The organism is Mesorhizobium sp. M1406 (assembly GCF_040317555.1).
Lineage (GTDB): Bacteria > Pseudomonadota > Alphaproteobacteria > Rhizobiales > Rhizobiaceae > Mesorhizobium.
Genome location: NZ_JAMYKW010000046.1, coordinates 1 through 41,491, shown reverse-complemented (window position 1 = coordinate 41,491; position 41,491 = coordinate 1). Strand labels below are relative to the sequence as shown.

Below are 41,491 nucleotides of genomic sequence, written 5' to 3'. Positions count from 1 at the left end.
CCATCAGATCGGAAGTCGAGATCGTTGCCATCAGCCAGCTGATGGCGACAGTCTGCATCAACCAGCCGAGGCTTGAAACCTGCGTCGCGAGCCAGATCGAACGAAAGGTCGGCTGCAGAAGTGGCCCAAAGGTCCTTGGTGCAGCCAAATCTTCGTTTGATCCAGCCACCCTACTCATTTTGCGAACCTTTGCTTTCCGTTATTGTCGTTTCGCATGTAATCTAGGCTGAACCGTGGCGGCGGGAAGAATAGAGAGGAACTGGTTGCCTCCGACGAGTGCAGCACAGTTTCCTCGGCATTGAGGGTCGCGGCACGCGGGCGTGGGCCGGCTCACTCGCCTTCGAAGATGTCTTGTCAAGGTCGGATTCACTTGTCGCTAACGCACCAGGCTTCATCAACGCGCACTTTGCGGAGCGATGCCTTTTCGCGAAACGTTACCCTGTTCTTTTGTTGGAAACTCACTCATCAGCGGCGTTCGATGCTGAGTGTGGCTTCCGAAAAGTGAGGACGCTTGCAGATCTTTGACAGGATCAGTTCCCTGATAGATGCACCCGATTGCCAGGCCGCGATCGAAGACGCGCGCGCCCTGCTCCTTCAGTTCGGACAAAAGTCTGATGCGCTCACACATGCGATCGACGAGTTTCTGCTCGACCTGATGACATTGGCTTTCATCGTCGAATGTTACGGACGCGGCTTTGAACTTTTGGCGCGAACGCTTGCCCGTAGAAGACTGGCAAAGGTCAGGCTTTTGTCGGAAGGGTCGATTCCGCCAGAGAGAAATGACGCCCAAAGCTTGTTGCTAACCGGCTATCGCGCCGCGTTCCGCTACAGTGACGAAGGCAATTGACGACATTCGACGCCAAAAAAATAGACGGAAACCGGGGCCCTTTATGAGGCAGATTGGGTGTGGATTGTTCCGCGAATATGAAAACTGTGGGTCCATTCCGTGGCGTCCGGCCGACCGCTGGCCTTCATCGCGGCAGTCGCCGCCCGCTGCCTCAGATGCCGCCCATGCAGAGGTACTTCATTTCAAGATAGTCTTCGAGGCCGTGGCGGGAACCTTCCCGCCCGATGCCGGACTGTTTTATGCCACCGAAGGGCGCGGCTTCTGAGGACATTCGTCCCGTGTTGATCCCAACCATGCCGTATTCCAGGGCCTCCGCTACACGCCAGACACGCTTCAGGTTTGAAGCATAGAAATAGGCGGCAAGGCCGTAGATCGTGTCGTTGGCCTCACGCACGACTTGATCAGAATCGTCAAAGCAAATGATCGGCGCCAAGGGTCCAAAGGTCTCCTCTTGCGCCACGGTCATTTCCCTTGTGACGCCGCTGAGGACCGTCGGCTGGAAAAACGTGCCGTCGCTGCCGATGCGGCCGCCGCCACATCGGATCGCGCCACCTTTGGCCAAGGCATCGGCAATGTGAAGTTCGATCTTGGCCAGTGCGTGCCTGTCGATCAGCGGACTGATGGCGACACCTGGATCGAAGCCGTCGCCGACCGGAAGCTGGCGGACACGATCCACGAATTTGTCGACGAATTCGTCATGGACGCCCGACTGGACGTAAAGCCGGTTGGCGGAAACGCAGGTCTGGCCGGCATTGCGAAACTTGGCCTGGATCGCGCCGTCGACGGCAGCATCGACGTCCGCATCATCAAAGACGATGAAAGGCGCATTGCCACCCAACTCGAGACTGACTTTCTTGATCTGGTCCGAGCACTGGCGCATGAGCAACCGGCCGACCTCGGTCGAACCGGTGAAACTGATCTTGCGGACCTTGGGGTTAAAGCAGAGTTCGCGACCGACCGCATCACCCTCGCACGCATAGATCAGGTTGACGACGCCTTCCGGAAACCCGGCAAGGTGGGCCAGAGCAAACATTGCACCCGCCACCAGCGGCGTCTGTTCAGCCGGTTTGAGCACGATCGTGCAGCCGGCAGCGAGAGCCGGCGAGATCTTGCGCGCAACCATTGAGGCGGGGAAGTTCCAGGGCGTGATCGTTCCAACGACGCCGATCGGCTGTTTGATCACCAGCATGCGACGGTCTGTAGAGGGCGGCGAGATCGTCTCACCATAGATGCGGTTGGCCTCTTCGGCGTACCATTGCAGATATGCGGCCGCATGCGCCACCTCAGACTTCGCTTCGGCTAGCGGCTTGCCCATCTCCGCAGTGAGGATCGCTGCAAGATCGTCAGTGTGGTCGACGATCAGTTGGTGCCAACGCCAGAGGATGTCGCTGCGCTCGCGCGCGGTCAGTGCGGCCCATTCAGGTTGCGCCACATGAGCTTTGTCGATTGCGGCGCGCGTCTCCTCGACACCCATGTCGGGCAGCTCCGCCAGCACTTCGCCGGTCGAAGGGTTTAATACCTCGAAGGTCTGCTCACTTACCAGCATGCCAAGAGCCGGCACCCGGTCAATGGCTCCGAACAGCTCGCGCGATTTCAGATGGCGAAGCATTGGCTCGTACAAGGGCAACGCGAATCCTCCTCGATGCAATTGGCGTGTCACACGACTTTTTGGTTTATCCGCTGGCCTAGGATTTCGCATAGGGCCTCAGTGAGGGGCCACTAGACCCACTCGAATCCACTCAACCGAAACTGATGTCAGTTGTGCGAAACAGTCCGACCATTTCTCGAAACAAGGAGATCGAATCCATGTCGTTGCTCGCGCACTGGAGAGCAAATCGTGATCCTGCCGCGCTGTCAAATATTCCAACTGGTTTTTGCAGTCCAACCGCCCGTGAACGCGCTAGAGCACTGCGCGTCTTTTTTGCGGAAATAGAAGTGCCGAGGTCAGATTTGAAGCTGCCGCAGCGCTCAGTTCAGCAGGGCTATCCCTGATCTATGGCCTTGCTTTGATGGTGGGAGCGCTCTTTGCGGACCATGTCGTACGACTCGATATACGCCATCTCCAGAAGGTATCCTAGGAACTGCAGCCTGTGAGACCCCGCGATCTGATTCAGCTCGCTGAGCATTGCGCTGATGAAGGCAAGCGCCTTGGCCCGGTCGGATCTCAATCCCTTGTCGATCATCGTACGTCCCCACTTCCGCAGATTGCTCCTATATGGAGCGCGCTCTATTCAGTTCAGATGCTTCTGGATGCATGCTTCGATAGGCACGTCCATGCCGATGTCGAGGATTGGCGCGCTGTGCGTAAGCCACCCAATAGAAATGAGGTCGACCCCGGTTGCCGCTACGGCTGGTGCCGTTGCCGGCGTTATGCGACCCGAGGCCTCGGTGGTCGCGCGGCCGTCGACCATTGCCACCGCTCGGGTCAGTTGCTTGACGGACATATTGTCCAGCAGGATGGCGTCGACCCCGGCGCCTAGCGCGATCTCGAGCTGGTCGAGCGTGTCGACCTCGACCTCGACCTTGACCACATGGCCGACCGCGGCGCGCGCCCGCTCAATGGCCGTGCGGATGTCGCCGGCAATGGCAATGTGATTGTCCTTAATGAGCACGGCATCATCCAGCCCGAAGCGGTGGTTGGCGCCGCCGCCGGCGCGCACGGCGTATTTTTCCAGCGCGCGTAGGCCGGGCGTCGTCTTTCGCGTGCAGACGATCCGTGCTTTCTGACCGCGCACCGCCTCGACGATCTCGGCCGTTGCCGTCGCAATGCCGCTGAGATGGCAGAGAAAATTGAGCGCTGTACGCTCGGCCGCAAGCATTCCACGCGCCGGTCCACTCACCCTTGCAATGGTCTCACCCGCCGCGATCCTGCTGCCGTCCAGACGTCCAAAATTTATGTCGATCGACGGATCAACAAGCATGAAAGCGTAGGCTACCAGATCAAGACCGGCAACAACGCCAGACTGCCGTGCTCTGAACGCAAAGGTGGCCTTGCAGTCAAAGGGTATAATCGCATCGCTGGTAAGGTCACCGGCTTTGCCCAGATCCTCAAGTAGAGCGCTACGCACGATCGGCTCGATCACGATCCCGGGAAGGGGTGGAGGTGACGTCATCAGGCACTCCGTTCCGCGGGCCGCAGACTAAGTTCGGCCGCAACCGTCATTGCTGAGGCGAGGGTCAAGCGCGAAGACCGGGCCTGCGCCCTGCGTGTGGGGAAGTCCGACCTGCAATGCGAGCCGCGGCTTTCCTGGCGTCGAAGCGCTGCAATGGCGATCATCAGCGCGATCAAGGCGGGATCGGAAGCGCCAGTGTTGCGAACCGCGATCGGCAGCAGCGTTTCCACGGTGTCGGATAGTGCTTGCCCGTCCCGTATAACACCGAGCCCATTAGAGACCGCATGGCGAACGGAGGAGGGCTCGGGCCGCGGGGGTGCCGTTGCGACAAGCCTTGGCCACTGCCAGCCTGCAGGAGCGGCAGCTACGCTTTGCGCGACCCACAACGAGGTCGTCACGGCCTCGGTCAGCGAGTTGCTGGCAAGCCGGTTCGCCCCGTGCAGACCGGTGCAGGCAACCTCACCGCAAGCCCACAAGCCCGACACCGTGCTGCGGCCCGCGGCATCCACGGCCACGCCGCCCATGTGATAATGTGCCGCTGGGCGAACCGGGATGGGCTCGACTGCCGGATGGATTCCGGCGTCCCGGCAATGCCGGGTCACAGCTGGGAAGCGCTTGGCGAACTTCTGGCCGAGGGACTGCCGGGCATCAAGGTAAACACGATGTCCGGTGCCAAGCTGCTGCCATACGGCCCGTGCCACGACGTCGCGCGATGCCAGCTCGCCGCCAGGCGTATCGCATAGAAAGCGGTGCCCGCACTCGTCGATCAGGACTGCGCCTTCGCCGCGGACCGCTTCGCTCACCAACGGCATAGGCCGATGCGAAACGTCGAGCGCCGTCGGGTGGAACTGGATGAATTCCAGATCGGCGAGTTCCGCACCGGCGCATGCGGCGAGCGCCAGGCCGTGCCCGAATGAGCCGGCCGGATTGGTCGTGTCTCTGAACAGGGCGCCGATACCGCCGCTCGCAAGAACCACGCGGCGCGTCGGAAATATAATCGCCTGTCCACCTTTTGCCGCCACAACGCCGCTGACCGCACCATTTTCCACAATGAGCCGGCGGGCTTCCATGCCTTCCAGAATTGTGATCGAAGGCGTTCGCCTCGCAGCGATGATGAGCGCGCGTACAAGCTCGCGGCCCGTAGAGTCACCCCCGGCATGGACGATCCGGCGACGGGAATGCGCTGCCTCGAGCCCGAGCCGCAGTGTCCCGTCCCACGAGCAGTCGAAGGCGACGCCCAAGTCCATCAAATTCTCGATGGCTCGGTCCGCCGCATTCGCAACGCGTCTGACCACACTCTCGTCGCAGAGGCCATCACCTGCAGCAAGCGTGTCTGCAAGATGGAGGTCTGGACTGTCGTCAGCGCCGAGGCTTGCCGCCAGCCCGCCTTGCGCGAGTGTGCTGGAGGTTTCGGTCCCGAGCCGCGTCGGGGACAGAAGGTAAACGGGATGCGGCGCCAGATGAAGCGCGGTCATCAGCCCGGCAACGCCAGCGCCGATGATCACGGGCGCTCCCCTGATGTCGCCGACGTCTGGCGTCATACGGCAAGCATCCGCTCGACCGCACGCCGAGCACCATCAACCACTCGAGCATCGATGGTCACGATGTGGCGGGTTTCTTGCAGCGCCGTGCGAATGTTGGCGAGCGTGATACGCTTCATATGCGGACAGAGATTGCAGGGGCGCACGAACTCGACGTCGGGATGCTCGATGGCCACGTTGTCGCTCATTGAGCATTCGGTCATCAACACGACGCGCGCAGGCTTGTGCCGTCCGACGAAATCCCACATCGCCGCAGTCGAGCCGGCGAAATCGGCAACCGCGACAACTTCCGGCGGGCATTCAGGATGGGCAAGCACGGTAACGCCAGGGTAGGCATCCCGCAGCTCGCGAATGTCGGCTGGCGTGAAGCGCTCATGCACTTCGCAATGACCGTTCCAGGCGATGATCTCGACCGAAGTCTGTGCCGCGATGTTCCTGGCCAGGTATTCATCGGGCAGCATGATCACCCGCTCAACGCCAAGCGACTCCACCACAGCCAACGCGTTGCCGGAGGTGCAGCAGATGTCCGACTCGGCCTTCACGGCAGCGGACGTGTTGACGTAGGTCACGACCGGCACGCCAGGGTAGCGTTGCCGCATCAGCCGCACGTCGTCCGCCGTGATCGAGTCCGCCAACGAGCAGCCGGCGCCAAGATCCGGAATGAGCACCGCCTTGTCCGGATTGAGGAGCTTCGCCGTCTCAGCCATGAAATGCACGCCGGCGAGCGCGATGATGTCCGCATCGACGGTCATTGCCTTGCGGGCCAGCGCCAGGCTGTCGCCGACGATGTCTGCGACGCAGTGGAAAATCTCGGGTGTTTGATAGTTGTGGGCCAGGATGACGGCGTGGCGCTCGTGCTTGAGCTCGAGAATAGCCTCGACGTCATCGCTGAAAGCCGCCCATTCCACTGGGGGGATGATGCGCTGGACGCGCTGATACAGGGACGCGGCCGAAGGTATCGTCCCGCTCACCGGCGCCTCCCGTTTATAATCCATTCGACTATAAGGGGTATATATCTAGGTTGACTATAAGAGTGTCAACCCCGGGCTGGCCAGAGGCAATTTTGTCCCCGCCACGGCAGTTTCGTCCAGCACGGCATGGCGGAACTGATAGAGCTTGGCCGGGCGGCCGCCCGTATCCAGGGACGTCTCGCCAGTCTCCTCGACCAGTTCTTGCTGCTCGATGAGCCGGCGAAAGTTGGGCTTGTTGATCAGCCGGCCTGCCAGGGCTTCCACGGTCCGTTGCAGCTGCAGCAGCGTAAACACCGGCGGCATCAGCTCGAAGACGACTGGCCGGTATTTGATCTTCGAGCGCAGGCGCGCAAGGCCCGTGGCCAGGATGCGGCGATGGTCGGCAACCATCGTTGCCCCGGCTGTTGAGTCGGATGCGATCGACCGTTCGTCGCGGGTGGCCTCTGCCACCAGACCCGCCTCGTAAAGCAGCTCATAGCGCTGGAGCGCCAACTCTTCATTCCAGGGTCGGTCCTCGAACGCGAAAGCAATGGCAGCCCGCCGCCGTCGTTCACGGGCAATCGCAGCCTCCTCAACTGCAGCCGCCCAGGCAAGCAGACGCGGCTTCAGAACATCCGCAATCAGTTTCGGTGTTCCGAGGCGGTGGTCCTCCCACGGAAAATAATCGTACCAGCTCCGCCAGGCGCAGGCCGATGCGCCGGTGGCATCTTCCTTCCGGGTCAAAGCGAGATAGCTGATGGAAATGACGCGCTGCTGGCGCCCGTCGGCGCGGTCGCGATCAGCGAACGTATAGAGCTGCTCAATATAGCCGAGGGGATGACCAGTCTGCTGCTCGACCCACGCCCTAAGACCTGACTGCAGCGATCGATGCTCCAGCGCGAACGGCCCCGAGGGCAGGCAATCCCCCTGCCCGATGGTGAGGACCGCTGGTTCACCGTCATTGACGGACACGACAACGGCAATCAGCTCCGCTTCGACTTCTTTGGCCTTGGCGGCGGCCCTACCGTTGCGTGTTGCTTTTGGGCGATCGTCCATGGTTGCCTGGGTTGGGCGGAGTTTTCCCTGCGAAACATCCTAATCGATTTAACCAGCGTGTAACAGGCCATTTCGCCTGTCAACTCGGCTGCTCTATGAAAGGCTTAGACCTTCGGTCTACACCCGGCATGTTTCAGAAGCGACGTTCGCGGCACCTGACCCTGGGGCAGCGCAAGTAAGCCGCGCTCGGCGGTCCGAGAGGCTCTGCCATTGTGGAGTGACCGGGGCCTCAAGTAACCCTGCACGGGGGCGGGAATCCTCGAAGATAGCGGGCGCCGGCTACGTGGCTCGACCCCACGTATTATTGGCAGAGATAGAGCTTAAAATTGGACGCCGATCGAGGGTCAGTTTTGGAAGCCGTTTGACACCCGAGGTTCGCAGGCGTCTGGCGCGCTATCGATGATTTTGGTGAAGGCGCCTTTAGTTGACGCCTTTCGATACTCAGGTCGCGGCCATCGACATAAGATGGATTGATTGGGGCACGGGCGAAGCTAACTCAAGATTTTCACTCTTGGTCGAATTTCAACATCCGCTGAAACCGTCACATTTTGTGAATTGCGATTGACATATTTCAGTAGGTCAGCCATTTTCAGCGGATGCTGAAATCGGGCGACTCATTGAAAAGCATTGAGCATCAAGCTGCGGACGCTCTGCGGGCCGTCTTAAACGATATTCCGCCCGTTTCCATCGAGAATGTAGAGGTTGAAGCCGACGCTTTCGATCGCGAAATCGATATTCTTGCGTATATCAGCGCCTTCGGGCGCACACATATTCTCGTCTGTGAGGTCAAGTCGAGCGGACAGCCGCGCCACGTTCACTCGGGCCTACTCCAGGTGCGAAGGGCGGTAAACCACATAGGAAAAGGCGCAATTCCTGTGTTCATTGCGCCCTTTCTTTCTCCAGAAGCACAGGCTCTTTGCCAGGAAGAAAATGTGGGCTTCCTCGATTTCGAGGGAAATTGCCGGCTCGCTTTCGACGGCATATTTATTGAGCGTAAGGTTCCGACCCGACCCGCAATCGAACGCCGCGAGTTGAAGTCGATCTTCAAACCGAAGTCCGCGCAGGTTCTGAGAGTGATGTTGCGCGATCCACACCATCCCTGGCGCGTCACCGAGCTTGCGGAAGCAGCCGGTGTCAGTCTCGGCCACGTCAGCAATGTCCGCGCTGCGCTTGTGGATCGGGAGTGGGCGAAAATCGGCGACGATGGCATGTCGCTTTTTCGGCCGGCAGCGGTTCTGGACGCTTGGCGGAACTCTTATGAGCCGCCAGCGGGTGATCGCCAAACCTTCTACACTACCTTGCACGGCAAAGCGTTCGACCAGGTCGTTCGCGATGTGCTTGGTGCGTCGAATCGAATTGACCGAGCGATCCTCGCATCGTTCTCGGCAGCGCAATGGATTGCGCCATATGCTCGGGTAGGCAGCCAGTTCTTCTACGCAGATACCGGAGGTCTCGACCGTCTGCGGCATGCCCTCAAGCTGTCGTCGGCGGCGAAGGGTGAAAACGTTGTGATCACGATCCTGAAGGATGAAGGGCCACTGCTTGATACAATCGAGCCGGCGCCCGGCGTCGTTTGCACAAGTCCTGTTCAAACTTACCTTGATTTGGTGATATCCGGGGAGAGGGGACAGGAGGCCGCTGACCATTTGCGGCAGGAGAAATTGCAATGGCTCCAGTAGTACCGCCCGATCCGCAATCGGCCGCCGACTACGACGACCGCACCACCGCGGCCGTGAAATCGGTTCTACTGGAAATTGGTCAGATACTCCGCAGTTTCAAAGGCAAGTTCGCCGTGATTGGCGGCGCGGTGCCTTGGCTCCTCCTAGAAAACGAAGAAATGCCGCATGTCGGAACTCTCGACGTCGATCTGGGCCTCGATACCGAGGCACTTGGAGATGGCGAATACGCCCGACTTGTCGAGGCACTTATGGGGAATGGGTATGAGCAGCGTGACGATCACCGTCTGTTCCAGCTTGTTCGCACAGTGCCTGTCGATGATGGTGGAGGTCCGATCGATGTGGTTGTCGACTTCTTGCGTCCTTTCGACGCCGTCTTCACAAAGAACAAACCGCCGCTGATCGAGCATTTTGCCGTGCAGCGGGCATCGGGTGCCGAATTGGCCTTACGCTTTTACAACCTCGTTGCGATTTCGGGCGAGATGCCGGATGGAGGCGCGAACCACGTCAACATCGCCGTCGCATCGATCCCCGCCCTCCTCGCAATGAAGGGCTACGCAATCGAGAACCGCCTGAAGAGGAAGGATGCATACGACATCTATTACTGCGTTCGAAACTATCCAGGTGGCCCCGATGCACTTGCCGCGGATTGCGAGCCGGTTCTCGCTCACAAGGAAGGCAAAGAGGGCTTCGGGTTTATTGCCGGCAAGTTCGAGGCGGTTGATAGTTTTGGCCCCACTAGCGTCGGCCAGTTCGTGCAGGACACCCAAATTCTCGGGGAACGCACCGCCGAACAATGGCAGCAGGATGCATTTGGTCAGGTCGATGCGTGGCTCCGTGCACTTGGCTGGAGAGAGTAGGTGACTGCGCTGCTGCCGTTCCTCGCTAGCAATTTTTCTTTTGGGAGTGCAGCGGGGTTGAAGCGCGTAGCTGAATATCCTGAATGCTACAATGACCGTCTATTTTATCACTGAATTGGACAACAGCCTTGCCGGCCGTCTTTATGTGAAGGTCGGACGCTCGCAGGCGGTCGATCGCCGCATAGCCAACCTGCAGACTGGCAATCGGCGTAGAGTTGCGTTGATGGGAGAAATTCGGACCGGATCGATTTCCGAAGACCGCGTGGTCGAACGGCGGTTGCACCTCATATTCGACCACAAGGCAGATTCGGGAGAATGGTTTTTCCTGTCGGCAGACGAGTTATTTCTGCCCTGAAGCTCTTTTCATCGAGGGCTTACATCTCTGTCGGACAAGATGCCTTTGAGATCATTTCCTATGATAGGGACGCGGTTCCGGAATATGCTAGTCCATGGCTATGGGGCGAGCTCGACTGCTATGAATTCTGTCCCAACTGCGGGTGGGCGGGTGGCTGGACCTACAGCGAGAACCATGGTGGCGACGTGTGCCTTGAGTGCGGGGTCTCGGAACGCACGTACGATGCTGATGATCAGGTCTAGCAGGATATACGCTACGAGCATACCGACCCGGGAAGCCGATGGTGGCCTCGTCCCCACTCGAGAGCTTGACCAGGAATGGTCTTGACGTTTGGCCGGCCGGTGCAGGTCGGACTCGCCCCGCACTAGCGGAACCGCGGCCGTTTAATTGCTATCGTCGGTGTCGGTACCAAAGTGGAGGGTTGGGCCGGTTCGGGCCGACTGACCGCGGCGCAGAAGGACCGAACAACTCAAGCTAGTATTGCGAAGAAATAGATGAAACAAATCCTGTGCGCATTGTTTCAAACCGATGCCCAACGTCTTGCGAGTAACATTTCTGGGCGGGGATCGGATGGCTGAACAGAGGGTGTTCGGTATCGACTGATCCGTCGGATCGTAGGTGGGGACGCCAAGAGAGGAGTTCCTGATCTGTGGCAGGCCGAAGATGCTGGAGACCTATACTACGTCAAGCTCTGGAATAAACCCGTAGGAGACAGCTCCGCGATCCAGGCGCTCTGGAACCGCGAAGTTCGGGGGCTTATGCGGCTTCAGGGCTATCCTGGCGCCTCAGAGCTATTCGTCAAGCTTCGAGATCTTGACGCTGACGACAAACACTTCTTCGCTGTCCTCGACGGCGGCACACGACTTGTGTTGTCAGACGTACTTCAAAATCGCAGTCGCTATCACTGGCTCCTTAATCTCTCGGAGGTTGGTCGGCGGCGGCCGCTATGGGAAGGGCTACTGCGAATCTCCGAGGCCCTTACGATTCTTCATCGCGAAGGGACTCTCCACCGTTCTCTGTCACCAATGTCAGTTTTCGTGAGTCCGGATGGGCAGGGCGAATTCCGTCTTAGCGGGTTCGAATGGTCGCTTCGTATTGCAGGATTGGACGGGGGCGCCTCAAAAGTGGGACGGAAGAGCCCATTCGTTGCACCGGAACTCGATCGGCTCGATGGAGAGTACTCTACTGCCACCGACTGGTATGACTTCGGTTTGGTCGCAGCCGAGGTCTTTGGCGCGCCCCTGAAAAGCATCCGAAAACGCGCAGCGTTACCTACGATCATACAAGGACTCACCAATCTCCGAGAGAGCGAACGAGACGTCATCCTCAGACTACTCGATGAGAATCAGGAGCAAAGGCTCGTCGATGGCGAAGAGATCGAGCAACGCATCCGGCACATCGTGCGAGACTTGGGATCGGTAACGAGCTCCTTCTCTAGGGACTTGGTAGTTGCCCTCCGACTGGGATCGGATCGCGATATCGCCAGGACGATTGATGTCGTGTCGGAAGGAGCGGCGAGTGCGCACGATCCCGTCACGCAGAGAGACTGGATAAGAAGGGATCTTCGAGGCGATATTCGCATTGCCGCCCGCAGTTTCCCTGCACCGTACTATGTCCTTAAGGGCGAAAAGCTTGAGTACCGAGTCCGGATCTGGTCGGTCGACAGCCTATCGACCTGGGACATCGGCTATTGCGAGGGGATAGAGCAGGTACCCAGACTTAACTCTGACGACCAGTTATTCAGTCTCGGACAACGTAAGCTCGACATTCAGCTATATCCACACGTCAGGAAAAATATTCGCTCGGTCCGAGATCGAGCGGCCCAATGGGACAAGGTGTTTCCGATCAAAGCGGAGAAATTGACTCTGCCGAGTCATCTACGCACGGTGCACGAGTTTTTCCGCGTCACCCAACAGCTGGATACAGTTCTGACTGTCGCGCAGATTTGCGCGGTAGACATCCTTGAGGTCGACAAAAGCGCGAATGACACCACCGTCGTGGTCACCCCAGTCCATGAGCCTGAGCGAGCCGATCTTGCTCGCTTCCTCAATTTGGCGCCTCCACCAGAGCAGCTTCAGGACTGGTTTAAACTCGGTGCGGAAGCCGTTACCGCCGACGACGAGGATGAACCGAAGCATGACCGGTACTCGTTTCTCGAACGGCGCACCATCGGAGGCGATAGTTCGGCGGTAACGTGGCGCTTTGTGATGGCCAAGCCTGACCCAAAAGGCCCCCGCTATTTCTTCCGGACGCAGGGCGTTGTTAGCCTGAGAGAAGGGAGGGCGTATCTAGCCAGGAACCACGGCGGCGCACTGGCGCAGATTCGAAGGAGACACAAGGCTATCGAGGACATGCGGTCGTTCGAGAGCCTGCTCCGCCTCGTCGCATCGCCTTACGATGTTGCCCGCAAGAATTCGGACGAACTCCCACCCGCCAAGGCAGATATTGCCTTAGACAAATCGAAACTTGTGGCGCTTGAGAGCCTCTGGGCTACCCAGCCGTCTTTCGCCATCCAGGGCCCACCCGGCACGGGCAAGACAACCTTAATCAAGGCGTTTGCCGACCGACTCTTTAACGCCGATTCAAGCGCGCAGATTCTGATCACGGCGCATTCGCACCATACGGTTGACGACGTGCGTTCGAAATTATCCAAGCTCTTCGCAAAATACGACAGTCACAGACGTCCGATCGTGCTTCGTCTTGGTGGGGAGGCTGGAGATGGCGATGATCCCGAGGCTGTGACAAACGGGCTCCTGGAGCAACTCCACAAAAGCGATCTGGCGACACGTTCCCCCGATTTCCTTCAGGAGCGATTGGCCGCAGCTGTGGAGGATGGCGAATTCCGTAGTCCTGAGGCGGACACTGAGGTCCGCACAATGCAGGTCCTGGTCCAGGACGCGGCAAATCTCACCTTTTCGACCCTGAATTCAGCCGACTTGGCTGGCCTCGCTGACCGCGGGCGACGCTTTGATTGGTCAATTATCGAAGAGGCCGGCAAGGCGCATGGATTCGATATGGCCACGGCGCTCCAAGAGAGCCACCGATTGCTTCTGATTGGGGATCATCATCAGCTTCCGCCATTCAACGTACGTCGGTTCACTGATCTCCTCGGCGAGCCCCTCAGAGTTCGAAAGGCGATCCAGACTGGCGCGCAGTTCGCGCCAGGACTGGTGGATCCATCTCTTGTTGCTGACGATGACAGCCGGGATCCTTTCGTTGATCGGTGCGCGGAGTGGACAAGGATGGTGAAACTCTTCGAAACCATTTTTATGCGGAGCATTCAGGGGGAACTAGGCAGAGGTCCAGCGGCCATTCTTACAGATCAACACCGTATGCATCCCGATATCGCAGACCTGGTGGGCCGGGTGTTCTACCCCGATGAAAAGGGCGGGACGATTCTGCGATCGCCCGCTGAGACCCATGAACGCTTCCAACTGCCTGAGCCATTCGCGATCTCGAACACCTCATGGTTGCCTCAGCAAAGAATCGTCTGGTGTGATGTCAATTGGGTTCAAAAGGAGGAGTTTGCGGAAGGTGAGGTCGATGGGCTGTTCGTCTCGAGACCGGAGGCCAATCTTGTTGTCAATATCCTTGATGAGATTAATGCACGAGACGATACGCCTTGCGAGCTGCAAATCCTATCCCCCTACAATGGTCAACTGAGCGCAATAAAACTCGCCATCGAGAGAGCTTATTCCGCAGGTTCACTCGGGCACATGTTCCAAGCGCCGTTTGATCTTCGCCATGGAAAGAGGATGGGGGCAACAGTAGATGAATTTCAAGGTTCGGAAGCCGATATAGTGATTGTCAGCCTTGTCCGTAACAATGCCTTGGTTCCATGGAAAAGTGTTGGGTTTCTAAAAGAAAAGAATCGGATGAATGTGCTTCTGAGCAGAGCGAAGCAGAAGTTAATTATAGTTGGGAGCTGGGGATTTCTTTAAGTCCAGATGCAACCAATATACAAGTGACTACGACGAGCACGCATATATCGGGAGAATGATGAAAGAGATGGAGGCCGCCGAAGCGGCCGGCACGCTGGCCAGGGTAAGGGGTATCAAATGAGGTATGTCTATCTTCCCCTGTATCGAATGGCCGTGAGCTACCTCTACAGCTTCGGTCGCCGCTGGAGCATTATCGAGCACATGCTGCTCATAGAGACCTCTCTATCGAAGCGAACAGCGCTGGAATTGGCAGAGTCGGCCTCACTTCCTCACCGCTTGGTTGTTGAGGCGCTAATTAATTTGCTCCGGGCCAACTGGGTCGAAGTTCGCAGTGACAGTGGCAACGTGCACTTTGCAGCGACGCCGGCAGGGAAGCGACGAGCCACTGAGAAGACCCTGCCTGAACGCCTCTTGAAAGACGTTCGGTGGGATTCTGTTTGCGTCGACAGGATGACAGGGCATTGGATGCGGGCCGACGATCTCGACCTTGTGTATGAGCGAGACCTTCCAGATGATTGCGAGGCGCTCGTACCGTTGCTGCACACATTTGAGCCGAACGACGGTGCTCTTCGCGACCTCTTCCGTTTGAATTTGAACGAAAGCCTAGAGCCCTCGAACCCTCAATTCCGGACGCCCTCATTGCCCTATGCGCGAATTGGGATCGCCTTCAACGAGGTCCAGACCGGCTTGCCTGCACATGTGCCGCTTGCCCTCACACAGGCACTAGTAAGCGCATCCCAACAAGTTCCGGAAGCGGACGACGCGTCGGATTCGGAAAAAAGCCAGAGTCAAGTCGAGGGGCCAAGAGATCATCTCACTATGGACGACCTTATCATTGGCGGTCCGGCACATCGCCGCTTGCTCCGAGAGATACTGGAGAATGCGAAGACCGCCGTTGTAATCCACTCGTGCTTCCTCGGCGCGGAAACGCTGCAAGAGTTGGTTCCGGACCTTGAACGTGCAGCCCGGCGTAAAATAAGGATCGAGCTCCTTTGGGGCCTGTACACAGATCCCGAAGGTACGGAGCCCGTTAAAAAGCTTTCCGACGCAATTGCCGTATTGGAAAAGCTGCCAGCCGGGGCAAGAAGTCGTGTCAAGCTATCGTCCCATTCGTCCGGATCACATGCAAAAGTGATTGTCTATGACGATCGTGAAACTGGGAAGTGGACCTCCGTGGTGGGGAGCAGCAATTTCCTGTCGTCCGAGTTTGACTGGATGGAGGTCTCGATACGCACCAGAAGTGCCCTGCTTTCATCGCAAATCATGAGCAGACTGCTTTCCAGCCAACTCCCTGCCGTGGGCAATTGGACTGGAACTGCACGTCGGCTGAGCGGATTGTGGTCATTGGTGAAGCAGCAAGCCCGAACGCGGCAAGAGACCGGTGCCTACGCGCTTTCCCTTGTTTCCGATCATGATCACTATGCGTGTGTGACTCTTGCGCGCGATGAAGCAAGGAGGGATATCGAGATCGCTTGCGACCTGTACGGGCTCTCGGCCGAGACGTCAGTTCTTGTTCCGATGGAAAGTGCTGCCGCTCAAGGAGTTCAGGTACGCCTTGCCTATACGAGACCGAGCAAGTTTTTGCTTGCGGAGGGGCGGCAGCCTACGGCTAGTGAAATCGGGGGACGGGGCATCACTCTGGAGCGTCTAAACAAGGTTCACGCAAAATACCTCGCGTGGGATGATGATAACCTCGTAGTGACCAGCTTCAACTGGATGGCAACAGCCCTAGACAGCCGGCGCTCCAGGGGAGCGGAGTTGGGAGTACTCATCCAAGGACCAGACATTTGCAAGATGCTGGCTACCAAGCTGCGTACCTTCGAGTTCGCCCATCACTTTGAATCTATCGTGCCGGAGGATGCAACGCCCAGTTGACCGGAAATGTCAATCCACTTTCCTGACAGGTCTGCGTTCATCTTATTGAATACGCGTGTTGAGAGGGATAGACCAGCTTGAGATTTGCTGGTTTCGTATCTGATCAATCCCTCGACCACACGAGCCCGAAACTCTTTGCCATCGAATGGCTCAGAGGATTGCAGCAACGCATACATGTCATCATAGAGGCGCTCCACTCGCGAGCGCAGCCATTCCATCCGAATCCACCTAGATACCAACTGCTCGCTGAAAAGCACTTGTGCTACAACGGCTATCAGCTCGAGATCTGTTGTTCGGAAAAATGCGGCCCATAACCAAACGATAAAATACAAGGAGACCCTGCTTCTTTCGAAGCCAAGCATACGCCGAAGTATAGACTTTGTGAATAGCGAATTCTCCAACACAGACATACCCATACGAAGGAAGGGTTCTGTCTCAGTCGTGTTGTAGTACCCTTTTGATGGGGATGATATCAACGGGACAGAGAACGCATTCGATACGAAGTCGGCCACGCGACTTGAATGTGCGCGGACAGCAAAGTAGGTTCGTATTACGATTCCGCTGATGAAGAAGGCAACAACAGAAACGGCAAACGATGCCTGCACGATAGCATACAACTGAGGATCGCGCTGTTTATCAATGAGTAATATTGCTACTGATAGCGCCGCCGCGAGGTAAAAAATGACACTCGATACCAACTCCGCGGCTCGTAGAGGCACGTAAAACTCTGGTCCTATAGGATCTTGACGTGTCAAAGTGGCCCCCGGTTTCGCTCAACCATATCGCTCTGATCATAACATAGCCGACGTATGTGCGCTAACATCGCAGCAGGTAGGGTCGGCACAGCCAACATTGCGAAAATCCATGCCTCAGCCCGGCGCTTGCCGTGGGATCCTTTGCCGCCCGCGAACACAGTCGCCCGGAAATGGAGCGATTGCGGCTGGCATTTGATCAGTCAGCGGCAAACGCTGCCGCGAGTTCAGAGTAGTCTAGGTAGCACTTTGGGCCGGTCCCCTCGAACGGGCTCGCGAGTTCGAACCAAATATCCGTCGTCCCATGTTCATGATTTGTGCCTCGAAAGTCGCATAATGGCAGTCCGGAACCGCACTGCCATCGCCATGCAGCCATGTCTTTCCATCAGCCGCAGCCTATCCGGTCCCTCAACGCCAGAACACCACAGCCGCTACTCTTGACAGTTGCCTTATAAGTTATAAGTTAATGACAGACTTTGGGCAGGGGACGCGTCACAGCGCGTTTGTTCGTGTCTGCGGAGTGCGCGTCTCATGACCCTCACTACCTAGCTTGGAAGTCTATTTGTGGGCCGTCGAATGATGAGCAGCATCGCCGGGGGCGTCGAGGGTTAACAGTGATATTTTCGCATAGCCGAATGCCGCAGTTCCACGATAAGAATTTTTCTGTGGCCCCACCTGACAATGGGTGTCTTCGAAGCTTACGATCGCAACGCCACTGGATGCCCGGGTTTCAACATCATCAAAGACTGTGTCTTGTCAGCGCCGGACCGCCGCGGTTCGTCGAGGCCATGACGCTTCGGGCGTGCTGGAGCTTGGTTTTCAGCGCGACTTACACAGACTGAACGCGGCGCAGGCTGCGTGCTCCGACATGCCTTTATCCGACCACCGGCGGCGCCACGCCCGTGAACACGATCGACGCGCGCAGTGAGCCACCCCACCGTGGGCGGGACCACAACCGAATTGCGCGAGCCTTGCTGGAAGCGTGACAGCGCAACCTGGCTCGTTGGGCCAATCATTCATAAGGCTGAACCATGAGAGAAAAAGAGAGTGTCTATGTCGTAACCGGCGGCACGCATGGCATCGGCGCCGCCTGTGTACGGCGCCTTGCCGAGCAGGAGAACGCGGCCGTCGTCTTCACGGGTCGCGACGAGGCTGCCGCACGAGAAATCGTATCCAGCCTCGCCAATGCACATTTCATCGCCTGTGATGTGCGCGACGAAGCCCAATGCCGAACGGTCATCAATACCGCGATGATGCTCGGTAACGGAAAGATCGCCGGATTGGTCAACAACGCCGGCATGACGGGGCGAGGGGCTTTTGAGACCGCCACCCTGAGCGATTGGGACGAGATCATGAGGGTGAATGCGCGCTCGTCGTTCGTCTTCACCAGCGCGGCGCTGCCAGGCCTGCGCGCGGCGCGCGGATCGGTGGTGATGATGTCATCGGTGGCCGGGCTGATGGGCGAGGAGGGTCTGGCCATCTACTCGGCCTCCAAGGCCGCGCTGATCGCCTTGACCTTGTCGCTGGCATTGGAGATCAGCGACGTTCGCTTCAATGCCGTCTGCCCCGGCCAGATCGCAACAAGGATGATGGCGGGCACGCTAGCCATTCCTGGCCGCAGGGCTCTGCTGGAAAGCCGCATTCCAGTGGGTCGATTGGGAACTCCCGAAGACGTCGCCGAGGCCGTGGCCTGGCTGCTGTCGCGCGCTTCATCCTTCGTCAACGGCATCGTCATGCCGGTCGACGGCGGCGAGGGCGCGGGATTGAAGACGCTCACCCTGCCTGAAATTAGCACCAGCGTATGAAAGCTGTTGACTTATAACTTATAAGTAGTACGGTGGCGATGTGAATGAGCGACAGCGCGGACGACCCCAAGGCGCATTCGCCGAAAAGGTGACTTCCACGCATCGGCAGATATCTCTGCTCCCAAGGCAGACCGGGGAGCCGGCGAATTCGTCGGCTCCCCACCCGGGAACACACGAAACAAATGGGGAATCACATGACCAAGAATCACGCTTTCCGATCCATCCTCGCGGCGGCTTTCGTCACCGGCGTGGCCGTCCTGCCCAACGCCGCCGAGGCCAAGGATTGGTGGCCCTTCAAGATCAACGCGGCCAAAGGCGGCGATCTGAAAAAAGTCGAGGCACTCGACTATGTGCCGCTGGAAAAGGCCGAGAAGCCCTGGAACCTGTGCGTCTTGTTTCCGCACCTCAAGGACAGCTACTGGGTCTCGGTGGACTACGGTATCGTTGAGGAAGCAAAGCGCCTGGGTGTCAAAGTGACGGTGCTGCAGGCCGGCGGCTATGACGCACTGCCCAAGCAGCTGTCGCAATATGACGATTGCGTCGCATCCGGCGCCCAGGGCATCCTCGTCGCCGCCATCTCGGAAGCCGGTTTGGCGGCCAAGCTGAAGGAGGGCGACGCCAAGGGTCTTGTCCAGATCGCCGTCGCCAATCCCATACTGGAAACTCCGATCACCGCGCGCATCACTCCCGATACCTACCAGAAGGGTTTTCAGGAGGGTGAGTACCTCAAGAAGTATCTCGGCGACAAAAAGACGACCGCGATCGGCCTGCCGGGTCCGCAGGGATCGGGCTGGGCTGAGAGCTATATGGCGGGCTTCCGCGACAGCACCAAAACCGGCAACATCAAGCTAGCGGCCGAGCTCTATGGGGAGCCGGGCGTTCCGCAGAGCCTACGCCTCGTCGAGGACGCCCTGCAGACCTATCCGGATCTCAATGTCATCTGGGGCGGGGCCGCGGCGGCGGAAGCGGCCGTCAGTGCCGTCGCCGACGCCGGCCGCGACGATGTCGTGATCATGTCGTCTTACGAGAACCAGACGATGCTGAAGCTGGTCAAGGAAGGCAAGGTGCTTGGCTTTGCCGCCGAGTATCCGGTCATGATGGGCCGCATCAGCGTCGACCTCGCGGTGCGCGCCTTGGAAAAGAAGGACTATGAGAAGGTTCTGCTGGTCGCGCCGGGCATCGTGACCAAGGACAACGTCGACAAGATCGACCCGACGCAGATTTTCGCGCCCGATGGGTGGAAGCCTGAATTTTCGGTACAATAGTCGCATCTACGATGGGTGGTAGACCTCGGCCTTGGCCTGCCGCCATTTTTGCTTCGAGTTCGGTGGTGTCAGCGATGCTTGAACTTACGGGTATGACGAAGCGTTTCGGGGGTGTGGTGGCGCTTGACGGCGTCGACTTCACGCTGCTGAGCGGCGAGGTCCATGCCCTTCTCGGCGAAAACGGCGCCGGCAAGTCGACGCTCATCAATCTTATAGCGGGAACCTATGGCTGGACCGAAGGCTCGTGCCGTATCGACGGCGAAACCGTTTCCGCGCTGACCCCCCAGAAATCCCGCGATGCCGGGGTGGCGGCGGTGTTCCAGGAATTCAGTCTCGTCCCCGACCTCACGGTCGAGGAGAACCTGTTTCTTGGACGCGAGATCAAAGGAAGGCTTTTCCTGAACCGGCGCGCGATGCGTGCCCGCGCGGAGGAACGCTTCCGCGACATTGGCTTTCACGTGGAGCTGGACAGCAAGATCGAAACGCTGACCCGGGCGCAAAAGCAGATGGTCGAGATTGCCAAAGGCATGCTTTCGGATGCCAAGATCCTCATCCTCGACGAACCGACCGCGTCGCTTACCGACGGTGAAGCGGAAAAATTGTTCGCCGCCATCGCGGGCCTCAAGGCCCGGGGTGTCGGGATCATCTATGTGTCGCACCGCATGGCGGAGATCCGTCGGCTCGCGGACCGTGTGACGGTCTTGCGAGGAGGGCGCAAGATCGACACCGTGGCCATCGCCACGGCATCCGACGCGACGCTGATCGAGATGATGGTCGGCCAACCGGTCGAACGACTCTACCCGCCAATCAGCCAGCGCCCCTCCGATGTCGTGCTGGCGACCAGGGGGCTGCGTGTCTTCGGTAGCGTGTCGGACGCCTCCATCACGGTCAGGGCTGGAGAAATCGTCGGCCTGGCGGGTTTGGTTGGCTGCGGTCGTAGCGAACTTTGCCGAGCCGTGTTCGGCCTGGAGCGTGTGACGTCCGGTGAGATCGAACTCCATGGCGCGGTGGTTCGAGCGCCAGTGCCGCACAGCATGTTGCGTGCTGGACTTTGTTACTACCCAGCCGATCGCGGCGCCGAGGGACTGGCGCTTAGCCGCCCGGGCCGCGAGAACGTGACCATGGCGGCGCTCGATGATCCGAGACTGTCCCAGGGCGGACTGCTCAAGTCGTGGCGCGAGCGCCGGGCGATAGCCGCTCCGTTGAAGACACTGGGTCTGCGACCGATGGCGCCGGAACGCGCGGCGTCGTCCTTTTCGGGAGGAAACCAGCAGAAACTCGTGCTGGCGCGCGGCCTGATGCGGCCGGTCTCGGTCCATATTTTCGATGAACCGACGGTCGGCATCGACGTCGGCGCCAAAAGCGAGGTCTACAGGCTTATGAAAAGCCTGGTGGAGAATGGCGCGGCCATTCTGCTGTCATCGTCCGAACTGCCAGAGCTCGTTCATCTGGCGAACCGCGTCTATGTCATGCGCGAAGGGCGCATAGTCGCCGAACTCAAAGCCGACGGCATCACCGAGGCCACCGTGCTGCGTCACTATTTCGACGCCGAAACCGGCGCCACGGAGGCGGCATGAGCCCTGACACGCTGCGGCGACGTTTTGTGGAAACCGGCGGGATCGTCATCCTGCTTCTGGTCGCGGTTGCGGCCGTGGCCGCGATCATCGAACCGCGTTTTCTGAACCGCCTGAACATCCTCAACGTCCTGCGCAATTTTTCCTTCTTGGCGATTCCGGCGATCGGTCAGATGATCGTCATGACCACCGGTGGCTTTGATCTGTCGGTCGGCGCCACCATGGCCTTGGCGTCCGTGGTCACGGCCGCGGCGATGGCCGCGATGCCCGACGCAAATGGGGTCCAACTGCTGGTCCCAGTGGCGCTGGCCTTGACCAGCGGCGCTTGTGTTGGCCTGGTAAACGGCACGCTGGTGGCGCGGCTTTCCCTATCCCCTTTCATGGTGACATTGGCATCGTTGTCGATCGTCGCGGGGATTACGCTCTATTACACGCAGGGCATCCCGATCTATGGCGTTTCCGACGCCTTCGTCGATGCCATCGGGCGAGGGCAGGTGCTTGGCCTGCCGCCGGTCTTGCTGCTGGCGATCGCGGTGATCGCCATCGCCATCATTCTGCAGCGTCGGACCGCGCTCGGGCGTCACTTCTACGCCGTCGGCGGCAATGTCGGCGCCGCCCGACTGTCGGGCGTGCGAACTCACCGTGTGCTGATAACCGCCTATGTGCTGTCCGGTCTCCTGGCCGCGCTCACAGGCGTCCTGATTACCGCCCGCATCGGCTCTGGCCAGTCGACGATCGGCGGCACGCTGGGACTGGAGACGATCGCCGCGGCGGTGATCGGCGGCGTTTCGTTGCGCGGCGGTTCAGGCCGTGCCGAGAACGTCGCCATGGCTGCGCTATGCCTGGCGATCATCGCCAATGCGATGAACCTTACGCAGATCGACAGCAAATTCCAGACGCTGGTTCTGGGCTCGGTGCTCATCGGCGCACTGGCTTTCGACCGAATTGTTCAGGGGAGGCGGGCCAATGTCTGATCGTCCAGACATGGCGGCTCCGGTTGTTCTTGACCGCGCTCGCCCGGACATCCGCCAGTTCGCGGCGCAGGCCAAGCTGCCGGGGCTTGTATTCCTGGCCCTGCTGGGTCTCGGTCTGCTCGACCCGCGCATCGTTTCAAGCGGCAATCTCTGGAACATCGCGATCCAGACCAGCTATCTCGCACTCTTCGCCATGGCGCAGACCATGGTGCTGCTGACGCGCGGCTTCGACCTTTCGCTTGGTTTTACCGTCTCGCTCGTCAGCGTCATATCGGCGATGGTGATGACCGGAACCGGTGATATGCCGATCCTGTGGGGAATCGCCGCTGGCCTTGGCGTCGGGCTGCTTATCGGCGGGCTGAACGGCTTCCTCATCGCCGGTGTCGGCATCAATCCCCTGGTGACGACGCTTGGCATGGCCAACATTGTCATGGCGCTGGCGTCAACCGTCAGCGGTGGCTTTCCCGTGCCGGGCATTCCCGAGGCATTCACAAACGCCTTGGCGGAGGGACGGCTGATTGGCATTCCGGTGCCCATCCTGTTCGCCGCGCTGTGTTTCGCACTGCTGTTCCTGGTCCTGCGCTTCACCGTGTTCGGCCGCGGCCTGTATCTCATCGGCGCCAATCCTCGCGCGGCGAAGGCGGCGGGCGTTCGAACCGGACGCGTCATTGCGATCGACTACGTGGTCTGCTCGCTGCTGGCCGCGATTGGCGCCATGCTGCTCACCGCGCGCACCGGATCGGGCGAGCCCAATCTCGGCGGCAACCTGACCCTGGAATCGATAGCGGCGGCGGTGGTTGGTGGCGTGCGGCTGACCGGCGGAGAGGGAGGCGTCACCGCGGCTCTGCTGGGTGCCCTGTTCATCACGATCATTTCCAACGCCATGAATCTCATGCAGGTCGACGGCTATCTGCAGCAGGTTCTCTTGGGCCTCATCATTCTGGCCAGCCTGATACTGGGCCGCGATCACAAGAAACGCTAACAGCTTCGGACCTTAAATGGCATATCAAGTCTGCATCGATATCGGCGGAACCTTCACCGATTGCCTGGTTTCCGAGCCCGGTGGGAAAATCTCGATCTTCAAATCGCCGACGACGCCCGGCGAATTCGAGAAGGGGTTCATCAACGTGCTGCACGTCGCGGCCGCTGGATACGGGCTCGATCCCGCGACGTTCATGACCGCGATCGATTTGATCGTACACGGCTCGACCGTCTCGACCAATGCGCTGGTCGAGCGCAAGACCGTCAAGGTCGGTCTGATCCTCAACGAAGGACACCAGGACATCCTCGTCCTGCGCGAGGGGCCGCGCAAGGGCGCCTTCCAGTGGCGGCTCGACTATCCCGAGCCCTACGTCGCCCGCCACCTGACGAAGACGGCGCGGGGCCGCGTCGATCCGCGCGGGCGGGAGCTCACGCCTTTGTCGAGATCCGATGTCGAGGCGGCGATAGCCGATTTCCGGCGCTATGGGGTCGAAGCGATAGCGGTCGGTCTGCTTTGGTCGGTCGTCAATCCCATCCATGAAACTATGGTGCGCGATATCATCGCGCAGGTATGGCCGGATATCCCGGTGACGCTTAGCCATGAAGTCAATCCGATGTCGCGCGAGTACAAGCGCATCATCGCGGCCGCCATCGACGCGTCGATCAATCCGATCGTGCGCACCTATATCGAGGACTTGCGGCAAGCACTGTCGCAGGCTGGTTTCCAGGGCGAGCTGCTGCTGGCCAACTGCGTCGGTGGAATGATGCCTCCCGCCGAGATGCTGCGGCGGCCAATCTACAGCGTCATGTCGGGGCCGACGCTGGCGCCGATGGCCGCGCTGGCGCTGAGCGACGAAGCCAATGTCATCGTCGGTGACATGGGCGGCACCACATTCGACGTCTCGGCTTTGCGCGACCACCAGATCATCGTCACCCCGGACAGCATGATCCACGACGATTCGCTGGGGATCGCGAAGGTGGATGTGAGATCGGTCGGCGCCGGCGGCGGGTCGATTGCTTGGGTCGATGATGGTGGCCTGCTGCGGGTCGGCCCACAGAGCGCTGGCGCGCGGCCGGGGCCGGCATGCTACGGAGCGGGCGGCACCGCGCCGACGGTCACCGATGCCAATGTCGTGCTCGGCATCATTGACCCCGATTATTTTCTCGGCGGCCGGATCAAGATCAGCCGCGAACTGGCCGAGAAAGCGGTCGCGAGCATCGCGACGCGGCTCGGCATCCCGCTGCTCGACGCGGCTTACGCCATCCAGACCACCAGCAACCACAACATGGTCGGGGCCATCGAGGAAATTACCATTCGCGAGGGCATAAACCCACGCGACAGTTTCTTTGTCTGCGGCGGCGGCGCGACCGCCATCCACATCGCCGAGATGGCCGACATATTGGGCTTGAAACGCTACATGATCCCGCGCTTCATGGCCGGGCTGAGCGCGTTCGGCGGGTTGATCTCGGACATCACGCGCGAGGAAAGCGCGGTTTTTCTGACCTCGACCCGGCGCTTCGACGCCGCGGGCGTCTCCGACATCCTGGCGCGGTTGAAGGTGTCGGGCGAGGCATTCCTCGAACAGGCCGGCGTTGAGCCAGATCTCCGGCGTTTCGAGTTCTCCTTTCTTGGTCGCTACGAGTACCAGTCCTGGGAAATCGAGGTCCATTTCGAAGCCAACGAGGCGCGCCTCGAAGCGGAAAAACTCCCAAGTCTCGTCGAAGCGTTTCATCAGATGCACGAACGCATTTATTCGATCAGATCCGACCGCGACATTGTCGAATTCACCAACTGGAAGCTGCGCGCGGTGGGCAAGCGGGCTAACCAGGATGCCTGGAAGGATTTCAGGCTGGCCGACCAGGCGACGGCGCCGGTCGCCAAGACCCATCGGTCAGCTTATTTGCATGAAACCCGGCGGACGAGCTCTCTGCCTGTTTACGACATGGACCAGCTGGGCGCGGGGGCGGCGCTTGATGGGCCATGCCTGGTGGAGGCGACGACGTTCACCGCCTTCCTCAAGGACGGACATCGCGGGCGCGTCGACCCACAAGGCAACATCGTCGTGACCGTCGATTGACACCAACCTTCCCGAGCAAGGCATCATAAAATGAATTCACCTGTCATTCGCCTGGAGACGCCAACGCGCCGCGTCGATCCGTTCCTGATGTCGGTTCTCAAAAGCCGGTTCGAGGCCGTCGTGCGGGAAATGACGCTGGTCGTGATGCGGGCCAGCCGCTCGGCGGTGATCAAGAACGCCCGCGACCTGAGCTGTGCGATCCTGACCTATGATCACCGCCTCGTTTCCACCGAGGACGCGCTGCCGATCCACGTCATGTCGATGGATCTGGCGACCCGTCCGATAACGGAGTTGTTCGACGATATCGCCGACGGCGACATCTTCCTCAACAACTGCCCATACACGGGCGGCACCCATCATGCCGACCTGATCATGGCGATGCCGATCTTTTTCGATGGCAAGCCGCTGTTCTGGGCCGTGGCGCTTTCCCATCACGCCGATACTGGCGCGCCGACGCCTTCGACCTATCTGCCATTCGCCAAGAACGTTTATGAGGAAGGCATCCACTTTCCCTGCGTGCGCGTGGTCGAACAGCACAGGGAGAAGCAGGACATCCTGCGCATCGGCATGATGCGCAACCGTGTTCCAGACATCTGGCTGGGCGACGTGCGCGCCCAGATCGGCGCCTGCAGGACCGGTCGACGCCGTCTATTGGAACTGCTTGAAAAATACGGCCGCGACACGCTGCTGGATTTCGTCGAGGACTGGTTCGACTACGGTGCACGTCGCGCCATGGCCGAAATCGCCAAATTGCCGAAGGGCAAGTTCTCCTACGAGGTCCGCCATGACCCGGTCCCCGGCGTGGCGGAGGAGGGCATCCCGGTCCGGATCACCATCGATGTCGACCCTGAAGCCGGCGAGATCACGGTCGATGTGCGTGACAACATGGATAACGTCCCTGGTGGTCTCAACCTTTCGGAAAACACCTGCACGGGCTCGTGCCGCATTGGCGTCTTCAACAATCTCGACGACGGCATCCCGCACAACGAGGGCGCCAAGAGCCGGATCAAGGTGTTGATGCGGGAGGGAAGCGTGGTTGGCAAACCCCGCTACCCCGTAGGCACCTCGGTGGCGACCACCAATGTCAACGACCGGTTGATCATCGCCGGCAATTGCGTGTTCTCGACCATGGGAGAACCCTATGGCCAGGCCGAGAGCGGCTCGCACCTGCCGGCGGGGATCGGGGTGATTTCGGGCAAGGATCCTTTCAAGGACGGGCAGCCCTACGTCAACCAGGTCTTCATTGGCTACGCCGGCGGCGGCGCGCGTCACGGCTATGACGGCTGGTTGACATATTGCGGGCCGGCGAATGGCGGCCTGATCGCGCTGGATTCCGTGGAGGTGGACGAATCCATGTATCCCATCATCATTGAATCGCGCGGCGTGGTGGCGGATACCCAAGGCATTGGCGAGTTCGAGGGCGCTCCCGCGGTGGGCGGTGTCTTCTATCCCGTCGACCACGAGATGACACTGGTCTACTCGGCCGATGGCACAACCTTTCCGCCGCGTGGGGTGCTCGGCGGCGGTGACGCCAAGGCCAGTCATAGTGCCAAGCGCGGTACGGACGGCAAGCTGGTGGAATTGCCTGCGTTCCATGAGGAGGCGTGTCGCGCCGGCGAGCGCATCGAGTTCGTTGCCTGTGGCGGCGGTGGCTACGGCGACCCGACCAAGCGCGATGTCCGCCGTGTCGCGGCCAGCGTTGACCGCGGCTGGCTGACGAGCGAAGCGGCTCGCCAATCCTACAAGGTGGCCCTGGTGCTGGACGCCGAGCAGGGCGTCTGGGTCGTCGACCAGGATGCCACCGCGCGCCTTCGGGCGGCCTGAGCCAGCGCGAAGAGAGGTCGCCAGCAAATGACCGGCGGCTTCGATCACGCCCGCTTGGCGGCCGCGTCCTGCTCGTCGAAATACCGCAACAGGTTCATGCCACCGCGCACGATGTCGCGTTCGATCGCCTTACGCGCCACCTTCTTGTTGCGGGTCCGGAACGCTTCGATCAGCGTCTCGTGCTCCTCCGCACCGATGTAATCGTTCTCGGCCTGCAGATAATACACGTTAAGGATAGGGCCCATCGAGACCCACAGGCTTTCGATCTGGGCGATCAGCATATCCATCTTGGACAGGCGGTAGACGCCGAAGTGGAATTCACGATTGGCGCGACGGGCGCGGTCAGCATCGCCGGACGTTTCGCCAGCCACGAAATCGCGATGGATCTCGACCAGTTTTGCAATGTCCTTCTCCGAAACATGCTCAACGGCGAGTTCGGCCGCTAGTCCCTCGAGCGCGATGCGAATGAGCCGGACCTGCCAATAACGCGACCGGGTCAGCTCTGGAACGGTGATGAACCGCCCTGACCGCAGTTCCAGCGCCTGCTCGCTGACGAGCCTGAAACAGGCCTCGCGCACAGGCGTGACGCTGGTGCCCAGCCGTTGCGCCAGATCCTGCATCAACAGTCTTTCGCCGGGCCGGAAATTGCCGGCGATCAGGGCTTCGCGCAGCGTGATATAAGTTCTCGCCGACAGACTGCCTTGCTCGATTGGCTGCATCGTGCTCATGGTCCACCGCTGCAATCTTGGCCGCACCGAATCGACAACGGATAGTGCGAGACGCTCTTATATCCTATAAGTCCGTTGCGAAACATGGCTAGGAGCTGGCGGGTTTACCAGCGGAGAGCTTGCGCAGGATTGTCTCAATAACATCCAGTGACTTCTCAATCGTGGCCCGGTCATGGCTCCCTGACAGGTAGAGACGCTTGAGCGGAAGCGGCTGACCGATCAGCCGGTTCGCCACCATCTCTCTGCGGAATGCAAGATCGAAAACATCGTCGTTGCCGAGCAAGTCCTGGTAGTCGCGGTAAGGACCGCTGAGGAAATAGATCAGCCAGACCGAGCCAAACCCGGCGCTCTGCGCGGGCAGGCCGAGGCGATCGATAATGCCATCCAGCTGCGTGCGCATGAAAGCGCCGAGGGCAAACAGGCGGTCGTAGAAGCCTGGTTTCGACAGCTCCTCGATCGTCGCCTGCATGGCGGCGAGCGTCGACGGCGTGCCGTTGAAAGTACCGCCCATGAACACGGATCCTTCCCCGGTCCGGCCGACGAGCGCCATGAGATCGCGACGACCGGCCACCACGCCAACGGGATAGCCTGAGGAGGCCGCCTTGCCGAAGGTCGCGAGATCAGGCGTGACGTCGGCGATCGACTGATAGCCGCCGAGCGCGTGGCGAAAGCCGGTGATGACCTCGTCGAAGATCAGCACGACACCATGATCGCTGGTCAGGCGACGCAGCTCGCGCAGGAAAACATCCGTCGCGATCACCGACCCCATATTGTGAGCGATTGGCTCGATGATGATCGCCGCGACATCGCCTGGATTGGCCTTGAGATAATCCTCGACGGCGCCGGCATCGTTGTAAGGCAGCACGATGGTGTGACGGGCGGCATCCTCGAGGATGCCAGCACTGATGGGATCGTACTTGCCGATCGCCTGCGCGTGCGACTGTACGTTCATGGCGACATAGTCGTGCCAGCCATGATAGCCGCCTTGGAACTTGATGATGCGCTTGCGACCGGTGGCGGCACGGGCAAGGCGCAGGGCGTGATAGGTCGCCTCCGATCCGGAATTGCAGAAGGCGACGAGATCCGCGCAAGGGATGCAGTCGACCAGCGCCTCCGCCACCTCGATCTCTAGCCGCATCGTTCCCGCGCCGACAAGATCGATGTCCTGGGAGACCGCAGCGATGCGTTCACGCACCGCCGGATGACAGTGGCCAAGCACATTGGCGCCGAAGCCGCAGTGGAAGTCGGTGTACTGGTGTCCATCGACGTCGTAGAGAAACGCACCCTGCGCCCGGGCAAATACATGCGGCGCGCCGAGCCTGCGGCTCGGGCTGAGCAATCCGCCCGGCATCACCGCACCGGCGCGCTCAATGAGTCGGGCGGTGTTATTCTGATCGGTCATCGGAATGTCCGTGCATGGCTATGGTTGTCCGCCGGCTCAGCCGAGGGCTTCAAGAACGGTGGCCTCGATTCCGGCCGCGTCCAGCCGGTAGTGCTTGTAGAGATGCGTTGGCGGCGCAATCAGGCTGTATTCGTCGCGGATGCCATGGCGTATCAACCGTGCCGGGCTGCCCGCCTCCGCCAGGATTTCCGCCACGGCGCCGCCCAGACCGCCCAGGATATTGTGTTCCTCGATGGTTAGAATGAAGCGGGAGTGAGCCGCGGCCGAGAGCACTGCCTTCGTATCCATTGGCTTCACCGTATGCATGTCGATCAGTCCGACGGACTTGCCCGCCGCGCGCAGCGCCCGGTAAGCCTCCCTTGAGGGATGGACCATCGAGCCACAGGCGATGATGGTCAGTTCCGATCCTTCGCCGTGAACGATCGCCTTGCCGAACTGGAACTCGACGCCGTCGTCTTCATAGACCAGCGGTTCCTGGCCGCGGCCAATGCGGAAGTAGATTGGCTGGGCATGATTGACAGACGCCTTGACGGCGGCCGCCAGTTGCGGGCCGTCAGCCGGCGCGACGACCGTGAGGTCGGCGATGCTTCGCATGATGGCAAGATCTTCCGTCGCATGGTGGGAGGTGCCGTAGAAGCCGAGTGAAATACCGGCATGATGACCGATCAGCCGCACCGGCAGCGCCGAATAGGCGACGTCGGTTCTGATCTGTTCGCAGCACAGCAGCGCCAGGAAAGAAGCGAATGTAGCGACGAACGGCATGGCGCCGGTGCTGGCCATGCCGGCAGCAGCCGAAACCATGTTCTGCTCGGAAATGCCAAATTGCGTGAAGCGTTCGGGAAAGCGTTGCGCGAACCGCACCAGCCCGTTGGAATATTGAAGGTCGGCCGTACCGGCCACGACCGGATAACCGTCTTCGACCAGCTCAATGAGCGCGTTGGCCAGGTAACTCAGGCCAGGCGCGCGCGCGTTGATCTGGCGGTACTGCCAGGAGTTGGTATCGATCGGGCCGTTCATTGTGTTTTGCCTCCACGCTTGATCTCTTCGGCGGCCAAGGCCTCGTCCGATGGCGCGAGATAGCCCAGATGCCAGCCGGGTTCGGTTTCCATGTAACCAACGCCCTTGCCTTTGGAGGTCTTGGCAATGATGCAGACGGGCCGGGTGCGGTCTGCCTCGGCCTTCAACTGTCGCAGCAGCGTCGCGAGAGCGACGACGTCGTGCCCATCGACCTCGTGCACCTGCCAGCCGAACGCCGCCCATTTGTCGGCCAACGGTTCGATGCCGATGATGTCGTCGACCTGCCCGTCGAGCTGGTATCCGTTGCGGTCGACGATGGCGATCAGATTGCCGGCCTTATGGTGGGCGGCGGACAGCGCCGCTTCCCAGACCTGGCCCTCCTGCATCTCGCCGTCACCGAGCAGGACATAGACATCGAAGCGCCGGTTGGCCGCACGGCCGCCAAGCACCATGCCGAGGCCGCCGGACAGGGCATGGCCGATCGAGCCGGAGCTGAAATCGACGCCGGGCACCTTGCGCATGTCGGGATGATCGCCAAGCGGATTGCCGAGCCGGGTATAGCCATCGAGGACGTCCTTGGAGAAGAAGCCCCAGTCGACCAGCAGCGGATAAAGGCCGACCGCGGCGTGCCCTTTGCCCATAAGGAAGCGGTCGCGGTCCGGCCATTGCGGCTCGCCGCGCCTCAGCCGCATCGCATCGTAGTAGAGCGTGGCGAATATTTCCGCGCAGGAGAACACCGACGAATAGTGGCCCACCTTGGCGATCTGGATGAGGCGCAGCGTCTCGAGCCGGACGAACTCTGCCCTGTCGCGCAACAGGGCGATCCGCTCCGCGTCGGGTGGCAGGGCGTTGTTTGAAGGAGTGGGCGGGTTGGCCATTGGGCTTCACTCTCGGGATCATTTTTTCTCGACAACTTATAAGTTATAAGATATTCCTCGCCGAAGCAACCGCCTATCTGGTCGCAAGGAGAATTTTGATGAACAACGAATCGCGCGTGCTGGACATGGCCAGGCACTTTCATTCCCAAACCGATCCACGCCTGCATGAGGATCATGGTCCGTTGACGATCGTGGCCGGCGAAGGCGCGACCGTCACGGATGACGCGGGCAACCGCTATATCGAGGGCATGGGCGGACTCTGGTGCGCCTCGCTTGGCTTCAGCGACAGCCGGCTGGCTGTCGCTGCTGACCGCCAGATGCGCAAGCTCGCCGTCTACCACACCTTCAACCACCGCTCGAACGAGCCCACCGTCGAACTCGTCGAGCAGCTTACCGCGTTGGCGCCGTTCGACCACGCGCGCGTCTTTCTGGTCGGCTCCGGTTCGGAAGCCAATGATACGATGATCAAGCTCGCCTGGTATTACCAGGCCGCGCGGGGACGTCCGGAGAAACGCAAGATCATCAGCAGGTTTGGCGCCTTCCACGGCAGTACGATCATGGGCGCGGCGCTGAGTGGGCTGCCGCACATGCACAAGTCCTTCAACCTGCCGCCGCTTCCCGTCATATTCGCCGCGCGGCCGTTCCACTATCTCGACGGTCTGCCGGGCGAGGCGGAGCATGACTACGCCACGCGCCTGGCCCAGGAACTCGAGGCCCTGATCCTGGCGGAGGGGCCAGAGACGATTGCCGCGATGATCGCAGAGCCAGTCATGGGCGCCGGCGGCGTGCTGGTACCGCCGGAGAATTATTTTCCAAAGGTTCAGGCGGTGCTGCGCAAATACGACATCCTGATGCTGTCCGACGAGGTGGTCTGCGGTTTCGGACGCACCGGAAATTGGTTCGGCAGCCAGACTTTTGGCATGGAACCGGACATGCTGTCGGTCGCCAAGGGGCTTTCATCCGGTCATCTGCCCATTGGCGGCGTCATTATCTCCGACAAGGTCTACCAGTGCGTCGCCGACGAGGCCCACAAGGTCGGCGTGTTCGGCCACGGTTTCACCTATTCCGGCCATCCGGTGACAGCCGCCGTCGCCGCCGAGGCGATCAGGATCTACCGCGAGATCGATCTCGTGAGCCAGGCGCGCCGTCTCGGCGATTATCTGCATGCAGCGCTCGCGGACGCGCTCAACGACCATACACTGGTCGGCGAGGTCCGCGGCCGCGGTTTTATAGCGGGGATCCAGATCGTCGAGGATCGCGCCACCCGTCGCGCCTTTGCGCCGGAGCTGCGAATTGGCACCGATGTCGAGCGGCGGTGCCGCGAGCACGGAGTCATGATCCGCAACATGGGCGACGTGCTGGCAATCTGCCCGCCCTACGTCATCGCCCCTAAAGAGATCGATTACATGGTTGATGGCATTCGCGCGGCTCTTGATGAGACCGCGGCGGCCCATGCGCGGACTGACCAGTCGGCATGAACCCGCCCGGCGAGGCGGCGAGACGTCGCTGGAGGGGCCGGCCGCGCGAAAGGCGCTTGGGCAAGCGCGAGCCGCAGCCAGCATACAGGATCCTGATTGTCTTATCCGAACGGAGGCCAGACCATGCTTCAGAAAACCAGCCATTTCATGCGCCAGGCCAATCTCATCAACGGCGAGTGGGTGCAGGCCGACAGCGGACTGACGGTCGACGTCAACAACCCGGCCACCGGTCTCAAGATCGGCACCGTGCCGAAGTCGGGCAGGGCCGAGACCCGCCGCGCCATTGAAGCCGCCGCGGAAGCTTTCAAGACCTGGCGCAAGACGACCGCGCTCGAGCGCTCGAAGCTGCTGCGGAAGCTGCATGACGCGATGATGGACAATCAGGACGTGTTGGCCGAACTGCTGACCATCGAACAGGGCAAGTCGCTGTTCGAATCGAAGGGCGAGATTGGCTCTGCCGCGGCCTACATATTGTGGTTCGCCGAGGAAGGTCGCCGCACCTATGGCGATGTCGTGCCTTCGCCATGGGCGGACCGCCGCATCCTGGTGACCAAGGAGCCGGTCGGCGTCATCGCCGCCATCACGCCGTGGAATTTCCCGTCCTCGATGCTGGCCCGCAAGCTCGGCCCGGCGCTCGCCGCCGGCTGCACCGCAGTGGTCAAGCCGGCCTCGCAGACGCCTTATTCAGGTCTCGCCTGGGGAGCGCTCGCCGACGAAGTTGGTTTCCCCAAGGGCGTCGTCAACATCCTGACCGGTTCGGCAAGCGAGATCGGCGACGAGATCTGCGCCAATCCGCTGGTGTCGAAGATCACCTTCACCGGATCGACCGAAGTCGGCAAGCTTCTCATCCAGAAGTCGTCGGTCACCGTCAAGAAAGTGTCGATGGAACTCGGCGGCAACGCGCCGTTCATTGTCTTCGATGACGCCGACCTCGAGCGTGCGGTCGCTGGTGCGATCACCGCCAAGTATCGCAATTCCGGCCAGACCTGCGTCTGCACCAACCGCTTCCTTGTCCAGGCTGGTGTCTATGACAAGTTCGTCGAGAAGCTCGCTGCCGCCAGCAACGGGCTGAAGGTCGGCTCCGGCCTCGAGGACGGCGTGCAGCAGGGGCCGCTGATCGACGAGAAGGCGGTCGAGAAGGTCGAGGAACTGATCGCCGACGCCACATCCAAGGGCGGCAAGATCGTCGCCGGCGGCAAGCGCCATGCGCTCGGCGGTTCGTTCTTCCAGCCGACCGTCATTGCCAATGCGACGCCCAAGATGCGCTTCATGAAGGAAGAGATATTTGGCCCGGTCGCACCGGTGTTCAAGTTCGAGACCGAAGAGGAGGCGATAGCACTCGCCAACGACACCGAATTCGGCCTCGCCTGCTATTTCTACACAGGTGATCTCGGCCGCGCCTTCCGCGTCATGGAAGGGCTGAAATACGGCATGGTCGGCGTCAATGAAGGCCTCATCACCACGCCGGAGGCGCCGTTCGGCGGCGTCAAGGAATCCGGCCTCGGCAAGGAAGGCGGACATCAGGGCATCGAGGATTACCTCGACACCAAATATGTCTGCATCGGCGGCCTCGGCTCTAGTGCGCCGGCTTTTCCCGCGTCTCAGAACGCGGAATGACGAACCCGCGGGTGATCCGGTGAAAATCTTTCCGGTTCCGAGGAGAAGTGACCTAAGATCGTGAGCGCCCTATGCTCTTACGTTTCCGGAAAAAGCTTCGGAAACAGCGCGTCCAGAGCGTCCGCCGGAAAGCGTAGGGACACTGGGCCCTTTGGCGTTTCCGACGCCAATAGTCCGAGCGCGATTACGTCATTGAACACTCGACGCGCCGTACGTTCGGGTAGTCCGCTAATACGGGATGCCTCGCCGCGGTCAAACTCACCGCGCGTGAGCGCTTCCTCCACGAGGCGGCCGGCTTCGGGCTTCAGACCACTGCGCTCCACATGCCGATACAGCCGCTTGGCCAACGTGTCGAGATCGAACAGTCCGGTCATGAAGCTCACCTGATCGATACACGCCTGCAGGAACCATAAGGTAAAATCGCCGAGTGCGCGTTCGGAGAGGTTGCCACGTCCGTCGAGATCACCCTGGCGGGGCATATCGGCATGATCCATCATGCTCTTGTAATCCGTTCGGCTTTTCACGCCACGTGCCAAGCCTCGTGAGATCGACCACAGCCCGTGCGCGGCGACCCCGGCCTGAGGGCCATGGCGTGGCTCATCAATCGGCTGACGCGTCCGTTGCCGTCCGGAAACGGGTGAATGTAGTTGAAGCGGTGATGCGCGGCAGGAATGGTCAGGATGCGTCCGGCCTTGCCCAGCTTATCGAAGCGATAACGCATGGCAAAGTATTGCATGAAATCGTTGACGCGATCGCTCGAAGGCGGTTCATGCCGGCCGATGGCGACGTCATGCTCTGGCTTCGATCGCCACTCACCTGGCGCCATGACGAACTCACGGCCGGAACCTTGATGGTCAGCATGGGCGCTTCGGCATCGGGATAGAATTCCGCGTGCAGCCATCGAAGAAAACCTACCGATGCCGGTTCCGGCAACTGCCCATCGGCAGCCAGGCGGTCGATCTCGGCTTGCACGGGAACGTGCGCGGCCGCCTCGAGCTGCAGATTGCGGCGGTTCTCGTCTCGATCGAAATTCCGACCAGCGCCCGTTCGATGTCGCGCGGGCGCGTATCGTGGCCTTCGATCAGGTTGCTGTAGTAGGTGTTCATGATGCGCACGAGATGGGCGAGGTTGGCTGCGGTACGCGAGTGCAGGCTTTTGCCCAAAACAGCCGACGTCGCCAGGCTTGGACACAAATCGATGCTGCCGATGATGATCATGGCCGATGTTCGGCAGGCCTATCGTACTGGCAACTATGCACAAACCGTAATTGGGGGAGCCATCTGGCCGATGCTTTGGCCGATCTATGATGATCGGCCGGACTCAGACAGGTTCGAGGTGGAAAACAGGCAGCTTTAAACATGGTTCTGCCTCGGCCAGCGCAAGATTCGCCTGGAGCTTCGCTTATGCTGTGTGAGCTTGTTCTCTCGCGCCCGAATTCCCCATGGATGGCCCAAAAGCAGGCGATCCATTTGTCATTTTTAAGTGCGTCGGACTGCCAGTTGATCGCGTTCTGACCCGACTGGGAGTTCAAGTTTGACCTGAAACTGACCGGGTGCTGGATGGCAGGCTTCATCCCCACCGGTCTGATATGAAACAACGTCCGGCCCCGAGGCTAGGCTGCAATCTCGTATGGCTTGTATGCGCCGTTTTCTTAGAGCGTGTTGCGGGCTTGGTCTGCTCAACCTCGGAGCTCTACGCTTCACGGCGTTAGGATGAGCGTTCGAGGCGCAGGATTACTGCCGACACTGCTCTTCTTGTTCGCATTGGGCAGTTCCCGTTGGAAGCTTCCATCTTGCCGACTGCTGAGTTTGGAGTCGCCGTAGCTGTGAAATCGAAAAGAAGCCCATAGGCAACGTTTGCCGCGACGCTACTGAGAGCTGGTCACCGGGAGAGCCGAAGGTAGAACGAAGTTGTCTCGTTGAGCTTGTATGTGGCGCCAGCATAGAAGGCCCAGTTCCCACCCCAAGGCTTATACAAACCGCCACCGTTAGCGCCGATCGCGTTCATGGCCTCGTCCTTTTGGCAGAGATCACCACGGTCGCTAGCTGGCGAGCAAAGTCCGTCCCAGCGCTGCATTATCTCGTCGGATCCGGCAAGCTGGCAGAATTTCCCAGGCGGAGCTGACGGGGAGGGATGGTGGGAATAAAACGGTGCGCGTGAGGTCTCGGCGGGAACAGCCAAGACATCTAAGCGGAACGGACTGGCATAACGCAAAGACACAGGCGAGCTCAGCGGCAAGGTGGTTTGTTATCACCATGGGACGCCTGCCGCGTCAAACGGTGGTGTCGTGGGTCGAGACGGCGAGGGCAGCGGTCGCCATGCGCCCCGACCGGCTTGCCTTGTTCGGCTACTCGCATATCCCATCCCAAATAAAGAACCAGCGCCTCATCGAGGCGGAATTTCTTCCCGACAGCGCTGCCCGCGCTGAACAGTATGCGGCTGTCGCCGTGAGGCTGATTGCCGCCGGCTACCGACAGATCGGGCTCGACCATTTCGCCTTTCCGGACGACGAGCTCGCGCTGGCACAGGAAACAGGTCGCCTGCGACGTAACTCGTTGGGCTACTCGGCTGACACCTGCAGAACCCTGATCGGTTTCGGCGCGTCGGCTATCGGCCGCACCGGCCAGGGATACGTTCAAAACGAAGTTACACGGGATTCCTACATCCAGCACATCGCAGCTGGCCGACTGGCTACATCGAAGGGCCATCGCCTCACAGACGACGACCGCGTGCGAGCCGCAATTATCGAGCGATTAATGTGCGATTTCGAGGCTGACGTGCCGGCAATCTGTGTCGCCCACGGATCTGATCCGATCCGTCTTCGCGGTTCAGATGAGCGTTTGGCGATGCTGGCCAAGGACGGAATAGTGGACTTCGAAAACGGTTTTGTCCGCGTACGGCGGGAGCATCGCTTTGGGATTCGCGCTGTCGCTGCCGCATTCGATGCTTTTAGAGATGGCCTTACGTATCCCGCAGGTGAGGGCAAGCAGACACACGGAAGCTAACACAGGGGGTATCTTTTGCCGGAGAGAACGAGCTGCCATCGTGCGGTGCCCGGTTAGTAGTGAAGCGCCGTAAAATGTCGACATAGGCGTTGGTGAACTGGACCGAACGACGAGAACAGCCTATCCAGTGTGTTGTCGGCAGTTAGTTCGAAAGTCCTGCTACACCCGATCCGATGCCTCTCAACGCCGAGGCCGCACCTCCGTGCCGAAGCCGGCCTTCCCAATGGTGGGTCGAGCCGTCGCTTACCCCGTGCTTGCCTCACAGATCCGCGACCGAGAACCCAGCCTCATGCTCCCGCCCTGCCGGGGCCTAGGTCAATCTAGCATGAAAGGAACACGTCGGAACCTTGGATATCGCTTGCCCGGCCGGGCGGCGATAGCCTTGTCGGGGCAGCGAGGAGCCGTAGCCGATGATGAACGCACAGGAGAAGTCTGGCGTGAATGGGGCGATGATTGTCAAGCTTTGCTCTCGAGTCATTTCGTCAACCATCTTGCGTGACCGATTGGCGACCATCTCCTCGTCCCGACCTTATATTACCCGTTGCCTGTCGCCGCCAGCGCGCAGTGACTTGTCAAGGATGGAGGCCCGCAGACCCCATCGCGCGGCGACTTGTCCTTGACGGTCACGAGCACGGCGGCAGGTTTGCCGTGGTCGGGGAGCCCTTCCTTGGGCGGAGCCGACGACAGTGTTCGAGGGGAACTCGCCATGAGCCGGGTGCGCAGAGATCGTCCGACGCTCTTGTATTTGCTGGATCCCAGCCGGCTCCGCCTCCGACTGCCTCGGTAGCTCGGTATCCTGAGCGCGTCGGCGGCATCATGCCATTATCATCCTACGAATTGCATGCTCCATCGTCCTGGACGAGACCGGTTTGGCTAGCCAAAGGACGAAGGTCTGATTACCAGATGTGATCGGCATGGGGTCGCTTCCACCAACGACGATGATGGGCACCGTCATCAGGGTGGTACGTACGGCTTCGGGCTGTCCTGGCCCGAGGAAAGTCGCTTTATCGAAAATTAGGAGGTCGGCTGCCTTCCCGCTCTCGATCCAGTCGCAAAGACTCTCGAAGGTCGCGAAGCCGACCGGCTTATAACCCAGCGCGGCGATCTTATCCTTGTAGATCTCCAACGCTGCTGGATCGGCGTCAACGACTGCAATGATTTCTCCGTTGCCAAGTGATCCATCGCATGGGCCGAAAGCGCTATCAGCTCTGACCTGCTCCTCAGCGCAGGCCGGTAAGTAGAGATCGAAGCGTGTACCTCGGCCAACAGCCGAGGTGACGTCAAGGCATCCTGCGAGCGCGCTCACATGGCGGTCCACTGCAGCAAGACCCAGTCCGGTCCCGCCGACGCGAGAGCGCGTGGTAAAAAAGGGCTCAAAGATATGCGGAAGCACCGAACTTGCGATTCCTTGGCCATCGTCGCTGATGGAGAGGAGAACGTAATCTCCCGGTTTCAAGGTGCCCTTAGCCACGGGCTTCGTTTGACAGACGCGAGCGCGAGAAACGCTAATCTCGACACGGCCCTCATTCAAGAGAGCCTCCGACGCGTTCTTGCATAGATTCATAAGGATCTGTTGTATCTCGGTCGGGCTGCCCTCGATCACCGTTTGCGACTCGTTGATCTTGAAGTTCAACTGAACATCCGCACGAAGTGTAACCCGCAGCAATGGCGCGAGATCCATTACACTCTCCGAGACGTCGAAAGGCATCGTCACGCGCTTCCGATTTCGGCTTAGTGACAAAATTTGATCAATAATCAGTTTGGCTCGGTTGCTGGCCAAGATAATTTGGCCGATGTGGCCCCGAATTCTCGAGGGGCGACGCACAAGACCTTTAGCCATCTCTGCGTAGCCGACTATTGCTCCTAGAACATTATTGAATTCATGTGTAACGCCGCTTGCGATTGTGCCGACAGCCGTCAGCCTTTCCGCATGCTCCCATCGACTCTCAAAAAGGTTACGTTCCGTGTGTACACGTTGCATTTCAAGATGGTTGCCTAAACGCACAGTAGCGCTCGCCAGAACCAGGAGGTCGTCTGTGGAGGGTGGTGAGCGATCTCCTTCAAAAACAAGGATACAAACCGCAGCCTGCTGATCGGAGGCCCGGCAACCAACAATTTGACAAACACCGGTAGTGCCTACGGCAGTCCGAACCACTTCCGACGCCGGAACGACGCGAAACACTGGCTGTTCCGGGTGTACAAGTGAGACGACTTCATGGATTAGCGTGGCGTTCCAGACGCGCATGCGCTTATTCGCGACAAAGTACTCGGTATTCCTGCTGATACTCGGATCCACCAGAGCAAGCGCGCATTGATCCGCATCGAAAACGCATTGAATGAGTCTAAGCGCCGCTTCGGTGGAGAAGCGCCGCGAAGCCTTCGTTGCTTGACTGTCGATGAAACAAGCTTCGATCTCACTCATCGCCGCTTCAAGCTCTAACCGCCTTTCCAACCGGTTCGTCCGCACATGCAGCGTGGAGGCTCGAATGGTCGCAAACAAGCAGAGGCATATGGACACCAAGCCAAAGAAAAGCCGTGTACGCTGCGCTTGCGCGCTGGCGAAGCTGTAGGCTTTCAGATGTTCTCGCTCCAATTCGGCAGCCTTGGCGAACGTGTCGAAGGATGGGATCCGATTGACAGCGCGGTCCAACCTCAACATTGAGGACAGGATAGCGCGGCCCTCGCGGGCAACATCCTCCGTGACTTGGTCCTGGCTAGGAGGAAGTCGGCGGAGAGACTGATCGATTTGTAATGCGAGGCTGAATCCCGGTCTGGCCGAAAATTGAAGGATCAGATTGGAAAATTCAGGCCTGTTCGACACTCCCCCCCGAAGGCGATTAGCCGAGCGAGCAAAGCGTACGAGAGAGCTTTGCAGAAGCTCATTTTGCGCGGCCGAGGCCGAGATGGCAGCTTCTGTGTTTTCGAGGGACTTTTTGAGCTGTGCAACCAACCTGGAGTGCACCCCGGAGCTCTCATTGGGCGAAATCTCAACAAGGCGTTGGTAGTTTTGAAGGTTCCTTTTTAATGCTTGCCCGGTAGAAGCAACGGAACGGAAGTCCAATACCATGTCGGCGCGGGCGACGTCTCGCTGGAGCAATGCGTAGTTGATCTGAATCGTCCGCAGTTCGCTTAGGACCGCCTCGTTGATCTGGGGGTCTTGCCACTGTATCGCGACCAAGAGCGCGACCGAGGCCACTAGGGCCATTACAGAAGCTTTGTCGGTACTGAGCCATTTTTCCCAAACGAACGGCGTTTGATCCGCGGTGCGTGCCTTGCGAAGATCCGATTTGAATTCTAGCTCCCCATCGCGTCGGTGTGCGGCCGGATGCTGCTGGAACAGGAAAGCCAAGTGTACCTCTCCCCTCAAATAGGCGGTGTAGACGCCGTTGCACTCTGCCCCCATGGCCCGCTGACCTTCCATTGATTCGCGGGCGTTTCGACCTCGACGGCGAGGCGGCAGCACAAGGCGGGCAACTGATCGCAGTTTTCGGAACTGGTCTTCCGAGAGATCATCGAAGGGGCATACAAGCGCACGCCTGCAGCAGCCGAGGATGATACCGGCCGGTCAAACGCAACTGGCGAGGGCCGGATCTGCTGTTGGCTGGCAGCTAACACTGGCGGGGCGGCGGCCTCGACTCCGGCGTGCCTAGAGCCGGCTGCTGCGAAAGCGTCCGACACGCTTCCCTTGGGGTCATCCCGTCCAGCGGGCATCCTTGGATCGCTGAAAAAAGACGAGGCGGCTTGATGATCCTGCCCTCGCTGAAGCACCTCGCGAAACCCTTGTTCCAGTCGCAGAAGCTCCTCTGGACCGGTAGGCGGCTCGTCAGCTCGACCATCGAACAGCGGCCGGAGCGCCTCGGACACGTGCTGCTCAAAGCCCACTCGCCGGGCCTGGACCG

The 41,491-nt window shown here is 60.0% G+C and carries 32 protein-coding genes and 1 pseudogene; 17 read left to right on the top strand and 16 right to left on the bottom strand.

The window, feature by feature from the left end:
* Positions 1-178 (bottom strand): MFS transporter (locus NKH03_RS26560; RefSeq protein WP_352812492.1); only part of this gene is annotated, 178 nt, incomplete at its 3' end.
* 333 nt (positions 179-511) lie between these two features.
* Here NKH03_RS26560 and NKH03_RS26555 point away from each other — a divergent pair.
* Entirely contained in the window at positions 512-847 is a 336-nt protein-coding gene (locus tag NKH03_RS26555) for a hypothetical protein (RefSeq protein WP_352971561.1), read from the top strand.
* Between the two features lie 151 nt (positions 848-998).
* On the opposite strand, the gene NKH03_RS26550 is transcribed toward NKH03_RS26555, so the two are convergent.
* Positions 999-2,456, bottom strand: coding sequence for an NAD-dependent succinate-semialdehyde dehydrogenase (locus NKH03_RS26550; RefSeq protein ID WP_352971559.1), 1,458 nt, complete (start codon positions 2,454-2,456; stop codon positions 999-1,001).
* A gap of 197 nt (positions 2,457-2,653) precedes the next feature.
* Between NKH03_RS26550 and NKH03_RS26545 the strand changes: the two genes are divergently transcribed.
* Positions 2,654-2,839 carry a hypothetical protein gene (locus NKH03_RS26545; protein ID WP_352971557.1) on the top strand — a complete coding sequence of 62 codons (186 nt, stop codon included), beginning with the start codon at positions 2,654-2,656 and terminating at the stop codon, positions 2,837-2,839.
* Here the strand turns inward: NKH03_RS26545 and NKH03_RS26540 are convergent.
* Genes NKH03_RS26540 through NKH03_RS26520 form a run of 5 tightly spaced genes read right to left on the bottom strand, consistent with a single transcriptional unit; the run spans position 2,830 to position 7,507 of the window.
* The gene (locus tag NKH03_RS26540) at positions 2,830-3,030 is read right to left on the bottom strand and encodes a hypothetical protein (protein ID WP_023693535.1); all 201 of its coding nucleotides are present in this window, start codon (positions 3,028-3,030) and stop codon (positions 2,830-2,832) included. The two genes, NKH03_RS26545 and NKH03_RS26540, sit on opposite strands and share 10 nt — an antisense overlap.
* Before the next feature lie 48 nt (positions 3,031-3,078).
* A complete protein-coding gene (gene nadC / locus NKH03_RS26535; RefSeq protein ID WP_352971555.1) occupies positions 3,079-3,960 on the bottom strand; it encodes a carboxylating nicotinate-nucleotide diphosphorylase in 882 nt (293 codons plus the stop codon).
* Positions 3,960-5,501 carry an L-aspartate oxidase gene (locus tag NKH03_RS26530; RefSeq protein WP_352971552.1) on the bottom strand — a complete coding sequence of 514 codons (1,542 nt, stop codon included), beginning with the start codon at positions 5,499-5,501 and terminating at the stop codon, positions 3,960-3,962. Before NKH03_RS26530 ends, nadC begins: the two co-directional genes overlap by 1 nt.
* Positions 5,498-6,472 carry a quinolinate synthase NadA gene (gene nadA, locus NKH03_RS26525; RefSeq protein WP_352971550.1) on the bottom strand — a complete coding sequence of 325 codons (975 nt, stop codon included), beginning with the start codon at positions 6,470-6,472 and terminating at the stop codon, positions 5,498-5,500. Before nadA ends, NKH03_RS26530 begins: the two co-directional genes overlap by 4 nt.
* A gap of 54 nt (positions 6,473-6,526) precedes the next feature.
* Entirely contained in the window at positions 6,527-7,507 is a 981-nt protein-coding gene (locus NKH03_RS26520) for an NUDIX hydrolase (protein WP_352971548.1), read from the bottom strand.
* Between the two features lie 617 nt (positions 7,508-8,124).
* Here NKH03_RS26520 and NKH03_RS26515 point away from each other — a divergent pair.
* From NKH03_RS26515 to NKH03_RS26495, 5 genes are all read left to right on the top strand, one after another.
* Positions 8,125-9,186, top strand: coding sequence for a type IV toxin-antitoxin system AbiEi family antitoxin (locus tag NKH03_RS26515; protein WP_352971546.1), 1,062 nt, complete (start codon positions 8,125-8,127; stop codon positions 9,184-9,186).
* Complete coding sequence (locus NKH03_RS26510) at positions 9,174-10,043, top strand: nucleotidyl transferase AbiEii/AbiGii toxin family protein (RefSeq protein WP_352971545.1); 870 nt, start codon at positions 9,174-9,176, stop codon at positions 10,041-10,043. Before NKH03_RS26515 ends, NKH03_RS26510 begins: the two co-directional genes overlap by 13 nt.
* A gap of 91 nt (positions 10,044-10,134) precedes the next feature.
* Entirely contained in the window at positions 10,135-10,398 is a 264-nt protein-coding gene (locus NKH03_RS26505; RefSeq protein ID WP_352971543.1) for a GIY-YIG nuclease family protein, read from the top strand.
* 1,124 nt (positions 10,399-11,522) lie between these two features.
* Entirely contained in the window at positions 11,523-14,339 is a 2,817-nt protein-coding gene (locus NKH03_RS26500; protein WP_352971542.1) for an AAA domain-containing protein, read from the top strand.
* Between the two features lie 117 nt (positions 14,340-14,456).
* The gene (locus tag NKH03_RS26495) at positions 14,457-16,214 is read left to right on the top strand and encodes a phospholipase D-like domain-containing protein (protein ID WP_352971540.1); all 1,758 of its coding nucleotides are present in this window, start codon (positions 14,457-14,459) and stop codon (positions 16,212-16,214) included.
* Here the strand turns inward: NKH03_RS26495 and NKH03_RS26490 are convergent.
* Positions 16,172-16,912, bottom strand: coding sequence for a hypothetical protein (locus NKH03_RS26490; protein ID WP_352971539.1), 741 nt, complete (start codon positions 16,910-16,912; stop codon positions 16,172-16,174). The two genes, NKH03_RS26495 and NKH03_RS26490, sit on opposite strands and share 43 nt — an antisense overlap.
* A 1,085-nt stretch (positions 16,913-17,997) precedes the next feature.
* On the opposite strand from NKH03_RS26490, the gene NKH03_RS26485 reads away from it, so the two are divergent.
* From NKH03_RS26485 to NKH03_RS26455, 7 genes are all read left to right on the top strand, one after another.
* On the top strand, positions 17,998-18,771 hold the full coding sequence (locus NKH03_RS26485) for an SDR family NAD(P)-dependent oxidoreductase (protein ID WP_352592918.1): 774 nt from the start codon (positions 17,998-18,000) through the stop codon (positions 18,769-18,771).
* Between the two features lie 194 nt (positions 18,772-18,965).
* On the top strand, positions 18,966-20,036 hold the full coding sequence (torT, locus tag NKH03_RS26480; RefSeq protein WP_352480520.1) for a TMAO reductase system periplasmic protein TorT: 1,071 nt from the start codon (positions 18,966-18,968) through the stop codon (positions 20,034-20,036).
* A 74-nt stretch (positions 20,037-20,110) separates the two neighbouring features.
* Positions 20,111-21,613, top strand: a complete 1,503-nt coding sequence (locus tag NKH03_RS26475; RefSeq protein ID WP_352480521.1) for a sugar ABC transporter ATP-binding protein — start codon at positions 20,111-20,113, stop codon at positions 21,611-21,613.
* The gene (locus NKH03_RS26470; protein WP_352971536.1) at positions 21,610-22,584 is read left to right on the top strand and encodes an ABC transporter permease; all 975 of its coding nucleotides are present in this window, start codon (positions 21,610-21,612) and stop codon (positions 22,582-22,584) included. The genes NKH03_RS26475 and NKH03_RS26470 overlap by 4 nt, the downstream gene beginning before the upstream one ends.
* A complete protein-coding gene (locus NKH03_RS26465) occupies positions 22,577-23,566 on the top strand; it encodes an ABC transporter permease (RefSeq protein WP_352480524.1) in 990 nt (329 codons plus the stop codon). The genes NKH03_RS26470 and NKH03_RS26465 overlap by 8 nt, the downstream gene beginning before the upstream one ends.
* Positions 23,567-23,582: 16 nt before the next feature.
* Positions 23,583-25,643, top strand: a complete 2,061-nt coding sequence (locus NKH03_RS26460) for a hydantoinase/oxoprolinase family protein (RefSeq protein WP_352971534.1) — start codon at positions 23,583-23,585, stop codon at positions 25,641-25,643.
* A gap of 30 nt (positions 25,644-25,673) precedes the next feature.
* A complete protein-coding gene (locus tag NKH03_RS26455; protein ID WP_023814385.1) occupies positions 25,674-27,467 on the top strand; it encodes a hydantoinase B/oxoprolinase family protein in 1,794 nt (597 codons plus the stop codon).
* Positions 27,468-27,511: 44 nt separating this feature from the next.
* Here NKH03_RS26455 and NKH03_RS26450 read toward each other — a convergent pair whose 3' ends face one another.
* From NKH03_RS26450 to NKH03_RS26435, 4 genes are all read right to left on the bottom strand, one after another.
* Positions 27,512-28,195 carry a GntR family transcriptional regulator gene (locus tag NKH03_RS26450; protein WP_352971532.1) on the bottom strand — a complete coding sequence of 228 codons (684 nt, stop codon included), beginning with the start codon at positions 28,193-28,195 and terminating at the stop codon, positions 27,512-27,514.
* A gap of 88 nt (positions 28,196-28,283) precedes the next feature.
* Entirely contained in the window at positions 28,284-29,597 is a 1,314-nt protein-coding gene (locus tag NKH03_RS26445) for an aspartate aminotransferase family protein (RefSeq protein WP_352480528.1), read from the bottom strand.
* A 36-nt stretch (positions 29,598-29,633) separates the two neighbouring features.
* Positions 29,634-30,614 (bottom strand): transketolase family protein, encoded by a 981-nt coding sequence (locus tag NKH03_RS26440; protein ID WP_352538806.1) that lies wholly within the window; start codon positions 30,612-30,614, stop codon positions 29,634-29,636.
* Positions 30,611-31,429, bottom strand: a complete 819-nt coding sequence (locus NKH03_RS26435) for a transketolase (RefSeq protein ID WP_245263162.1) — start codon at positions 31,427-31,429, stop codon at positions 30,611-30,613. The genes NKH03_RS26440 and NKH03_RS26435 overlap by 4 nt, the downstream gene beginning before the upstream one ends.
* A 161-nt stretch (positions 31,430-31,590) precedes the next feature.
* Here NKH03_RS26435 and NKH03_RS26430 point away from each other — a divergent pair, with 161 nt between their 5' ends.
* On the top strand, positions 31,591-32,970 hold the full coding sequence (locus tag NKH03_RS26430) for an aminotransferase (RefSeq protein ID WP_352606435.1): 1,380 nt from the start codon (positions 31,591-31,593) through the stop codon (positions 32,968-32,970).
* A 123-nt stretch (positions 32,971-33,093) separates the two neighbouring features.
* Positions 33,094-34,587 carry an NAD-dependent succinate-semialdehyde dehydrogenase gene (locus NKH03_RS26425; protein ID WP_352971529.1) on the top strand — a complete coding sequence of 498 codons (1,494 nt, stop codon included), beginning with the start codon at positions 33,094-33,096 and terminating at the stop codon, positions 34,585-34,587.
* A 77-nt stretch (positions 34,588-34,664) separates the two neighbouring features.
* On the opposite strand, the gene NKH03_RS26420 is transcribed toward NKH03_RS26425, so the two are convergent.
* The 3 genes from NKH03_RS26420 to NKH03_RS26410 all read right to left on the bottom strand — a co-directional run bounded on the left by NKH03_RS26420 (position 34,665) and on the right by NKH03_RS26410 (position 35,804).
* The gene (locus tag NKH03_RS26420) at positions 34,665-35,084 is read right to left on the bottom strand and encodes a Fic family protein (protein ID WP_023737287.1); all 420 of its coding nucleotides are present in this window, start codon (positions 35,082-35,084) and stop codon (positions 34,665-34,667) included.
* A 23-nt stretch (positions 35,085-35,107) separates the two neighbouring features.
* Positions 35,108-35,413: a Fic family protein gene (locus NKH03_RS26415; RefSeq protein WP_352809639.1), complete on the bottom strand. Its 306-nt coding sequence runs from the start codon at positions 35,411-35,413 to the stop codon at positions 35,108-35,110.
* 85 nt (positions 35,414-35,498) lie between these two features.
* Positions 35,499-35,804 (bottom strand): hypothetical protein, encoded by a 306-nt coding sequence (locus NKH03_RS26410; RefSeq protein WP_352971527.1) that lies wholly within the window; start codon positions 35,802-35,804, stop codon positions 35,499-35,501.
* 1,047 nt (positions 35,805-36,851) lie between these two features.
* On the opposite strand from NKH03_RS26410, the pseudogene NKH03_RS26405 reads away from it, so the two are divergent.
* Positions 36,852-37,592: pseudogene (locus NKH03_RS26405) on the top strand (oxygen-independent coproporphyrinogen III oxidase); the annotation flags it as partial.
* 814 nt (positions 37,593-38,406) lie between these two features.
* Here NKH03_RS26405 and NKH03_RS26400 read toward each other — a convergent pair.
* The gene (locus NKH03_RS26400; protein ID WP_352971525.1) at positions 38,407-40,941 is read right to left on the bottom strand and encodes a two-component system VirA-like sensor kinase; all 2,535 of its coding nucleotides are present in this window, start codon (positions 40,939-40,941) and stop codon (positions 38,407-38,409) included.
* Positions 40,942-41,491: the final 550 nt, after the last annotated feature.

Coding starts and splice junctions, on each gene's coding strand:
- NKH03_RS26485 (WP_352592918.1), top strand. CDS start 17,998: ATGAGAGAAAAAGAGAGTGTCTATGTCGTAACCGGCGGCACGCATGGC.
- NKH03_RS26450 (WP_352971532.1), bottom strand. CDS start 28,195: ATGAGCACGATGCAGCCAATCGAGCAAGGCAGTCTGTCGGCGAGAACT.
- NKH03_RS26460 (WP_352971534.1), top strand. CDS start 23,583: ATGGCATATCAAGTCTGCATCGATATCGGCGGAACCTTCACCGATTGC.
- nadC (WP_352971555.1), bottom strand. CDS start 3,960: ATGACGTCACCTCCACCCCTTCCCGGGATCGTGATCGAGCCGATCGTG.
- NKH03_RS26550 (WP_352971559.1), bottom strand. CDS start 2,456: ATGCTTCGCCATCTGAAATCGCGCGAGCTGTTCGGAGCCATTGACCGG.
- NKH03_RS26415 (WP_352809639.1), bottom strand. CDS start 35,413: ATGGCGCCAGGTGAGTGGCGATCGAAGCCAGAGCATGACGTCGCCATC.
- NKH03_RS26420 (WP_023737287.1), bottom strand. CDS start 35,084: ATGATGGATCATGCCGATATGCCCCGCCAGGGTGATCTCGACGGACGT.
- NKH03_RS26470 (WP_352971536.1), top strand. CDS start 21,610: ATGAGCCCTGACACGCTGCGGCGACGTTTTGTGGAAACCGGCGGGATC.
- NKH03_RS26540 (WP_023693535.1), bottom strand. CDS start 3,030: ATGATCGACAAGGGATTGAGATCCGACCGGGCCAAGGCGCTTGCCTTC.
- NKH03_RS26495 (WP_352971540.1), top strand. CDS start 14,457: ATGAGGTATGTCTATCTTCCCCTGTATCGAATGGCCGTGAGCTACCTC.
- NKH03_RS26510 (WP_352971545.1), top strand. CDS start 9,174: ATGGCTCCAGTAGTACCGCCCGATCCGCAATCGGCCGCCGACTACGAC.
- NKH03_RS26530 (WP_352971552.1), bottom strand. CDS start 5,501: ATGACGCCAGACGTCGGCGACATCAGGGGAGCGCCCGTGATCATCGGC.
- NKH03_RS26465 (WP_352480524.1), top strand. CDS start 22,577: ATGTCTGATCGTCCAGACATGGCGGCTCCGGTTGTTCTTGACCGCGCT.
- NKH03_RS26430 (WP_352606435.1), top strand. CDS start 31,591: ATGAACAACGAATCGCGCGTGCTGGACATGGCCAGGCACTTTCATTCC.
- NKH03_RS26445 (WP_352480528.1), bottom strand. CDS start 29,597: ATGACCGATCAGAATAACACCGCCCGACTCATTGAGCGCGCCGGTGCG.
- NKH03_RS26425 (WP_352971529.1), top strand. CDS start 33,094: ATGCTTCAGAAAACCAGCCATTTCATGCGCCAGGCCAATCTCATCAAC.
- NKH03_RS26520 (WP_352971548.1), bottom strand. CDS start 7,507: ATGGACGATCGCCCAAAAGCAACACGCAACGGTAGGGCCGCCGCCAAG.
- NKH03_RS26505 (WP_352971543.1), top strand. CDS start 10,135: ATGACCGTCTATTTTATCACTGAATTGGACAACAGCCTTGCCGGCCGT.
- NKH03_RS26545 (WP_352971557.1), top strand. CDS start 2,654: ATGTCGTTGCTCGCGCACTGGAGAGCAAATCGTGATCCTGCCGCGCTG.
- NKH03_RS26440 (WP_352538806.1), bottom strand. CDS start 30,614: ATGAACGGCCCGATCGATACCAACTCCTGGCAGTACCGCCAGATCAAC.
- torT (WP_352480520.1), top strand. CDS start 18,966: ATGACCAAGAATCACGCTTTCCGATCCATCCTCGCGGCGGCTTTCGTC.
- NKH03_RS26455 (WP_023814385.1), top strand. CDS start 25,674: ATGAATTCACCTGTCATTCGCCTGGAGACGCCAACGCGCCGCGTCGAT.
- NKH03_RS26410 (WP_352971527.1), bottom strand. CDS start 35,804: ATGATCATCATCGGCAGCATCGATTTGTGTCCAAGCCTGGCGACGTCG.
- NKH03_RS26475 (WP_352480521.1), top strand. CDS start 20,111: ATGCTTGAACTTACGGGTATGACGAAGCGTTTCGGGGGTGTGGTGGCG.